Raw genomic sequence first — 57,671 nt, 5'->3', positions numbered from 1 at the left:
ATTGCCTCCTTCTCTCCGTACGCATACCTTCGGCCAAACCGAATTCAACCGCTTCAAAGGGCAGAAGGTCGCCGTCATCGGCAGCGGTCAGAGCGCCTGGGAGGCTGCGGCGCTGCTGCATCTCGCAGGCTGCGAAGCGGAACTGCTGTTCCGCAGGGATGCCGTTCGTTACGCCGAGGAAGATAACACGGCGTCCGGCCTGAGGCTGATTGAATCCGCCGAACAGTTCTACTGGCTTCCGCTGGAGCAAAAGCAAGAGCGGTGGAACACTCCGCGCCAGGGAACCGTCGCCTTATTTCTAAAGCCCTACGTGGAAGGCAAAGTTCCGGCTACCGGAGGAGCTTCTATCGAACAAGCCGAGGCCGGCCCGGACGGCAAGGTTCGACTGACGCTTTCCAGCGGCGATACGCGTATTGTCGATCATGTCATATGCGCAACCGGCTATCGCATCGACCTCGACCTGCTCCCTTTCCTGCCATCCGGTTTGCTTGCAGCGATTCGGAGAGAAGACGGCCCGTTCCGACGGTTCCCGCTTCTTAGCCAGCATTTCGAAAGCAGCGTACCCGGACTGTTCTTTGTCGGATCTCTGGCGAGCCATACCCATGGACCCGCATTCGGCTTCATAGCCGGTCTTCGCCAAGCGTGCCGCACCATCATTCCTTATTTGGCGAATACAAGAGAGCAAAGCGCAAGGAAAGGGTTCTAAAGTCTTTCCTTTACTTACCGTGCTTACGGCGTGCCAAGGGTCGTTTTCAGCGTCTCCACGTCCTTGTTGATCGCATCGGTCGCCTTGCGGATCGCGGAGTTTACGTCCAGCCCGTTAACGGCCAGATCCTCGGCGGCCTCCGTAAGCCTTGGCGTGATTTCCAGCTCATACGGATGGATATAATGCTCCTGCAACGGTTCGCCGATAAATACGTTCTGCACCGATTTGCCCTGCAGAACCGGAATGTCCAGTCCATACTCCTTTTCCAGCTCTGGATTAATGATTGCCGGCACACGGCCGTTTCTGGACAATATACGCTGTCCCTCGTCGGACAGGATTTCGGCGATAACCCGGAACGCCTCGTCCTTATGCTTGCTTTGGCTGTTAACCGACAGCGAATGGATTTGCGCTTCTCTCGTCTTGCCCAGTTGGTCCTCAAAGTTCGGGGCAGGAGCGATGTCCCAATTGAATTCAACGCCCTGCTGGCGCAGCTCCTCCAATGGACCGACCATATTGGCAAGCCAGGTAACCCGCATGGCAATCACCTGGTCCTTCATGAACTGGTCGCGCCCCCAGTTCCACGTACCGTCCGGCGTCACATAACCCGGAATTTCAAAAATACGCTTGTTAAGCTCGAATATACGCCGCCATTCCGGCGTATCCAGCGCAGCCTTGCCCGTCTTGCGGTCCACATAAGGAAGGCCGAGCCCCTTCGCCAACCCTGTCAAATTGTCTACCGACAATCCGATATAATGAATTCCGTTTTCGGTTCGGGTCAGCTTCGCCGCAATGTCCAGCACTTGATCCCATGTCAACTGTTTGTCGGTCGGATACTCGATGCCGAATTTATCAAATATGTCTTTGTTGTAATACAATACGTGCTGATTGGCATTGAACGGAATCGCATAAATCTCGCCGCCCGTATCCTTTGTGATATCCTTGATATAATCCCATAGAATCGGCTTGATGCGGCTCACGTCAAAGTTATGGCGTTTGATCAGTTCCCGCAAGTCCTCATAGGCGCCCGTGCGGATAATTCTCTGATGCGACGATGAAGAAGAATAGATAATGTCCGGCACATGCGTGGATAACACTTCCTCGTTCGTGGTGGAGGCGGCCGGTTTAATGCGCTCAATCGTTACATTCGTGTATTTCTTCTTGATGGGATCGGCGATCAGCGTCTGAAATTCGACATCCGGAAACGTTCCGCTTGTACTAAAAAACGTTAACGTAACCGGCTCGTCTCCCAGCTTTTTGAACTCCGCCTCCGCTTTGGCAGGAGAATCCGTCCCGGCCGAATTTGACGATTGGCCTTCGTTTTTTCCGCTGCTTGTGCATGCCGTCAATATAGCCAGCAGCAATAGCACCGTCATGCCCAGTGTGAGCTTCTTCATGATTACATTCTCTCCTTAAATCAAAATGCTTGGTTGGGAGCTTACCGTGCCGCCTTAAACGAAAAACGTGTATTGGCCGGTCTGGAGAGCCCAAGGTTTTCTCTGAGCGTCCTGCCTTCGTATGACGTTCGGAACAATCCGCGATTTTGCAATTCGGGGATAACCTTGTCCACGAAAATGTCCAACCCGGCCGGATAGATTTGCGGCATCACATTGAAGCCGTCCGCTGCGCCGTTTAAAAACCAAGTCTCGATGACATCGGCCAGTTGAAGCGGAGTCCCGGTAAAGGTAAAATGTCCTCTCGCGCCGGCCAATCGGTTAATAAGCTGCTTCAACGTCAGATTCTCGTTGCGGATCAGGTCGAGAATGAGCTGATGGCGGCTCTTGTTGCCGTTAACCTCCCCGGTTTCGCGCACGCCTTCAAGCGAAAGCGGCTCGTCCAACGGTTGATTGGACAGGTCGAAACCAAGCCGCTCCGATAGCCGTCTTACAGCTTCATCCTTGTTGACGTAATCGAACAGCCGATTTTCAATTTCTTTCGCCTCTTCCGCCGTTTCCGCCAGAATCGGGCTGATGCCCGGCAATATTTTAAGCTGCTCGGGGGTTCTGCCGTATTTCGGCAGCCTCGATTTCACGTCCTTGTAGAACTCCTGCGCGCTCTCAATGCTTTGGTGGGCGGTAAATATAACCTCCGCAACCTTGGCTGCGAATTCCTTGCCGCTCTCAGACGAGCCCGCCTGCACCAGCACAGGGTAGCCCTGCGGCGGGCGAGCGATGTTAAGCGGACCTTTGACCCGATAATATTTCCCGCTGTGATCGCTTTGTCCTGCACGATGCGTACACCGGAGGCTTTGTCGTTGATAACCGCATCGTCCTCCCAACTGTCCCACAGCTTCTTCACGACCTCCACGAACTCATCGGCCTCCTCGTAGCGGAGTGAATGCTCGGGATGCTCCTCTCTGCCGAAGTTGTGTGCGGCCGATGCGGATCCCGTCACAATGTTCCAGCCCGCCCGTCCTTTGCTGATATGATCCAGCGAAGCGAATTTGCGGGCAACATGGAACGGCTCGTTATAGGTCGTTCCCACAGTGGCGATCAAGCCGATATGCTTCGTCCGGCTGGCCAGCGCAGCCAGTTCCGTGAACGGTTCCAGCTTGTTGGAGCGGCCTGTGTACCCGTCCGCAAGAAAGACGGAATCCATTAAGCCCCGCTCGGCCGTATGCACAATTTGCAGCACATGGTTAAAGTCCAGATTCAGCTCCGGTCGGGCTTCGGGAAGCCGCCATGAAGCCTCATGGTGGCCGGTCCCGTACAAGAAGGCGTTCAAATGCAGTTGACGGTGCTTTTGGCTCATACGGTTTCACTCCCTTGAATCATTAATATTGTCCAATTGTTGTTTTTAACGTTTCGACATCCTTGTTGATCGCTTCCGTCGCTTTGCGAATCGCCGAGTTCACATCGAGGCCCTTGACGGCCAGATCTTCCGCCGCCTCGAGGAGCCTTTTGCTGATTTCCGATTCGTAAGGGTGAATATAATGCTCCTGAAGCGGCTCGCCGACAAAGACGTTTTGCACCGTTTTTCCTTGCAGCACAGGAATATCCGCTCCGTAATCTTTTTCTAGCTCAGGATTGATAATGGCAGGCACGCGCCCGTTCTTCGCAATGATGCGCTGCCCTTCATCCGACAAGATTTCGGCGATGACCTGGAAGGCTTCATCCTTGTGCTGACTTTGGCTGTTAATCGCTATGGCGTGAATTTGCGCTTCTCTTGTCTTGCCCAACTGATCGCTGAAATTGGGAGCCGGCGCAATGTCCCAGTTAAATTCAACGCCCTGCTGGCGCAGCTCTTCCAGCGGTCCGACCATATTGGCAAGCCAGGATACGCGTATCGCGATATTCTGATCCTTCATAAAATGGTCGCGCGTCCAGTTCCACGTGCCTTCCGGCGTGATATACCCCGGAATTTCAAATATTCTCTTCTGCAGTTCGAATACGCGCAGCCAATCCGGCGTATCGAGCGCAGCTTGACCCGTCTGGCGATCGAGATACGGCAGCCTTAACGATTTGGCCAAGCCGGTCAGGTTATCGACGACAAGACCGATGTAATGCACGCCGTTTTCCGTTCGCGTCAGCTTCGTCCCCAGCTCGACGGCTTCATCCCATGTCAGCTGCTTCTCCGTCGGATAAGGCACTCCAAACTTGTCGAAGATGTCCTTGTTATAGTACATCACGTGCTGATTGATATTGAAAGGAAGCGCCAGAACCGCATCTCCCTTCCCTTTCGTTATTTCTTTGATATAGTTGTAGCCGATCGGCTTTAGCCGGCTCTCATCGAAGTTATGCTTCTTGATCAGCTCGCGCAGATCCTGATAAGCCCCCGTACGGATAACCCGCTGCTGTACGCTGCCGAATATGATATCCGGCACATGGGTGGACAGTACCTCCTCCGGCGTAGTCGTTGCCGCCGGCGTAATGCGCTCGATCGTGACATTCGGATATTTGGCCCGAATCGGCCCTGCAATCATGACTTCAAATTCCACGTCCGTGAAGGTGGCTCCCGTACTATAGAATTTCAATGTTAGGGGTTTCTCCCCAAGCTTCTTAAAATCCCCCGAGGAAGCGCCGTCTGCCTGGGCAGAGCCGTCTCCTCCGCTGCCTGAATCTGCGGGGGCCTTGTTTCCGCCATTGCATGCGGCAACGATGGCTAAGATCAATAATACGATAAAAATGGTTCCTGTTCTCTTCATTCTCTTCATTCTCTTCATTCTCTTCCTCTCATTCCTGTCAATTTGGAATCCTGTACCTCTTCAGGCGTAGGCGTAGTGGCGGCTGCCTGCTTTTTCATCCTGCAGCCCTTTGTTCCGCCGTTAAATATTTTGAAGATGGCGCGTATTCGCCCGGCGTTTCAGCCCGAGGCTTTCACGCAGCGTCGTGCCCTCGTACTCGGTGCGGAACAGACCGCGGTTCTGCAGCTCGGGAATCACTTTGTCGACGAACGTTTCCAGTCCCGTAGGAAACAATTGCGGCAGGACGTTAAAGCCATCCGCAGCATGATTTCTGAACCACTTTTCAATCAGGTCCGCCGTTTGGAGCACCGAGCCCGTAAAGGTAATATGACCGTGCCCGCCGTTGCTGCGATACAGCAGCTGGCGTATCGTGAAGTTTTCGCGCCGGGCTGCGTCGATGATGACCTCCTGGCGGCTTCGGATGCCGTTGAACTCTTCTGCCGGCTTTGCTTTATCGAGCGGCACCGGCGCATCCAGATCGTAATCGTTCAGGTCTACCGTAAAACGCTCCGACAAGCTCCTGAGCGCTTCCTTCGTATCGACCAGGGCATGCAGCTCCTCTTCGATATCGCGCGCCTCCGCTTCCGTATCCGCCACGATCGGCGCAAGCCCCGGCAATATAACGAGCTCATCGGCCGTTCTGCCGTACTTGGCCAGCCGGGATTTCACATCGCTGTAAAACTCCCGCCCCGCATCAAACGTCTGCTGGGCCGTGAAGATGACCTCCGCCGTCTTGGCCGCCAGCTCCTTGCCCTGCTCCGAGGAGCCAGCCTGCACAAGCACCGGATAGCCCTGCGGCGGACGAGGAATGTTAAGCGGCCCCTTCACGGAATAGGTATGCCCCTTGAAATGAATCTCGTGCACTTTATTCGGATCGACCAGCCTGCCTCCTTCTTTATCGAACAGAAGGGCGTCGTCCTCCCAGCTATCCCACAGCTGCTTCACCACCTCCACAAACTCCTCGCCGGTTTCATACCGCTCCGCATGCTCGGGATGCTTCTCCCTGCTGAAGTTATGAGCCGCCGATCCGGCGCCCGTGACAATATTCCATCCGGCTCTGCCTCCGCTTATATAGTCCAAAGAGGCAAATTGTCTCGCAACATGAAACGGATCATTATAGACCGTTCCCACCGTTGCGATTAAACCGATATGTTCTGTAACGGCAGCGAGCGCGGACAGCTGCGTGAACGGCTCCAGCTTGCTTCCTCCGCCCGCATAGCCGTCAGCGAGAAAGACGGAATCCAGCAGGCCCCTCTCGGCGATTCTCGCCAGCTTCGCCAAGTAATCGATGTCCAGCTCGAGATCCGGGCGGGAATCGCGATGCCGCCAGGCCCCCGCATGATGACCCGTTGCCCGTAAAAAGACGTTCAAATGAACTTTACGATTCGTTTCGCTCATTGTAAAAACACCTCGTTTTCCGTTTTATTTATGGACATGCCTTGTATTTTCGGGACGCGCCAGTCCCAAATGGTCTCTTAGCGTCGTTCCTTCATAAGCTGTACGAAACAATCCACGATTTTGCAATTCGGGAATGACCTTATCGACGAACCGCTCCAGTCCGCCGGGATAAAGCTGCGGCATCACATTGAAGCCGTCCGCCGCCCCGTTCCGGAACCAGCGCTCTATCAAATCCGCCAACTGGAGCGGCGTTCCCGTGAAGGTGAAATGTCCTCTTGCCCCTGCCAGTCGATGAATCAACTGCCTGAGCGTCGGTCTCTCCCGCTCAACCAAATCCAGAATCAACTGGTGACGGCTTTTCATTCCGTTGACCTGCCCGGTTGTTAGGGCGCCTTCAAGCGAAACCGGCTGATCAAGCGGGTGACCGGTCAGGTCGATACCCAGTCGGGACGATAATTGATCGATGGTCCGATCCAAGTCAATCAGATCGAACAGCTCCTGCTCAATATCCCGGGCTTCTGCTTCCGTATCGGCCAGAATCGGACTCAACCCCGGCAAAATTTTCAACTGCCCGGGCACACGGCCATATTTCGCAAGCCTTCCTTTGACATCCTGGTAAAAGGCTTGCGCCTCCTCATAAGTCTGCTGCGCGGTGAAGATCGCCTCCGCCACCTTGGCGGCGAATTCCTTGCCCGTCTCGGAGGAGCCGGCCTGCACAAGCACCGGATAGCCTTGCGGCGGGCGCGCAATGTTTAACGGCCCCTTCACGGTATACCTTTGGCCGACATAATCGATCGTATGGACCTTGCTCTCGTCGATCCGTACGCCGCCGTGCTTATCGTTGCGGACTGCATCGTCCTCCCAACTGTCCCACAGACGCTTGACGATCTCGACGAATTCCTCAGCCGATGCATAGCGTTCATGGTGCTCGGGATGGCGCTCCCTGCTGAACTGCTCCGACGCCGGACCGGCGCCGGTTACGATGTTCCAGCCCGCTCTGCCCTTGCTGATGTGATCGAGGGAAGCAAACTTTCTGGCAACGTGGAACGGCTCGTTATAGGTTGTTTCCACTGTTGCGATCAGGCCGATATGCTTCGTCCCCGCCGCCAGCGCCGACAGCATTGTGAATGGCTCCAGCGTTCCGGCGTTAGCCCAATACCCGTCAGCCAGGAAGACGGAATCCAGCAAGCCGCGTTCGGCAATTCGGGCTAGCTTCAAATAATGCTTAATGTCCAGGCCCTTCTCCGGATGTGCATCTGGATGCCGCCAGGACGCCTGATGATGTCCCGAAGCCGCAAGAAAAGCATTGAGGTTGAGCTTTCGTTCCGATTGACTCTTCATCCTTTTCCTCCCGTTTCCATTCTCACTCCACCAACCCCGTACGTTCCACGCCTTCGATGAACCAGCGCTGTGCAAACAGATAGACGACCAGCAGCGGCATAATAATCAGGAAAGAAGCGGCCATCTTGATCGCCTCGGCATAAACGGTAATTTCTCCCGCTCCCTCCGCGACGGCCATTTCCCCGGCCATACGCGCCAACGTAATCGACAGAGGCACATTCTCGGCGGTGAACATAAAGAGCGACGGGAAATAAAAATCGTTCCAGTTCCATACAAACGAGAACAACATGACGACGACCGTCGCCGACCTGGAAATTGGAAACATCACGCGGAAAAACATGCGGAAGGGTCCTGCCCCGTCGATTCGCGCAGCCTCGTCAAGCTCCTTGGGCAGCGTGGAATAAAAGGCTCGATAAATAATGACGAACATCGCCCCCTTCAGTCCGTGCCCGAATAAAGCCGGAACGACCATAGGCAAAAAGGTGTTGAGCCAGCCAAACTCCTTGAAGAGCATGATCGACGGCAAAATCGTAACTTGCGGCGGCATGATAAAGGTAAACAGCAGCAGCGCTTCCCACAGCTTTTTCAACGGAAAATCGAGTCTTGCGAAGGCATAACCCGCTACGGCGCAGGAAAATACCTGCAGTACGGCCACCGAAGACGCAAGCGACAGGCTGATAAGGAAGCTGCTACCGTAACTGAGCATTTCGCTCGCTTCCTTCAGATGGCCCAAAAATATCGATCGTGGAACCCAGATAACCGAAGGGTCGAGAATGTTTTTCGCATCCTTGACCATCGTCGTCATCATATACAGAATCGGCTTGATGTAAATAAAAGCGACATTGATCAGAATAATGTATACCGTCGCTTTGAAGAGCAGCCCCTTGTCGATCTCCGTGCCTAAAGTCCGATAGCGAAGCGCCTGAAGCCCGGTGCGCAGCTTATCCTCCGACAACCATTTTGCCGCCGTTCCGCTCTCTCTTCTGACTATTTTCACGTAACCTTCACCTCCTCGCGTTTATCGTTTGCCCGAAATCGATTTGTCCACTCGGCTGTAAAGCCATAAAGTAAGCAGAACAAACGTCAAAATAATGGAAAAATAAATCCATGCCAACGCGCTTGAGCTGCCGTAGTTGCTTGTGTTTACCCGGCTGACGATTGGATTGGACGGGAAGGTGAACAAGTCGACGACCGTATACATCAGATTCAGGAAAATATACGGCACGAGTCCCGGCAGCGTGATTTTCCAGAAGGTATTCCACGGACTCGAGCCGTCGATCCGGGAAGCTTCGTAGACGGCGGGCGGCAAGGTCTGTCTTCCTGCCAGAAAAATCAGAATCTGGACGCCGGAATACCAGAGCACCAGCACGAAGGAGTTCATTACCTTCTGAATCGGCCCCACCCATGCGGACGGCATATATTGCTGCAAATAATAATCGATGCGCAGCGTTTCCATGATGCTGAGCGAACCTTCGCCTTGGGCGATAAACTCCTGAACAATCTGCCCCGAGGAGAAAATAACGGGCAGAAAAAATATCACCCGGAACAGCGTTCGCCCCGGAAACCGCATATTCAGCAAAATCGCGACAAGCAAGGAAAATACCAGAATAATCGGGATCATCATCGCCGATTCCCTCAGGAAAGGCAGCAGCTCTTCATACAGTAGGCTTCCGTTGGCGATAAGAATCTCCCTGTAATGCTGAAAGCCGATAAAGGTATAATTGACGCTGTTGACTGTAATTTTGACCTGATGAAAGCTCATATAGAGCGAATAGCCGAGCGGAAAGGCGACAAAGGTTAAGAATCCGAACACCCAAGGCGCGATAAACAGGGAACCTTCGATCTTGCGAAGCGTATTCGTCTCCAATCCGCGATTCCATTTCATGGCGTATTTTCTCCTTTCATGACTACGAAGTCTCTTGCCGGAACGGTGACGCTGTCCTTGCGGAATTCCGTATGGTTGTAATTGACGATAATCCGGTAATTTCCGCCGTATTCCGTTTCCTTAACACCCGGCGCAAGCGTGCGGTGTCCCGTAATAAACTTATCCTGGACCTCCGCCAACGCTTCGTTGCTTCTTTGGTATTCCTGGGCGATCTGTTGGATCCAGTCCTTGTAATTCAGACTGTAGTGCCATAACGAATACGATCTCTTCAAATTATCGGCGCGGTCTCCGCTCAAGACATACGCCGGATAAGCGCCGTATTCGACGCTGCGCAGAAATTCGTTTTCCCACTCGTCCCGCACATTCGACCATTCCAGCGAATACGTGCGAAGTCCATGCAGAACGATCTGGGCGAACGGAATGGCCTCGCTTATGAACACGTCATACGAATAGTCGCTGGTCAGGCGATGCACATGACGGATCTGGTCCAGCGCATAAAAATTCACGTTGTTGGCAATGACGGAGCCAAGCTCCTCCTTCGATCGCGTTAAGATTCGGCGCTGGATATCCACGACATCGGCACGGCTGGACAGGTAGCGGGTGTTGAAATCGGTATTCACCTGCTGGCCGATGCCATCCTCGAAATAAATGCCGTCCGCACCCAGCTTCTTGAATTCGTCCAAATCCGAATAAACGACCTTCTCGTAAAATCCGGGGCTTACAAAAATACTTTCATCCTGATCCGGATGTTTCTGATTTTCCAGCACCGTACCCGCCAAATTGCGCAGCCCGTCCCTTCTCCACCAGAAACCGTCATCCCCGTTCGTATTGATCGTATAGTTCGCCGTTAAGTAGACGGGAATATCCAGCGAATGCGCGAAAGAGATAAACTGCTTCATGCCGTTGTTGCCACCAATCCGCTTGTCAACCGGGAAATACCCTCCATGCGTGCTGTAACCGTCCTGCTGCCAGCCCGCATAGTTAATGTTCAGATGCCGGATGCCAAGATCGTAAATGTGCCGGACGAGTTCAGCCGCTCCCTCCGTCGTGGTCGCCTTCAAATAGGAGTCGAAAAATAAGCCTTGCTCAATATCCGCACCTACGATATCCAGATACAACGGAATGTCCTGCCTGGCCGGCGTCACAGGGTTCACGCCCTGCTCCTCAATCAAATACTGCCGATACACCTCCGCCATGCCGACATAATCGCTTTTGTCGGGAGCAAGCGGGTAATATCTCGTAGCCCGGCTGTCCGTCAGAAATTTGTCACCGCTGTAAGTATAGAAGCCTTCACCCGTACTTCTGCTGACGCTCTGGAAGAATCGCTTTCGATACTTCCATTCGGTCGTTACCCAGTTGGAAAGGCCGACTGCGCCCGAAGGCGCCGCATAAATATTGGCAAATTCCTCTCCTTGCGCAATAATGGCGACGAAGGCCTGATCACCCGATTTCAACCCGTATACCGGCATCGCGATGCGCTGCCTGCCCGTATTCTCGTTGTAATACGACAAATCGTGACCATATACGCTTTCGTTATAGGTGAGCTGCGGCATAATGCGATCCTGTTGGAAATGAATGAGCGAACCGGAGCCGTCCGGCAGCAGAATATACCCCTCCTGGCCGTTCGACGGCTGCGCTCCGAACAGCGGGTACAACTTCACATTCAACAAGCTCAGTTCACCTTCTACGAGGCCGGAATCTATCAGCTTCGTCTCGACATAGTTCTGATGGAGCGTCACTTCGACCGGAATTTTAAACTGCACCTTGGGAAAGGCAAACGTCACGGTAAACCCGTTTCCGGTCGTTTGAAACTGCTCCAGGTAACCCTGGTTTTCGATTAATCCCGCTGTAACCGACGACGATTTGTAATTTTTGGCGTTTACATATTCGATCATAATCGGGGAAGACAAATGATTTTTCCAGGTTCCCGGAATGGTTTCATTTTGCCAATGCTCGGGATCCGGATAAGAGCGCCACAGCTTGCCGGTCGACTTATCGACGATCTGGAAGTGAGCCGTCGTTGCATCCGCAAGCAGCCTGAAGGCGTCGTTCTCCGCGATCACCTTAAAGTTCCGCTCGTCGGGCAAGCCCGCCCGATAAGGACTTGCCCTTTGCTTCTCGAATAAAGCCGAGATATCAACGAATGCCGTTTCCTCCTTGCTCCATGGATTCCAAAGCTGTAAGGCGAGCCATCCTATGAATGCCAGCAACGCTGCAGCAAATGTGATTTTAATTATAGGAACATAAGCGATTCTGCGGCCTGTCAACGGATGAACACCTCCTGATATAACGAATAGATGAAGTTAACCAGCTCGATGCTGAGGCTGATAAAAATAAAGATCAGAATAATGATGATCACAAGAGTCAGGAGCGATAGTAAAATGATGAACAGCGCTTCGATAAAGGTGTAATTGTGTATGCCCTGAACCATCCAAATCGTCAGCAGCGCAATCCAAACGAAGATCGTCAGCTTCAGGAAATTGAAAATCGCTAGCTCGTTTAAAGTTAATGTGTTTGACAGCAGCGTCACTGGTATTCCGATGAGAATAATTGGAAATAGAGCGTAAGAACTGCTGAAAAATACGTCCCGGAACCGCCCTTCGCCTCTGAGCAGCGAGCTGATCAAATAATTGGATATGACCCAGCCCAGCCATATGCCTACAAATTGCACCGTTAAAGGCAGCAAATCGACACCGACATGGATGGCGGGATTAAACATGAAGCTGGTGCCGGACTGCATATACCCAAAGGCTGCAACGGCCAGGGCAAGAAGGATCAGACTGCTGGCGAAACCGGCCTTCCCCTCGTATCGGATGGCATAAAATCCGTCAATCGGATGCTTCATCAAATAAAAAACATGCTTGAGGCGTTCAACCAGGGAGCTCTTCAGACGAAAGCGGAAGCCCCAGCCCTTCTTGGGACGCAGCCTGCGGGACACTCTGGCCCAAATAAGATAAAGGATGCCGAACCCGATCGCTATGTTCATCAGCAGCCCGAACCGTTTTTGAAACCATATCAATCGGTTTTGCCAGAATGATTCAGAATAGCCTCCGACTACGCCCGCCTGGTAGAACAGTTCCTCCGCACGTTTGTAGTCTTCTTTCTTGTAAGCCGCCTTGGCCAGACCGATCAGGGCCGGCGAGTACTGCGCATTCAAACGGCGCACCTCGTTCCATAGCGGTTCGCTCTCCTCGTATCGCCCTTCCTGGGTCAATGCATTCGCCTTATGCACCAGCTCGCCGAACTCGGACGGCCTTAGCGCCTGAATCAGATTGTTTGTGCTGTCCAGCACCAGCAGCTCGCCCTTCGAATTGCCCGCAATGGCCGCCGGCGTCTTGACGACCCCTGTCTTGGAGGTGGCCGTAATGACGTCGCCCCCCCAGAAAAACAATAAATTGCCATTCGTATCGTATTGGCTAATGATGTTCCATACCGTATCGACAACGGTTATATTGCCGGCCGCATCGACCGTGATATCGCTTAATTGCGGACTTACGTCTCTCTGCCAGTAATGAATATATTCTCCATAGGAGCGGTCCGTCTGCAGCTCCGCAAAATCGCTTTTCCCTTCCAACTGGTCGAGACCTACGATATTCAGCTTCTTGATCTGGCCGGTCTGGATTTCCTTCGTTACGGTATAAATAAAGCCGTTGTCGTCAATCGTAGCGTTCGCAATGGCCCCCGGAAGCTTCTTCAGCTCCCGCTGGTACATTTCCCTCGTATATACGAACCGCTTAAACGCGTCAAACAATGAAAACGCCACTTGATTGGGACCAAAAAAGCTTACAAAATTGCCTTCCGGATCAAGCTGCACCAGTCCCTGATACGCTCCGAGCGTCGTAACATAAAGAAAGCCTCGCTTGTCGACGACCAGATTAATCGGATCGTACTTGAAGGACTCCGGAATATAAGCCGATTCCGGCCGGCCGAACGACTTCAGCAGCTTGCCGTCTGCATCGAGACGGACGATCCGGTTATTGCCCGTATCCGCGACATAAATAACGCCGTTCTTATCGACAAAAACCCCGCTCGGTCTTTTAAGCGGACTTTCGCTTACCGTAATCTCGCGAATATAGGCTCCTTCATCATCGAGATGCACGATTCGGTTATTGCCTGTGTCGGCGATATAAATGTGATCCTGCTTATCCACAAATATATCCTTGGGCTGATTCAGCTGCAGCTTGGCGGGCCTTCCGGAATCGGCATTTTCGTCCTGTACGGGAATGTCTTCGTTGTAACCGATAATTCTTCCGGGAATATACGCCGCTTGCGTCTTCACTAGTTGGCCGAAGCCGTCCTTATAGAAGGTTTCATAAGGCAGCTGCGAGGCTGATGCCTGCAAGCCCGGCAGCGTGAAGCCTATCGCGAACGAGATGACAAGCATGAACGGAAGAATCCGCAGCGTCCTGTTCTTCAAACGGTTCCCCCCATTTATTTAATACCCGAATGGGCCATCGTTGAAATGACCTTGCTTTGAAGAATGACAAAAAAGATTAAGTTCGGCACGAGCATAATCAGCGCAGCAACCGCTGCAGCGCCCTGTCTCGCCACGTTGTTGGCCAGATTATTGGTCAGCGTGGACAGGAAGAACGGGAAGTTCTTCATCTCGTCATCCTGCATGAACAGCATCGACGTCTCCACATTTCCCCAAGAATTCTGAAACGACAGAATCGCTACGGTAGCGACAGCCGGCATACACATCGGAATGACGATGCGCACAAATACGATCAGCTCGTTTGCCCCATCGATTCTGGAAGCCTCCAGCAGCGTATCCGGAATTTGGTCCATGAATTGTTTAAGCAGAAACACGCCCACCGGCAAGGCAAGCACCGGTAATAGATGGCCGAGATACGTATTCATAATCCCCAGATAGCTGACGACCAGATAGCGGGGAATTTGAATCACTTCCGGCGTAAACATCAGCATCAGGATAATGGTCGAGAATATCATATTTTTCCCCGGAAAAGGATGCTTCGACAGCGGATAAGCGCATAGCGCGCTTACCACCGTTATGCCGATGACGCTCAGAAACGATATAAACAGACTGTTGAACAGATACCGCGATACCGGAACAATGGAATTCGACGTTACCCAGAACAGCTCCACGAAGTTCTGAAAATTCGGCTCCTTAACCAAAAAGTTGGGCGGGTACACGAACAATTCATGATATGGCTTGAAGGCATGATTGAATACATAAACAATAGGCAGGATCATGATGACAGATAACGCCAGCATAAAAACGTTAAAGCTGATTCTTGCAGCGAGGTTCGACTTTTTCAAATGTCATTCCTCCTTGGTGCCGAACAATCCCCAGCTAAGCTTGTTCGCAAAGTACATTAATATAAGCAGAAATACGGAAACCGTCGCTGCATACCCCATTTCAAACCGGATAAAGCCGTAATCGTTAATATGGTTGACGATCAAATGTCCGGCATATTCCGGCGTCGGATTTTGCCCGGACAGTTCGACGCCGATGGCGCCCGTCTTAAAGGTCGTCACAATCGCCATGACGGCGCCGAACAGCATTTGCGGCTTCATAGAAGGAATGGTAATATACCACAGCTCCTGCAAATTATTTTTGATGCCGTCGATTCTTCCCGCCTCATACAGCGTGGTATCCACATTGAGAATGCCTGCGAGCATCGCCAGGAATCCTACGCCCATACTGGACCATAACGTCACCACGATCATCGAATTCATCAGCAGTTCCGGATGGGTCACCCAAAGCTTAGGCACGTCGATCAGGCCCAGCCTTAGCAGGAAGCTGTTCAAATATCCAATGCGGTCTCCGGACAGCAATGGCAGCCATATGATGGTCATTGCAATCCCGATCGTCAGCGACGGCGTATACATAGCAAGCGCAACCCACTTTTGGTACCTTCCGCGTAGACGCGAAATAAGCCAGGCAAGGAGGAACGCCGCCGCATAGCCGCCCGGTCCGACAATGACCGCGAACTTAAACGTATTCGGCAGCGCATATTTCAGAAACAGCAGGTCCTGTGCAATCAGATATTGATAGTTGCTCCATCCAATAAATCGCGGTGGCTCGATCCCGTTATAATAGGTGAAGCTCAGGCCAATCGCCGCAACGATCGGAATGACAATAAAAAGAGCAAAGCAAATCAAGAAAGGTGCAATAAAAAGATACGACGTCCGATATGCCCACACTCTACTCCACATAACGGTCAATCCCTTCCCAAGGCCGATCGACGATTGGAATGTCCAATTCCTTTACCCGGTTGCCCTGCTCGTCTATAAAGCCGAATTCCTGCTGTTTTCTTAGAAGCTCCCGGTTAACATCTCTAACGGTCTGCTCCAGGGACGACATGTAGTTGGCTTTCCTAACCACAGTTCGAACCCAGGCGTTATGGATTTCGCGTTCGAGGAAATAACCGCCCGGCACGTTAGGGATGTCCTTATACCACATCCACTGCTTGAGAATGACCTCGGCATCCTCCTTTTTCCACGGCAAGTTGCGGAGTGCTTCCACATTGGACGTATTCCAGCGGAAGGCTACGCCGTTAACCGCCTCCAGATCGGAGCCGTATTGCTCCTGCACCTCGGCGGAAAGCCACCACTTCAGAAAGGCCCAGGCCTCTTCCTTTTTGTTGGATTGGTCAAATATAACGCCCGTTCTTTGTCCGCCGCCCGCCCACCGGCTGATCGTACCGTCGGACTGCCTTGTGCCGGGTATCAATGCAATCCCCCACCGGCCGTTCAGCTCCGGAGCTGCCGCCAACAACTGAACGTACATATTGTAATCCGATATGCCGATCGGCATCGTTCCGCTGCGGAAATGCTGATAGAAGCTGGGCACCTCGCGCTCCACCGCATACGTATTGAACAAGTCGGTCCACTGTTTGTAGGCCTTGTACGCTTCCGGCCGATCCAGTCCCAGCTTTACACCGCCTGGTTCATAAAATTCCACGCCGTTCTGATAGAAATAGTAAGTGAATTCATTGGGATTGACATAAAAATTCATGAAATTTTGCTGCAAAGTCGGCAGCAATTCGTAGACGTCCTCCCAGGTGTCCGGTATGCCGACCTTCAACCGCTCCAATATATCCTTCCGGTAAAAAAGCACCTGGAACGATTGGGTTTCCGGCACGCCGTAATAGCCGCCGTCATAATAAAGCGGAAGCCAGGAGCCGGGACTGAATTTCGCATGCAGTTCCTCAAAGCCTTCAAGCTTCGACAGATCCTGCAGCGTGCCTCTGATCGCATAATTGACCGGCAAATCCTGCGTCAGGCCAAGCGCGATATCCGGCTGGACACCTGCGGCGTTCGACATGAGCAAAAGCTCGGGATTCGGCAGCAAATTCACCTTTACCTCGATGCCCGTATCCGGCGTAAACGACTCGTCGGCCAATTGCTGCAATTGATCGACGTAGTCCCGTCCCCTCTGAACCCATATGTTCAGCTTGGTATCATCCAGATTTCTCAGACTGTCTCTCGGATCGAACGAGTAAACGAAGTTGGCCGCACTGCCCCATATGCGTTCGAAGAAGCCCGCTTCCATGGAGGGAGCATCGGCTTTTTCCGGAATGATATACACTTCGTCAAGCTGCAGCGATTGCTTGGACAAGGTATCAATGAACGTGGCGAATTTCTCCCGCATCGATGATATTTCATCGATGTTATAAGGAATTTCTTCCGGCTTCTCCAGCAGTGACCGTAAATCCTTCGCCGACGTTTCCAGCCCCTGGCTGATGGAGTCTTTGTTTCCGTTGGCCTCGACCACCCGCCTGGACAGCGACTCCATGACCGCTGCCGCAAGCTCGATCCGGTCCGTCAGACCGGGAAAGTCCTGGTCCATTGACCAGGTCCGGTTGCGGTCCAGCGTCCCTTTGCGGTCCAGTGATCCTGTGTTTTTCGTGCCCGTTATCGTACGCAAATCCCAATCGATGGAATCGAGATGGGCGATCGTCTTTTCGATGTCCACAATGATGGATTTGACCGGAGCCTGCGTCACGGCCATCGACAGCGTATGCGCCCCTTTTTCAAGCTTCACCAAATATGGATTCCGGTCGTCATCCTGCAAGATGACGCCTCTCCAAGACGCGGAATACGGAAATCCGTAAGCCAAAAACTCCCGGAACGGCACCTGCCCGTCAATCCGGATCGTCCGGAAGGACGTTTTCTGCGCGATCGTGTTTTGCAGTGCGCGGAAGCCGATTTTGTACAGGCCGGTCTCCGGAACCTCGAACGACCAGGTAATTTCCTGATTTTGCTCCAGCCACCTTAGACCGCCAACGGTATTGTAGATGATCCGACCGGTATATCGCGGTACGGTTCTGGCATTTTTATCCGAAAAAAGCTTAATGGCCGTATCATTCTTGTAAGTGAAATCCTCCGCTTGCAGCGTCAACGCCTCTCCATCTATGGAGGGCACATCCGCATGTTTGGCCGCAACCTCCCCGTAAGCAGGTACCGGTTGGCTCGGCGCAAGCTCGATGCGTTCAATCGCGACAGGAGTATAACCCGTAAGGCGAATCGTGTGCGTTCCCGCCGTAAAGTGCCATTGTAAAGGCTGCGTGTATGCTCCTCCCGAATCGATCAGCGGCCTTATGCTCCAGTCCGATACATCGATCGACCGGGGGCGAATCTCGTCGCCGTCCGAGTTTTTCAGGATAGGACGGACATCCTCCCAAGTGCGGTACAGGACGGTTGAGGACGCTTCGCGAAAAGCTCTTTCGCCGTCAATCGTCACATCCCATTGGACCGGCCCCTTGTGTCCCCCCTCCTTGAGCGGATAATACGATACATGGATTTCATACAGCGCACTCTCTGCAACGTCAACTTGATATTCAACCCATCCGGTATTTTCCGTTTTCCATATCAGCACATTCGGTTTGCCGGCATATTCTCCGGCATAGATCGCTTGTCCGTCCGAAACGGCGGATGGCTTCGCCCCTTCTGCGTAAACGCTGGTTCTCGCGTCCCTGACCCCCTGCTCCCGCCACTTCGCCAGCGCCGAGCTGAAATACGGATCGGTCTCATATTCGAATGTGGAAACCAAGTCATCATAACGGACCGTCACGTCGCCGGTCTGAAATGCGGTTTCAACCGCTCCGAAGAACAATAGCAGCAATCCTGCGGTCATCATCGTACTGCCAAGCAGAAACCTGTTGCGTTTCTTTCTCAAAACAAGAATTCACCTCGCCCCCTATACAGAAATCCGCTCATTCCGCAAATCTTTCCCCTGTGTCATTATGGAAAAAATGTGCCTTGGAAAGATGAAGTTCAACCTTCACTTTCTCATTCTCCGCAAACTGAATGTCCGGATCGACGCGAGCGATCAGCGGTTTTTCCTGCCCGATATCCAGATACAGAAACCGGTCTGCGCCCATCAATTCGTTCTCCTTGTAAATTCCGGTTATCACCGTCTCCGAGTACAAGCCTTCCAGCCTGACATGCTCCGGTCTGATCCCCAATATAACTGATTTGTTTACTTGGTTATGTTTGCGCAAAATTTCCTCTTCCATGTCCTGAATCTTCAGTTGAAAGCGATTCGTCTGAAACTCCAGCTTCCCTTGCGGATTTTCTACAATTTTGCCGTGGATGAAATTAATCTGTGGGGATCCGATAAAGCCCGCCACAAACGTATTAGCCGGTTTGGAATAAATCAGCTCCGGCGTATCGCACTGCTGAATAACGCCGCCCTTCATGACAACGATCCGATCCGCCATCGTCATCGCTTCCACCTGATCGTGCGTCACGAATATAAACGTTGTTCCCAATTTTTTATGAAGCTTCGTGATTTCCATCCTCATCGTTGCGCGCAGCTTCGCATCCAGGTTGGACAGCGGCTCATCCATCAGAAACAGCTTGGGTTTGCGGACAATCGCCCTCCCAAGCGCCACCCGCTGCCGTTGTCCTCCCGACAGTTCCTTGGGCTTGCGGTACAGGTAAGGCTCGATTTCCAATACCCGGCTGGCGTTTTTTACCGCCAAATCAATTTCATGCTTGGGCAGCTTGCGCATTCTGAGGCCAAACGCAATATTCTCGTATACGGTAAGGTTCGGATACAGGGCGTAGTTTTGAAACACCATAGAAATATCCCGATCCTTGGGCGGAAGCTTGTTGACCAATTGATCGCCAATATAAATTTCGCCTTCGGAAATATCCTCAAGTCCGGCTATCATTCTTAACGTCGTCGATTTGCCGCAGCCGGACGGCCCGACGAACACGATAAATTCCTTGTCCTTGATCTCTAACTGGAAATCTTTTACAACTGCATGTTTGTCTTTGCCATACCTCTTGTACAAATGATGAATACGAACGCTTGCCATGGTGCCCTCCCATCAGATCTTTGCATAATAAAACGAGGAAATCACGGCTTGCGCTGATAACCTCTATTTGATTCGGCTGCGGCAAAATATCCGGTCAGCCGGGCACCGCTTCCTTGGCCTGAATATTCGCCGTGGCTTCGTCCGCCTTGGCAAGCTCCTCACTGCTTAATCTTTCGTTCCACGTTTTCGCGGCTTCTGTAATATGCTCCGGCTTCGAAGCTCCCAGAATAGCCGAGGTAATGCCGGGACGGCTCAGTACCCAAACAAGCGCATATTGCGCGCGGGTCAGGCCCCGTTCTTCAGCCAGCGGCTTGATCGCCTCCGCAATTTGGAGCGCATTTTTCTGCAGCAGCTGCTCCAGCCTTTGTTCGCCGGCCGCCAGACGCGACCCCTCCGGAGGCGCTTCTCCGGCGCGGTACTTGCCTGACAAGATCCCTCTTCCGAGCGGGCTGTAAACAATCACGCCCACATTTTCCGATTGCACGAACGGGATAATCTCCTTCTCGATTTCCCGCGAGATCAGGCTGTACTCCGGCTGCAGGCTTTCGAAGCGGTGCAGGCCGTGCAGCGCGCTTACTCCATGAGCCTTCGCGAGCTGCCATGCCGCAAAATTGGAAGCCCCAATGTATCTGACCTTGCCTTGGCGCACCAGATCGTCCAGCGCGCGCAGCGTTTCCTCCAGCGGAGTATTCGGATCGAAGCGATGAACCTGATACAGATCCAGATAGTCCGTTTTCAGCCTTCTCAAACTGTCTTCCACCGCCTTGAAAATATGATAGCGGCTTTGCCCCCCGTCATTCACCCCTTCGCCAACCCGGCCATGCACCTTGGTGGCCAGTACGATATCATGTCTTCTTTCCTTCAGCAAGTTGCCCAGAATCCGTTCGGCGCCCCCGTACACATTCGCCGTATCCACCAGATTGATGCCGTGATCCAGCGCGAGATTCAGTATCGTTGCCGAAGCCTGCTCGTCGATCCAGCGCCCGAACGACATCGTCCCCAGACTCACTGCCGATATCTTTAACCCCGTTCTTCCCAATTTGCGATATTCCATTCTTTGCTCCTCCTGATTAGATTGAATTGATTACAACTGCATCTGCGATCCGGAAAGGCCGGAATCATCCTCCGCCTATCAAAAAACAATGAACGCCGCTTCTTCGCCCAACCGAGACGATGCGCTGTTCGGACGGTCGGCGGTCTCCTCCGGCAAGCGGAAGACAAAATAACGATTTTTGAGCGCAGTCGATCTCCTCCTTTTTCGGCTATCTTTGTCTTCTAACGGCGGCCGGCGCTTTCGCCACATCGTAGCGGCTGCGTTCCGTGCGATCGATTTGAACGATCTGACCGTTATGTATGGTAATCTGAACGGTTCCGTATTGGATGCCCGTTACCTGTTCTTTAATACGTTCCAACCATTCATCAGTTACCTTAGCAACTTGCAGCATAGTTCAACATCCTCTCCAAAAGTTTTGAATTTTGTCCCCATTCAAAGAGGCGCATGATAACCGAATCCTGATTCGGACATCATGCGCCTCCAGTTTTCTAGCGAGCGCCGTATTTTCCTTATTCCTAACATATTGGAGCTTCCATACGCCTTTCAAGCTTTCCCCCTTGACTTGTACGACCGGCAGTATCCTGTCTGAATGGACTGCACCTCCCTTCCATCCTTTCAAAATGTTGAACCTATCATACAACGTTTTTCACTGGTTAGCATAAAGCAAACCGCTATTGTTATCCAGTAAAAAAAGATGTATCCTTCGATTTCGCCGGTAAACGCACTGTCGCAAGTGACCGTAACGAAACTGAAATATACATCTCCATTTGAATGGTCAATGGTGATTTAACTGTTTCAAATTATCACACACAATTCCAATCGACTTGGTTCGATTTTTGTTGATACCAATCTTAGCATCCTCCATTTTGTATGTCAACATACTTACCAAACTAATTTCCATTTATGCGAAAATCCATTTTTTAGTAAAAAAAACGGGTTTGACAAGCTCAGAACAAGGTTGTTATGATAGATGAACAGAATCCTTATTTATTAACTAGGAATAATAAGCTTTCGACCGGATAGCCGGAGATTTGAGCAGCAAGCTCGTCTCCGGCTTTTGTTATTACTCCGCAGATCTTTGTTATGCCGATCGTCAAGGCAGCCGACCTGACCGGGAACCTGTCCGCCTCCCATCATTGCGACATCATTTCATCCTGTTTTTCAGCATAACCATGGCGGGTGCCCGTAGGCAGAACGTTTCTTCGTCATATCGACCGGTTAACCGGAGACAGGTCATCAGACTTGTCTTTTATCAAAAAAACGTCTGGAGGAAATGCCATGAGTACACAGGAACGCAAGCTGCATCTTAATGCTTTTATTACGGGAACGGGGCATCATGAAGCCGCCTGGCGCTATCCCGCCAGCACGCCGGAGCTTGGACTTGACATTCGCCATTATCAGAAAATCGCCCAAATCGCGGAACGGGGATTGCTGGACTCCCTATTCGTAGCGGACGGCTATTCGGGCCGCTCGTCCGGCAAGCTGGAGCCGTTTACCCAGCTCGCGGCGCTGGCTGCCGTAACAGAGCATATCGGCTTGATCGCGACAGTCGGCACCACCTATTACGAGCCGTTCCACGTAGCGCGGAAATTCGCGTCACTGGACCATATCAGCAACGGCCGGGCGGGCTGGAACATCGTGACGACCGGAACGGAGTCCACAGCCTACAACTTCGGCCTCGATGCGCATCCGGAGCATTCGCTTCGTTATGACTACGCCGAAGAATTCGTAGAGCTGACCAAGCAGTTGTGGGACAGCTGGGAGGATGATGCGGTCAAGTACGACAAGGCAAGCGGCGTTCAGGTGGACGACAGCAAGGTTCATGAAATCAACTTCAAAGGAAAATATTACTCCGTCAAAGGGCCGCTTAATATTCCGCGCCCTCCTCAGGGCTATCCCGTGCTTGTCCAGGCCGGCTCCTCGGAGAAGGGCAAGGAACTTGCAGCCCGGACAGCCGAGGTTGTATTCACCGCGCAGCAGACGTTGGAAGAGGCTCAGGCTTTTTACAGCGATGTCAAATCCAGATTGGCGAAGTACGGACGAACGCCGGATCAGCTTCATATCCTTCCCGGTCTCAGCCCGATTATTGCCGATACGGAGGCAGAGGCCAGGGAAATCGAGGAAGAGCTGAACGGATTTATTAATCTGGACTCTGCGGTAAAAAGATTGTCCGAGCGGGTCGGCATCGACCTGTCCTCTTATCCGCTTGACGATCCGCTGCCGATCGACGAGCTGCCGGGAGTAGATGCGATAAATGGACGGAAAGGCCGTTACCAGCTTGTAGTCGATCTTGCCGTTCGCGAGAATCTGACCATCCTCGAATTGACGCACCGGCTGGCCGGAGCCCGCGGACATATCACCTTCACGGGGACGCCGATTCAATTGGCCGACCTCATCGAGCGCTGGTTCAAGAACGGAGGAGCCGACGGCTTCAACATTATGCCGCAGCTTTATCCGAGCGGACTTGAAGCATTCGTCGACAAGGTGGTGCCGGAACTACAGAACCGCGGATTATTCCGCACGGCTTACGAAGGAAAGACGCTTCGCGACCATTACGGACTGGCTCGCCCCGCCAACACCCGTTACCGGCAAAGCATAGAGGCGGGAAATTAACATGAGGTTAAGATGCAAGAGTCGGGCATTGAAGCTGTTGTCCTCGCTGCTTACCGTCATGGTGCTGGAGTTGGGCAAGAAGCTCACGAGAACCGGCGGCGGAATTCATTATATCGGCTATGATACAGGCGGGCCTACTGCGCTGATGAGAGATTTGGCGCTGCCGGTTCTCGATTCCGAGACGGGAGGACGCGATGCATTCATCAAGGATAGGAAGCCCGCTCTTCATGCAGCGGATTCTGGCCCGTAATGCGCGCGTTCCTGCCATTATCAACCCTGACCTGGAAAAGGAATTCGGAGCGGATATCTCTGTGCTCGCGGGGAAACATATCGAAAATGTCTTTGTCGGCGAGCAGCAGAAGAATCATAAAATTCACCGTTATGAGGATCAGGTGCTTACATTTGTGTCGGAAGCGGCCAAGCAGGTCGCTCTGGACGGCATTGACGTAAATACGGGGCTGCGCAACGCGGAAATAGCGATCAAACGCGAAATCGAAACGCTGCGCAATATCGAACAGGAATAAGACAAGGACGCCATCCGCAAAATCACTGTCAACAGCGGCTTTGCGGATTACTGCGTCGTTTAAATGAAGTCTATTGGAGACCGCAAGCGTTACTCGCTTCCCGTCGCAATCGGATTCTCGCCATAAGAAATCCAGTCGCTCCAACTGCCGGCATACAGCTTTACATTGGCAAAGCCTGCCGATTTCAAAGCGAGTACATTGGGGCAAGCGGTTACACCTGAGCCGCAATATACGACGATTTCCCGGTCAGACGGAAGCTGAGCAAAATGACCTTTCAGATCCTCCTCATTTTTCCATAGGCCCTGAGTCGTCAACACCTCCTTCCAAAACAGGTTAACGGCTCCCGGTATATGTCCCGCCGCCTTATCGATCGGTTCTTCCAATCCTAAATAACGTTTTGGCTCGCGCGAGTCGACCAAAATCGTTCCTGGACGATGAAGTCTGGCTTTGACATCCTCCGCATGCAATAATAGTCCCTCCCGAATCTGGGGTACATAAGTGCGGGGCGTTGGGTCCGGTATCACCTTTGTGGTTTCATACCCGTCCTTCACCCATTGAGCAAAGCCGCCGTTTAACACGGACACCTTATCATGCCCGAGATAATGCAGCACCCACCATAGTCTGGAGGCCATGGCTCCGCCCTGGTCATCGTAAGCAACGACAGTGGAGGAAGAACGGATGCCAAGTTGACCCAGACGGTCAGCGAGCAGTTGCGGATCAGGCAGCGGATGCCGTCCTCCATGTTCCCCGACCGGAGCGGACAAATCCTTTTCCAGATCCACATAGATGGCACCGGGTAAATGACTTTCAGCATAAGCGTTTCTTCCCGATTCGGATTGGCCTAGAACAAAGCGGCAATCGGCAAGCACCAAATTCTCCCCCAGACGTTCGATCTGATCCTTTACCCAATGTGAATCTACAATATACGACATCTCGGTACGCTCCTTTTCTATCGTTCATATGTATCCCTTCGGTGATCAAAAGCCAGGTTCACTGCAAACCTGACTTTGCCCAGAATCCGGGAATGTCCTCTCAGATGGAATAGCTCAGCGCATTCAGTTCCGGATGCATCCGCTTGAGGAATTGCCTGGTACGTTCCTCTTTCGGATCGCTGAACAGCTCGCGCGGCTTTCCTTCCTCAACAATTACGCCCTGGTCCATAAAAATGACGTGATGGGCAACCTCTAACGCAAAGCCCATCTCATGGGTAACAATGATCATCGTAACTCCTTCCTTAGCGATTTTACGAATGACCGACAGCACCTCACCGACCAGCTCCGGGTCCAGCGCAGAAGTCGGCTCGTCAAACAAAATCACGTCAGGATTAAGCGCCAGCGCCCGGGCGATGCCCACGCGCTGCTGCTGTCCGCCGGATAATTGTGAAGGGAACGCATCCAGCTTATTCGCAAGCCCTACCTTTTTCAACAGCTCGACGCTTCTTTCCCTGGCTTCTGCCTTTGGAAGCTTTTTAACTACCACAAGGCCTTCCATCACATTCTCCAGCGCGCTCTTATGCTTGAATAAATTGTACTGCTGAAACACCATAGCCGACTTTCGACGAAGCTGATAGATATCTTTTTTGCCCGCGTGCTTGCAGTCGATGGAAAAATCACCGATGGTGATGCTGCCCTCATCCGGCTTTTCCAGATAGTTCAAGCAGCGCAGCAGCGTCGTTTTGCCCGAACCGCTGGGACCAATAATCACGACAACTTCACCTTTGCTCACGTTTAAATCGATGCCTTTGAGCACCTGGTTATGGCCGAACGATTTTTTTATGTTGGATATGGTGATCATGTTCTTTTTCATACGGTTAACCTTCTTTCGTGGCGGCTATATTTATTTTCCAGCCATGCAAAAAGCCTCTCGCACGTCCAACAGATGACCCAATAAATGATCGATGCATCAAAATACATTTCCAGATACCGGTAGCTGTCGCCGGCCACAATTTTGGCATAGGCCATAATTTCGAGAACCTTTATGGCAAATGCGAGCGAGGTTCCTTTAATCAGATTGATAAAGATGTTTCCCAGATTGGGGAGAGCGACGACAAACGCCTGCGGAGCTATAATCCTTAATAATCCCTGCGTTGTCGTCATCCCTACGGAAAGCGCGGCCTCCATCTGCCCCGAATCCGTTGAAATCAGCGCACCGCGAATCACTTCAGACTGATATGCCGACGAGTTGATCGTAAATGCAATGAAGGCAAACGCAAGGGGAGACATGTCATGAATCGGCAAATGCCATCCCCATTCCCGGTTCAGTGTCTCGATCAAAAGCGGTGTACCATAAAAAACGACATAAATCTGCACGAGCAGCGGGGTTCCCCGGATAAAAGAAACATACAGCGCAGCCAGCTTATCCAGGATCGGCACTTTATACATTCTGCATAGGGCGATGACAAGTCCGAGGAGTGTACCCATAAGCATGGAAATCACCGCCACCATCAGCGTTGCGGGGACACCCTTTAATACTTCAGGAAAATATTCAATGGCGTATTCCAAGCTGAAATTAGCCAATATTGCCCTCCTTCCTTTCCTCCCTATTTCGCAATGCTGACATGGCCCTTTTTATACTTCCTCTCCAATCTCCCGAAACCTTTCTCCAGGATAATGCTTATCACCCAATAAACCAATGCGACCAGAATATACATTTGAAAAATATGTTGGCCATAGCTGTTTCCGACCATGATCTGAACTTGTCCCATAATATCCGTAATCCCAATCGAGAAAGCCAGTGACGTTTCTTTTAATAAAATAATGACATTGTTGCCCAAATTCGGGATCGCGATGCCGAAGGCTTGCGGTAAAACGATGCGTCTAAGCGATTGGGCGTGGCTCATGCCAATACTGTATGCGGCCTCCAGTTGACCGATGCCTACCGCCAGGTAGGACGAGCGGATGACTTCGGAGAAGAAGGCCGCACTATGCAGCGAGAAAGCAATGACCGCGAAGATGATTTTGTCCCAATTGTTCACATCAAGCCCAAAAAGGATGAGCAGCTGGGGAAGCCCGTAATAGATCAGAAAAAGTTGGACGATTGTCGGAGTACACCGTATGAATGACAAGTAAAACGTAGCTATGGCATACGGAATTTTTCTTTTTTGAATTCGGACAAGGGCGATAATCAACCCAAGCAACAAACCGAACAGAACCGATAAAATCAACATCGTCAACGTAACAGGCAGCCTCCCGGCGATTTGAATGACCTGCTTCCATATGGCGTCCATACCGGTACCGTACATCCTTAATTTTCTTTCCGGAACTTGTAGCCTTGCTGTACATATTCCAGGCTTTTAAAGACGTCCACTTTAAACCATTGCTCCGAATACTTTGAGAGTGTACCGTCCTCAATCAGCTCTACGGTTTTTGCATCCACCTTTTGAGCAAGCTCCGTCTGATTTTTGTTGAATATAAAATATACCGGTTCTTTCGAAATCACTCCGCCGATTTTCACGTTCAGATTGAGCTTCTTCATGACGTCTTCAAATTGATTAACGTTGATCAAGTGGGCATCGTACCTGCCGGAGTCAACAAGCTTCAAATCTTCAGCGTGCGTCGTTTTGTCCACATCCTCAATTTTGATCTCCTTGCCGGGATGCCTGAGATTATAGTCCTTCAAAATGTATCGGAAGCCGGAAACCGGAGACATCGGCACTAATTTCTTGCCGACCAAATCATCCAAAGTTTTTATATCGTTGCGGTCCTGCCTCACAACCAAAGCTGTAATCGCGTATCCGAAAGCATGCTCCGGATACAAATATTTTTTCTCCCGCTCCGGATTCTTGAACCAGAAATTAGCCGCAAAAGCGTATTTGCCGGAGTCCGTGCCAATCAACTGGCCTTCATTATCTACGGATTCGTACTCGAATTTATATTCCGGCAGCTTCTTCTCGAGCTCTCTCAAGTAGTCAATAATAAAACCCGCCGGCTTATTGTTCTCGTCAAGAAAACTGAATAACGGCACTGGAACGGAATTTAAAGCCACTTTGACCACTTGTGGACCCGACTTAGGGGAGGTTGAAGACGCGTTTGGGTCCGAGGCATTTCCCGGGCCGCCTTCCGAAACGGTCGCAGCTGTCCCGCAGCCTGCCAAGAATATAAGGAGCACCACGGCTAAAATAAGGTGAATACGAATGGTTTTCATGTTATTATTCCTCCCGAATTTACATATCAAATGGATGTGCTTTGTCGAAGCGCCGGCAAGCCATGGGGCGGTGGAGTCAAGCCCAGATGATCGCGCAGCGTGTTGCCGGTATAGTCCTTGCGGTACCGACCCCTTTTTTGCAAGATCGGAACAACATGGTCGACAAACTCCTCCAGCCCGCGAAGATAGTGGGACGGCATAATGTTAAAACCGTCACACGCTCCCTGGTCCAGCCATTCCTCCATGAGATCAGCCAGCTGTTCCGGCGTTCCACAGAATGTATGATGCCCGCCTGCGGCTATCACGTGTTTGCTCATCTGCCTTATGGTCAACCCTTCGCGTTGGGCCAAATCCTTCAAAAGCTGCAATCGGCTTTTCTTGCTGTTATTGGCCTCCGGATCAATTTCCCAGTAGGGGAAGGGGCTGTCCAGCGGATACGACGACAGGTCCACGTCAACCGTTGCGGATAATATTTTTGCGGCGATTTCCGGCAAAATCAGCTCATTAAAATGCTCCATCCGTTTTTTTGCCTCATCTTCCGTAGATCCCAACATCGGAGCGAGGCCAGGCAAAATATGAAGCTGCTCCGGCCGGCGTCCAAAACGTTTCAGCCTTCCTTTCAAATCGGCATAATAGGCTTTGGCGTCTTGAAGGTTATCTTGAGCCGTGAAGACAACTTCGGCTTTTTGGGCGGCAAACTGCAGGCCGCTTCGCGAGGACCCTGCCTGAAAAAGAACAGGATGCCCCTGAACCGGACGCGGAATGTAAGAAGTGCCGCTTAGAGAGAAATAGGTCCCTGAATGATGGATATCGTGCACTTTATCGGGATCTATGTAAAGACCGCTGCTTCGCGCGGCGAGCAACGCGTTATCTTCCCAGCTGTCCCAGAACTTCATGGCGACCTCCACGAATTCATTCGCACGCCGATACCGCAAGGTGTGGTCCATATGAGCATCCTTGCTGAATTGGAAAGCGATCAGAGGATCCTGCGATGTCACCATATTCCAACCCGCCCTGCCGCCGCTTAAGTGATCCAGAGTTGCCAATCTGGCAGCGACATGGAAAGGATCGTTGTAAGTCGTGGATACCGTCCCCGTTAAGCCGATTTTTTCTGTTGCGGACGCCATAACGGACAATAAGGTCACCGTATCCGGCGTGGGGATTGGCCTTTCCTCGACGACTTTGCCGTTCCGTTCACCGATAGCGATTTGCTCCAGCACCAGGATGGTATCGAACCTCCCTTTCTCCGCCAGCTTCGCGAATTCTTGATAGAAGGATAGATCAAGCATCCGATCGGCCATCGTTTCCGGATGCCGCCAGCCTCCCATATGCTGGCCGGTATTTAAAAGAAAGACTCCCAGGTGCAGTTGTTTTTTGGCAGTTCCCATCGTTACCCCTCCTTTCTTAATCTCCTATTCTTCGGAATCGGAAGCCCCAGATGGTCCCGCAGCGTTTTCCCGGTATATTCGGTGCGGAAAAGGCCTCTATGCTGCAGGATCGGAATCACCTGCTCGACAAACTCCTCAAGTCCACTCGGCAGAACGGAAGGCTGAATATGAAATCCGTCGCTGCCGTAATCGTGATACCACGCCTCCATCCAATCTGCCAGCTGCTCCGGAGTGCCGACAAACACCTTTGTCCCTTTTAGTTCCAGGATCCGGCGGCTGAGCTCGCGGAGGCTCAATCCCTCAAGTCCCGCAGCTTTGATCGCCTTGCTCAAACCGGGAATATCCGGCAGCGGACCGTCAACAGGATAACCCGTCAAATCGGAATTCAGCAGATCGGATAAGATGGCAAGCCCAGCCTCCGGTTCGATAAGCTCCCGGAACTCGGAGGCTATTTTTCCGGCTTTTTCTTCGGTTTCCCCCAATATCGGCAACACCGTTGTCAACACCTTCAATTTATCCGGGGATCGCCCCAGCAAGGAGCTGCGTTTCTTTACCCTCGCATAAGCATGGGCTGCGTCCCCGATGAAAGACTGTGAACTGAACAGGATATCGATGCTGTCGAAATCCGGCTCCTGCCAATTATCCGAGGTGGAGCACAAGCCGATCCGAACAGGATGGCCCTGAGGCGGACGAGGTATACTTAAAGGGCCCCGTACGCTAAAATGCTTCCCAACGTGATGGATCAAGTGCACTTTGTCGGAGTCGATATAGCGCCCCTGCTCCCTGTCTATAACGACAGCCCCTTCTTCCCAACTATCCCAAAGGCGTCCTGCCACTTCGACAAACTCTTGCTGCCGTTCGATCAGCTCCCTGCCGGATAATTCGGGAGGTCCCCCGAGACGCCGCTTCGGCCCGAGGTGTTCTACCGTACTCGCCAGCCAGGCCGTTCTTCCCCCGCTGAGATGATCCAAGACAGCCAGTTGTCTTGCAGCAGCGAAGGGTTCCATAACGGATGTCGATATCGCAGCACCCAGTCCGATGTGCTTTGTGATCGAAGCCAGCGCTCCCAGCAAAGTGAACGGCTCCAGGAGCAGCCCGGGCTCTCTGCCCGCAGCGCGTAAATGCTCGCCGATGGATGTGTGGTCCAGGAAGAGCAGATCGAATTTTCCGCGCTCGGCCGTTTGTGCCAATCTGTAGAAATAAGCCGATTCATGCAATTTCTCGGCTTCCGCTTTAGGATGACGCCAGCTCCCCGGATGATAGCCGGCACCCTGCACGGATACCGTGAGATGCAGCTGACTTTTTCTCTTGTTCATGTCATTGTCGATTCCTTTCCTAAATGGGGTTGCAAAATAGAAGGCCAAGACATCCACGACCTCCACTGATATGGCACGCAGCGATAATCTTAGCCTCCGGTTTTCCAGTCAGCTATTATTGGATGATTTTATTTTCACACGGTCGATCGGATGAATAAGGAGTGAGATCAAATAAACGAGCCCCCGTTTTTTGACCATTCAACCATTTGTGAAGCCGTTCTGCATGATCCGTATTCGGCCAGCGGCACCCCCTTCCTTCCAAAACAAGATTGAAATACATGCATTCATATCGTTATACTAGGATTCAAACTTCATTGTGTCAATCATTTGACAAATATCAAAGAACATTGACCAAAATTGAAGAAAATTGCCATTATATTACAGGTAAGAGGTGTTGTCAGATGCTTAAAGAGCAATTCAATTTAATTCATATCCTGGAGGTTATGGAACTATTGGATGTTAGCCGCTCGACCATTGACCGCTGGCGCAAATTTAAGCAGCTGCCAAGCGTAAAAATCGGCAAAGAAATATATTTCGATAGAAATGAGGTACTGCGCTGGTACAGGGAGCTAAGCCAAATGCGGTACTCGACTCCCCCTTCCTCGGAAGACGAATCCTTAACCATCGGCTATACCACTGCGTCAACACATATGTGGAGCCCATTAATCATAAAGGAATTCCGACTGCTTGAAGGCGAACTCAAGCGCATCCGTCCCCATAACCGGATCGAGATCAAGTGGCACAAAGCCAAGGATGGGATGGAATTGGTTAAAGGAATGGTCGCGGGCCAAATACAGCTTGCTACCTTCGGGGATTACGCCCTTGCGGTCAGCCATACCATCAGCAAATTATTGCCGGACTTCCGTCCGGTTCTGCTTGCTGCTGGCGGGAAATCCGAAGACGGCAAAGGATTCGGGATGGTGGTGCCAACCTATTTGACGCTGCAGAGCATATCCGAGCTTGCCGCTCTGCCCATAGCGACGACCTTCCGCACCAATGCAGAGTACCGGTTAAGAAAAATGCTGGAATCCCACAGTATGCATGAGTGGAAGATCATTCACCGTTCTATCGAGGACAGCATCGAAAGCTTGCGCCAAGGGAGGATCAGCGCATCGATCATGTGGGAGCCCTTCTTAAGCCTCGTTCATCACCAAAACATCGGAAAATCGATCTTCAATTATGAGCTGGGCTTAGGGTTCAGAGCCTTTGTGGTGGCGGACGAACGTTGGTCACTGGACCACGAGGATTTGACCATCGCTTATTTAAAGGCGCATCTGCATGCCCACCGGTTGATCCGGGAGCAACCGAATAAGGCAGTACAAATTTTCGCGGCCGAAACCGGTTTCCCTTCCGATGTGATCCGCCTGTCCATTTCAAAAATCCGATGGGATGCAGCCCTGTACCAACACGATCTGAACATGATGAATTACTTCGACCCCACAGCGCATCTGGGTCAAAACGCATCCCCAGAAAGCCAAATGGAGATTTCATATAATATCAGATATCTGAGCATCGCTGCACAGGAGTTACAGCTGCCGGCACTTCCTTTATCTCCGATGAAAGGCGCCTGGCAGAAGGAGGTTCTTTATTGAAGTTACTGCTAAGGATAAAGAAGGCAAGGGAATGTTGAATTGAAAGCGATCACTCTGCGGCTGTACCAAATCGATGATAAACAGGGACATGGGTCCTTTACCCATCCGCCCAAATACGTGATGTCGATCCCCAGACCCGACTTTGTCGGTCAATGGTTAAGCAAACGAAGCCAAATAGGAACGGGTGTTCTAGGCGTGGATACAAGTCATTTTGGGGGCTGTCCAGTCCTCTACAAAAGCAAAGATCTCTTTAGGCATGGCGGGAGTGCCGCCCCTGTCCTCGGCGGTATTCTCGCGGACTACAGTTCTTACAGCTTCGCTGTGTACGTCAAATAACCCCCACCTAGCAACAGTGGGAGTGAGTGTATGATGGAAAAAGATTAGGTGAAACGACAAGAGTCCGGATGTGACGTGACTATGGCATAAAGGGCTCCAATAAACAGCCTGTTCGCCTTTGCCGCGACAACGTAATATCCCACACGGGCGAACTGCTGCTCCTGCCTGTGCAGCGGCAAGCTAACTGCGTATTTCTGGCACATCACATGCACCATCGAGAAAAGAAAGGTCAAACTATCCGGATAAACCGGTTTGGGCATCGAGGCGGTGACAACTATGAAATGCTGCTTTGAGGCAACCCTGTCGAATTCGATTGCGCCAAGCCGTGAGTCGTACCCCGTTCATCAGATGAGGAAAAGACGCGGGTACAATCACCTGATAAAACAAACGGAAACCTTTCCCGGTACCTAGAGTTTGGGCATCCCGCAAATATAAAGGCGAAATGATAAATCCGGTTCGACTGGATAACGCCATCGTCCAGGTTGCACCGATACCAGTAATAAAAATAACCGAAGTATCATTAAGTCCAAACCAAATGATTGCAAACGGCAGCCAAACGATACTGGGGACTGTCTGAAGAGCTGCGACAATAAATCCTAAGGTTTCGTCCAAGAAACGGTAGCGGGAAAACAAGAAACCCAACATCGTACCGACCGAAATCGCAATCAGGTACGCAATTAATAATCGGCGTACGCTTTCCAATGTCGCTTCTAGAAGTTGCCCTGATGATATCCCCTCATAAAACGCATAAAACGAACAAATTCCTTTTCCTAAAGTTTGTTGCGGGCAATGATTTGTACTCCCGTTTCATCGTTTGTAACAGCCAAGCCCTCCTGTTTTAAAAGCATGCGAAGTTGGGTTTCCACGGTACTGCCTTTGGTTGTGATGGAAACGGTTTTCCCGACTAAATCTTTTAAATTATTGATTCCGGAGTCTTTTCCTACTATATAATAAAGAGCCCCCGTTAATTGAACCGCTAATAACTCGGATATCATTACTTTTTAAATATTGAATGGTCAGAGGATTTACTTTTTTCAACTTTTTATAATGCTGGATTGTCAACAGTAAATCAGACAATTTTTTTAAGGGCTTCTTGGCGATACTGAACAGGCGTCATATAGCCTAAGGTTCCATGAATGCGATACTTGTTAAACCAGTTCACGTAATCGTATAATTCCAACTCCAGATGACGAAGACTCTGGAAATTCATCTGATTCACAAACTCTGTTTTCATGATCTTGTAGGTGGCTTCAGCGACAGCGTTGTCGTACGGACAGCCTTTCATACTCAGCGATCGGCCACGGAGTGTAATCGGAAATCGCTCTTGAAACGGATCAATACCCAACCGATCAAAGGCTAAAAAAAGTTTGGCTGTGCATATCTCATCGCAACCTTAATATCTTCTGTCGCTTTGTCCAATTTGGCATAAATCGGATTTACCTGCAAAATTTTCGACAGCGATCGTTTATCTCTTTTCTCTATGATAGAACCGTCCTCATTGTAAAAAGTCGCCCAGTGATACAGAAGATTTTTGGTACATGAAGAAAAATCGGTTGAAAATCCATAGGCATTGGAAAATTCCATTCCTGATAGATCCGCTCCAGCTTCTACAGCCATCAAATAGCCATCGCCCGTCAGTACATTGCATCCAAGTGCGTTGCTTAAAAATGCGCATCCCCCTGTGGCTATGACAACTGATTTTGCTTTTACTATCCAATCTTCTCCAGTATCCAAATTCACGCCGATTGCCCCGCCAACTCCAGAATAATCTGCTAGCAGTTCCAAAGCCGGAGAACGATCAAATATTTTAACCCCTGCTTTTTGGATGGTTCTTCTCATAAGACGCATATACTCTGGCCCTTGCAAATTTCTGCAAATTGGAATTCCAGGTTCATCAGTTGGGAATGGATAGCCGAATTGGACTAACTTTTGAGTTCCTGTTTTTGTCTGATCATATAATGTTTCAAGCCAATTGCGCTTTCGTGAGAGAATTCCCTCTTGCGATAAATTTCTCTATATCTTCTTCTCTTTTTTTAGGTCTGATGTCAGCGTTCAACCACAAATTATCAGTCAAGATTCTGAAAAAAGTTTTCACAATACACGGACTTTCCAATTGAAGTTGTTTCACATGTGTTGTCTAGAATTCGTTGGGACGCGGCCATTTATAGGCGCGATCTACAAACATTAGGCGACTTTGGCAAGACTCATTCACCCGCTCATCATGGACTTCATAACCACTTTGATGCAAAGAGTCTACAAAACTTTTTTGTTTTTGATGAAGAATGGATCCCAAATCCTGTATATTAACAACTTTTAATCCACAACCAGCCTGCGCCGCTGCTCCCATGGAAGCTTTTCTTTCATGTGCAAAAAAGCTATTCTATTGATAAAGGAGGTTTTTGGTTTGAGCAACGAATCCGAATTAAACCAGCTTGCACAGAAGCTGCCCGAATGGTTGGAAGCGAGCCGGAGCGTAACGTCTCAAGGCCGGCCGGCTTCCTATATTCCCGAGCTGGGTCACGCTCCTGCCGATGCGCTCGGGATTACAGTGATGGACGGCAGCGGCCGGGTGGTGACATCGGGCGACTGCGGCTTGCGCTTTACCATGCAGAGTATTTCCAAAGTGTTCACACTAATCCTTGCACTAATGGATCGGGGCGAGGAAGGCGTATTCCAGAAGGTCGGGATGGAGCCGACGGGCGACGATTTCAACTCCATGCTCAAGCTGGAACTGGTGGAGCCGGGCAAACCGTTCAATCCCTTGATCAATGCCGGGGCTATTGCCGTTTCCTCTTTGATCCACGGAGTCACACCGGCGGAAAAAACGGAACGCATACTCGCTTTTTTCCGGGAGCTTGCCGACGACGCGTCGCTCACATACAACGAAGCCGTGTATCGTTCAGAGTCGTCTACCGCCCACCGCAACCGGTCGCTGGCCTATTTCCTTAAGGATAACCAGGTGCTTACCGAGGCCGACGAGGTAGAGGAAATCCTCGACGTTTACTTTAAGCACTGCTCGATCGAGGTTACCTGCCGTCACGTGGCCCGAATGGCTCTGGTGCTGGCGATGAACGGCACGGACCCGCTGACCGGACGCACATTGATCCCCCGGCGTTACGTGCAGATCGCCAAAACCTTCATGGTTTCCTGCGGCATGTACAATGCTTCCGGGGAATTCGCCATCCGTGTCGGCCTGCCGGCCAAGAGCGGCGTTTCGGGGGGCATTATGACGCTGGTTCCCGGCCGTTACGGCATCGGCGTCATCGGTCCGGCGCTCAACGACAAAGGCAACAGCATCGCCGGCGTACATCTGCTGCAGTCGCTTTCGGTGCATTTCGATTGGAGCATGTTTTAAGCCGCCGGAAGCAAACAAAACACAAGACTCGTCCGCCAAAGCGGTTGAGGCTTGTGTTTTGTTGGTTCATGACGGCTTATCTCAGGTCCTGCATCGCGATCATATCCATATCGGCGAATTCCTGATTTTCTCCGGCCATTGCCCAAATAAACGTATAATGGCATGTGCCGACGCCGCTGTGGATCGACCAGCTCGGACTGATGACCGCCTGCTCATTGCGCACTACGAGATGACGCGTTTCGCTTGGCTCCCCCATCATATGGAACACAACGCCGTCCTCCGGCATATCGAAATAGAGATACGTTTCCGAACGGCGGCTATGCGTATGGCTGGGCATGGTATTCCACATGCTGCCCGGCTTCAGCAGCGTCATGCCCATCACGAGCTGGCAGCTTTGCACGCCGTTCGGATGGAAGTATTTATAGATCGTGCGCTCGTTGGATTGGGCGAGGGATCCCAAATACGCCGGTTCCGCCCGGCCGATCGCTACTTTTTCGGTCGGGTAATGTTGGTGCGCAGGTGCGGAGCTCAGGTAGAAGCGTGCCGGATTCAATGCGTCGGCGCTTTTGAACCATACTTCCCTGTTGCCGAGACCGACATACAAGCCGTCCTTGTTGTCCAGCTCGTACCCGGTTCCGTCCACGATTACGCTTCCCTTGGCACCGATATTGACGATCCCGATCTCGCGGCGCTCCAGAAAATAATCCGCGCCGATATCATGCTTGTCGGCCTCCAGCTTGACCGGCTCTTTTAGCGGGATTACGCCGCCCGTAATCAAGCGGTCTACATGACTATAGACCATGTTCAGCTGTCCGGGAACAAACAAACCCTCCATCAAAAATTGTTTGCGCAAGCGTTCCGTATCGTACGATTTCGTATCTGTCGGATGGGTGGCATAACGGTTTTCCATCATGATATGAATTCCTCCCGATAACGTATTCACTTGCTATTATAATACGAACGTTCATTTCAGTACATATAAATTATTTTTGAACTAAAATGAACCAATTTGAACATATTTTTATTATCCCTTCGTACCCCGGGAACCTCCCTGTTCAATGCGAACGCCTGCCTCCTCATATTTAATCGCCGTTGCTTCAGGCAAACCGCTGTCCGTAATGATGACCGGAATGTCTGAAAGCTTGGCGAACGTAATAAGCGCGCACTTATCGAATTTGCTGTTGTCGGCAACGCAAAACACCTGCTTGGCTGAATGGATCAACGCCTGCTTCTGCTCCATATGCATATACGTAAAGATCGTAAAGCCGTACTCGGGATGGATCCCGGTGGTCGACAGGAAAGCCTTCTGCACGTTCAGCTTCTGCAAAAAACGTCCCGCATCCTCGCTGACCAGCAGATTCCGGCTCCGGAAGCCTCCGGGAACGACAAGCCGGATCTGATCCTTCCTGATCAGCTCGCTAATGATGTAAAGATCGTTCGTGATGACCGTGAGCGGTTCATTGTCCAAAAGACGGGCGATTTGCAGCGTGGTGCTGCCGCTGTCCAGGGCGATAATATCGTTAGGCTCTATGAAGGATAATGCGCACATGGCGGCCTCGTATTTTTCATTCGTCTGTTTGCCGTTCGGCGTCTTGTCCGGGAACAAACCGGAATATCCCTCGTTTGCCAGGATCGCACCGCCATGGGTTCGCAGCAGCAGTCCCTTGGCCTCCAGCTTCTCCAGATCCTGACGAATCGTTTTACCCGTTACCCCAAGCCGGGCGGCCAGATCGGCAACGGTCACTTCTCCTTTGGCTATCAGCTGCTCCATTATGCTTTCGTAACGTTTGATGGCTGACATCGGATGCCTCCGCTCCTGCAAATATCGTTTCACCCATCGTAACACAGCTTTCCCGGCAAAACCAAGATGTCTCCGCTTGAAAAAAACGAAACGTACGCTCCGGCATCCGCGCTTGTAAAAAGCATCGTGACGCTCCCGGGCTAAAATGATATAATATGGGCTAATGCCAAAGAAGAACATGGAAGGAAGAATTAGAATGAACCCACTTGCACGCCAGCTGAACGAAACGATCGCGAAAGAAAACCAGCATGTATACGACATGCTTTCCGATCTTGGCAAGCAAATCTATTTCCCCAAGGTAGGCATTCTCAGCCAATCCGCAGAAGCTAAGGCAAAAGCCAAGAAATTCAACGCTACCATCGGTACGGCGCTGGAGAAAGGCCAGCCGATGCATCTGAAGGTGATTCAAGATACGCTGTCCGCATATAATCCCAAGGACATTTACGAATATGCGCCGCCTGCCGGCAAACCGGAGCTGCGTGCCGCTTGGCGCAGCAAAATGCTCGAAGAAAACCCGTCTCTTCAGGGCAAAAGCCTGGGCAATCCGATTGCAACCAATGCGCTGACGCACGGGCTGAGCATCGTGGCCGATTTGTTCGCCGGACCGGGAGACGCTGTAGTCATCCCCGACAAGAATTGGGAAAACTACGAGCTGACCTTCGGCATTCGCCGCGGAGCCGAGCTCGTATACTATCCGCTGTACAACAGCGAGCGCAAATTTAACGCGGATGGACTCCGTGACGCCCTGCTGGCGCAGAAGGACAAAGGCAAGGCGATCGTCCTGCTGAACTTCCCGAACAATCCGACGGGCTACACGCCGGGACCGGAAGAAGGGCGTACCATCGTAGCGGCCATCAAGGACGCCGCGGAAGCCGGTATCAACGTGGTTGCCGTGACCGATGACGCCTACTTCGGACTATTCTTCGAGGATTCCTTGCATCAATCGCTGGCTGGAGACTTGGCGGATCTGCATCCTCGCGTCCTGTCGATCAAAATCGACGGCGCCACCAAAGAAGAATACGTATGGGGCTTCCGGGTCGGCTTCATCACCTATGCCGGCCAAAGCGACGCCATGCTGGCCGCGCTTGAGCAGAAAACGATGGGCATCATCCGCGCGACGATCTCCAGCGGTCCGCATCCGTCCCAAACGTTCGTGCTGCGCGCGCTGCAATCTCCGGATTTCGATGCGCAGAAGCGGGAGAAATTCGAGATCATGAAGGGCCGTGCCAACCGCACCAAAGCGCTGCTCGACAGCGGCAAATTCGACGACGCCTGGGAATACTACCCGTTCAATTCCGGCTATTTCATGTGCCTGAAGCTGAAGACCGTCGATGCCGAAACGCTGCGCGTCCATCTCTTGGAGCAGTACGGCATTGGCACCATCGCTCTTGGCGAAACGGACCTGCGGGTTGCTTTCTCCTGCATCGAGGAAGAGAATATCGAAGAGCTGTTCGAAACGATCTACCAAGGTGTGCTGGATATTGAGAAGCGCTCCTCCAATTAAATTCATGAGAAAAAGCCAAGTCCCCCGCTCCGTACGAGGAGGGGGACTTGGCTTTTTTTTATGCGGGGCGCGGGTCAGATCAGCAAGCTGAACAAATTCGGATCTTTGTTGATTTCGCTGAAACCGAGGCCTCTTTGCTTCATCCTCTCGATCAGAGGACCGTAATCCTCCTTATGCTTCAGCTCGATACCGACCAGAGCCGGCCCGTTTTCTTTGCTCGTTTTCTTTGTATACTCAAATCGGGTAATATCGTCGTTTGGCCCCAGCACATACTCCAGAAACTCCCGCAGGGCACCGGCGCGCTGCGGAAAGTTGACGATGAAGTAATGCTTCAAACCCTCATAGATAAGCGACCGCTCCTTAATTTCCTGCATCCGGTCGATGTCGTTGTTGCCACCGCTGATGACGCACACCACGTTCTTGCCCGCAATCTGTTCGCGGTAGAACTCCAGCGCCGCAACCGGGAGCGCACCCGCAGGCTCCGCTATGATCGCGTTCTCGTTATACAGCTCGAGAATCGTCGTGCAGACTTTGCCTTCCGGCACTACGACAATATCGTCGACGACCTCGCGGGCGATGTCGAAGTTGATCTCGCCGACCCGCTTGACGGCTGTGCCGTCTACGAACTTGTCGATCTCGCCCAACGTCACGATCTCCCCCGTATCGATCGACTGCCGCATCGAGGGCGCACCGGTAGCTTCGACACCGATGACCTGCGTTGCAGGGCTGATGCTTTTGATATACAAGCCCAATCCTGCAATCAGACCGCCGCCGCCAATGCCGGCAAACACGTAATCGGCCTGCTCCCGCATGTCGTTCATCAGCTCCAGGCCTATAGTTCCCTGTCCCGCCACTACCTTAGGGTCGTCAAACGGGTGAATAAAGGACATATCTTCCCGGTCGCAGTAGGCCAAAGCCTCCCTCAGCGAATCGTCAAACGTATCGCCGATCAGCAGAACCTCTACGAACGGGCCTCCGAACAGCTTCACTTGTGAAATCTTCTGCCGCGGTGTCGTTGTCGGCATGAAAATTTTTCCCGGTATTTGCAGCGCCTTGCAGGAATAGGCGACACCCTGCGCATGATTGCCGGCGCTGGCGCACACCACGCCTTTTTGCAGCTTCTCTTCGGGAAGACTGCGGATCATATTATAGGCACCGCGTATTTTGAACGAACGGACGACCTGAAGATCCTCCCGTTTCAAATAAACGTTACAGCCGTATTTCTCGGACAGGATGAAATTTTTTTGCAGTGGGGTGTGTTGGACAACATCCTTCAGCACGTGGCTGGCAACGATAATGTCCTCGAGCTTGATGTGTTGTGCAGTCATTTGGGCGCTTCCTCCAACGTTTGTCACCATATTTTCCTACTAATTATACACCTAAAGAAGATCGTGTCCACCCTCGCGTCTTTACCGGCAAAAAAAGAAGAGCCCTTCACCAAGCGCCGGGCGCTGAATGAAGGACTGCAGTTTCATGTAATTCTAACCTTTTTTCTGATCTGATCTATCATCTATCGAATAATGATGGTGTGTACGATTTGGTTTTTGCCTCTCAGCTCGAGCGAGCGGCCTGCAGTCAGCAAGCTGAGGTCACCGGAAATGTACAGCTCGGGAGATACGCCGTATACCGCGGACTGAACTCCGCCGTTTACCGACTGATTAATGGAAATGGTGGCAAGCTGTCCTTTGGAATTCAGCGTGTAGTTGTTCAGCGTGCCGGTTACCGTGAAGTCCACGCGCTGCTCGGAGTCATTCGTTTGGTTCAAAACCTCAACATAAATGGCTTTCCCGTTATAGGTGCGGATCAGCACTTGATCTCCCGCGCGCAGTTCCGTCGCCGCTACTTTGGCGCCATTGCGGAAAATAAAGGCGTTTGCGTCGAGTTCAACATTCACCGTTGTGTTGTTTTGCAATTTGACCGGGAGCAGGTTGTTGCTTACCGCCGCATTGACCGTTCCTTTTACGGAAGTACGATCCGGCAGTTGGGTTCCCGTACGGTCAAGCAGCGCTGCGAGCTCGGCGCGGGTTACGGGCTTGTAAGGACGGAACGTATTGTCTTCATAGCCGTCAATGAGATTTCTCTCCAATGCAACCGCTACGTAACCGACCGCTCCGGCAGGGATTTGCTTAGCGTCCTTGAAAGGCAGCTGCGCGTTCATTTTCGCCTTGGCTTCATCCTGGAGCTTCAGCGCTTTGACAAGCAGCATCGTTGCCCAGAGACGATCCGCTTCTTTCTCCGGCTGCACCTTGTCGTCCGTCTCCAGGAACAGGTCGTTTTGCAGCGCTACCGAAACATAGCCAGTCGCCCAAGGGTAGTCTTTTTTAATTTTGTCGGCATCTTTGAAGTTCAGGTTGGCTTGCTTCGCCGCATCGGATTCGGCTTGATCTCTGAGACCCATCAAACGGACTGCCGCTGTAATCGCTTCAATGCGGGAAATCGTTTTGCGCGGCTGGAAGGTGCCGTCCTCATATCCTTCAAATACGCGCTTGGATGCCAAACTTGCTATGTATCGTGCCGCCCACTCGACGTCTTTTCCTTTCAAGTCGTCAAAGCTCAGTTTAATATTGACATTGATGTCTTTACCGGCATATTTTTTATCATCATTTTTCTTATTATCATAACGGAACTCATAACGATCTTTCCAATCGTCGTTCTTGGCCTTATCGCGTTCTTTACCTTGACCGTCGGCAAACGCGGCGGTAGAACCACCCAGCACCATAGCCAGAGTCAATGCGGAAATAACCGTCTTTTTAAATGTTGTGTTCATCGTCATTCTCCTTTGAAGGTTTTGTTTTGTCGACAGGCGCAAGCCACACCGTCCAGACAAAAGACCGGCGAACGGCGGCATCCCGTAACGCTGGATAACGCTTGTCCGGACGCCACTTCGTAAAGCGGGTGCACGCATGTCATGTAGTCTTGATCTCAGAACCTTCGCGAAGAGTTCCTTGCTTCACCAAATCATTTCGCCGCCTCAAAAATGTTTGTGGGGGTGCTTTTGCCCAACCTTGCCAAAAATGATAAACTTAACAGAGCAGAAACGATAGAAATATGGAGCTTGAACCCCATCGATTAAAGGAGCGAATGTGTTTGAGGAGGAATGCCAAAAAAAGAAACATGACCGCCCTGCTGGCGGTTCTGGCACTGGCCATCCTTGCGGCGGTTTATGCTTTGGCCATGGGCGGCGGCACGGGCCCGCCGAATATGGCGGCAACATTACCTGAGAGCGTGACCCCTGTTAACGGGCCGATACCACCCCCTTCGGAACCGGACCCGAATTCCTCCCTCACAAGTGAACAGGCGGACGTCGTCATTATCGGCAGTGAGTTGGAGGGCCTCTATTTGGCCCGTGCCGCCGCGGACGAAGGGCTTAAAGTAAAAGTTCTCGATACCCGCGACGCCTTCGGCGGACAAGTGCTGCAGGGAGAAATGCTCTTTTTGGACGAGACCCGCGACGACGCGCGCCGTCTGCTGGTTCAGGGACGAGCCAAGGAGCTGTTCGACGGCTTTCGTAACGGAAAAATCCGCAAGCTCAATGAATTCCAGCAATATTTTGATAAGCTTATTCAAGGCATTCCTGTAGAGCAGGGCATCCGTATCAACAGCATCGAACAGCTTCAGGGACAGTTCGGCACCCATAGGGTGGGAGCGCTTCAATACACCGACAGGGAAGGCCAAAAGAAACGGATTGAGTCTTCTTATTGGGTGGAGAATACCGATTACGCCGCGATGGCGAGCAGGCTTGAGGTGACCCGTCTGCCGGGACTGGAACAGTTCTACGGACAAAGCCGGATCGAATATATGAGCTCCGGCATGATGATGAAGTTTAAAAACGTCGACTGGACGAAATTCCAGCAGCATTTTAACCGTTTGACCCCGCAGGAACGCAGCCAAAAGTACGGTTACGGTCAAGTCGATCACAGCTATGCGATCGGACTCACGGGGATGACCAACAGATACAAGCCGACCAACGATCGCGTCTTTCTTCGCGGACTGAATGCGGTTCATCAGCGGGATGGCGAAGTGATCATTAATGCGTTCCTGATTTATACCGTCGACCCCTCCGACGACAAGTCGGTCGCCGAAGCGATGGAGCTCGGCAAAAGGGAAATTCCGCTGATTCTGGACCATTTCCGCAAAAACATCGTGGGCTGGGAACATGCGGAGCTGAACGGCTTCCCGAACTATTTGTATATTCGTGAGTATAATCACTACGAAACCGATTATGTGCTCAAGCCTTCGGACATGCTGGGGGCCAACATGTTCTGGGATAATGTCAGCATCGGAGGTTATCCGCTTGATCTGCAGGGCACCAGTGCGAATAAATGGGGCATCGAGATGGGCCGTCCCGACAAATACGGAATGCCGCTGCGCAGCTTTCTGCTCAAGGATTACGATAACGTGATCATGGCCGGCAAAAATGTCGGAGCCTCCGCCATCGCTTTCGGCAGCGCGCGTATTCAGCCGAACACCAGTCTCGCGGCGGAATCGATCGGCGTCATCCTAGGCCAAATTCAAGGCAAAAAGAAGCTGCGCGAAGTGAATGAAGCCGACATGTCAGCGCTTCATGACTATCTTGCAAGCAAATATGCGATCAAGCTGGCCGGTGTGACCGGCAACAACAAGATCGCCGGTTGGACGGCGGATGAAATCGCCAAGCTGGATACGGGCGAAATCGTCTACGCCCAGTATGTAAAAAAGCGAAAGCAGCCATAAATGGCTGCAGCATAAAAAACGGACCTTGACGGGTCCGTTTTTTATTCACCTGGCGTGGGTTGTTATATTTTGCGCTAACGTATATTAAAACTTAACCTGACCGTAGAACCCTCAAAAGCTACCTCACGAATCCTCAACTGCTTCGGCAAATCGGCGTTCAAGTCCAACTGCAGCGGATCGAGCCGAAACCATTCAAGCGGAACGGATATTCCGCGAATCTCGGTGCCGGTATGGACCGCCGTCAAATAGGGCTCCGTCCAGCTCAGCTTGAACCACAACCTGGCTCCCGCCTCAAGCCGCTGCCTCACAAGCAGATTCACGTCAGCGGATAACCGCTCGTCTTGCAGCGCAAACGCAGCTCCCGTCACCAGTACACCCGGATGCAGCTCAGGTCTTGCCGAGAGCGCCTGCTTCAGCAGATCGTTTACCTCACGCCCGGTCAGGACCATCTCCGGCCTTCGGGTCGACAGCATCGCCGTCAGCTTACCCCGTAAATCCGGCTGTACGTAAGACAGGTCGAGCGGCTTGGCCGGACGAACGTACCATGCCGTGCCCGCTGCTAGAAGCGCAAGTATGACGGCCAAGGCCGCGAGCCGTTTGATGAACACGATCACTTGAACATCCCACCCCGGTCTTTCGTTACGGCTTCCGGTTCTCCTGCTGCTTCTCCTTCAGCCACCTCGGAGCGCCCTTGTTTTTGCGGTCGCGCTCCCTCTCCGGCTTCCGTTTATCAGGCGCCTTCCGCCCGGCCGGCGCGCCCTTGGCGCTCACCCTGGCAGACTTGCCCTGACCCGGACCCGCCGGCGCAGCTTCGCCGCCCGGCCCTTTGCGCTCTGCGGGCTTATTTCCCGCCCGGCGCGGTCCTCTCTCCGGCCTTGGATCGATTACTTTGCCTTGATACATCGCTTTCTGTTTAATTTCAATACCGAGCGCCCGGGCAAATTTGTCCATGATAAACTGCTCCCGCGGCGTAACGATCGACAAAGCCAGTCCCTTCCGCCCCATCCGGCCCGTGCGGCCCACGCGATGCACATAATGGTCCGCATCCACCGGCGGGTCCAGGTTGATGACATGCGTTACCTGCGGCAGATCCAGACCGCGTGCGGCGACGTCGGTAGCCAGCAGCAGCTGGAATTTGCCCGCCCGAAACGCCTGCATGACATTGGCCCGGTCCTGTTTGGACGCTTCGCCGTACAGACCTTCCACGGACAAGCCGACATATTGCAGCTTGGCCACCGCCTCACCGATATTGTCCGTTTCGTTGATAAACACGATCGCGGCCTTCGGGTTATACAACCGGACAAGCCTGCGCAGCGTGTCAATCTTATCCCGCTCCTCACAGACGAAATACAGATGCTCCAGCATCTCCGACGTACGCTGCGCCGGATTGACGCGCACATAGGCCGGATCATTCATCCAGCGGTCGATCACGTTCTGAAGCGGGGCCGGGAGCGTCGCCGAGAAGAACATAAGCTGCCGGTCGCGGAGCATGCCTTTGAACAGCGCCTCGACCTCCTGCATCGAACCAAGCTCAAACACCTGGTCCACTTCGTCGACAACCACCGTGCGAATCCCGTGAAGCTTCAATTTTTTCAGCTTGACGAGCTCATATACGCGGCCGGGGGTACCGACCACGATCTGGGGCTTCAGCTTGAGCTTGTCGATTTGCCGTTCGATGGAAGCTCCGCCGATCAGCTGCTGTACCCGAATCCCGCTGTCCTTCGTTAAATCCCCCAGCGTTGCGACGATCTGCATGCCAAGCTCCCGGGTCGGTACCAGCACCAGCGCCTGTACCTCCCGCACCGACTCCTCCACTTTGTGCAGCAGCGGCAGGGAATAGGCAAGCGTCTTTCCCGTTCCCGTCTGCGACTGGGCAACAATATCCCTTCCTTGCAACGCGATCGGTATCGCCTCCGCCTGAATCGGCGAAGGCTCGGTGATGTCCAGCTCCTGCAGCCGTTTGACATACGCCGGAGCAATAGGTAAAGAAGCAAAGCCCGTATTCATTCCATCATCCCTTCTGCATCTCTCGTTTTCCTAGTATACCAAATTGCAGCTTTAATTTCTCTTGTGTATCTTCCGGCCGGGAAAAATGAATTGATCCATACCGGACAAGCGCGATATAATACCCCTAATCAAAGAAAGGAAGGTATCTATGAGCATCGATATCGTGTCCATTAACACAGGACTGCCAAAGACCGTTTCCTATCATCAGAAAGATCTTCTTACGGGGATCTATAAATATCCTGTCTCAGGCCCGGTTTTTTTGACCCGATTGCATTTTGAGGGAGACGGACAAGCGGACCTTGTCCATCATGGAGGAGCGGACAAGGCCGTTTGCGTATATCCGCATGAACATTATGCTTACTGGGAGTCCGTCATGGGCCAGCCTTTGCCGCCGGCAGCCTTCGGAGAAAATTTGACGATCCGCGGGTTGACGGAGGAGCAGGTTTGTATCGGGGATACGTTCCGTTTAGGCGAGGCGGTCGTTCAAGTCAGCCAGCCGCGTCAGCCGTGCTTTAAACTTTCGGTCAAACTGGGCAGACCCGATATGCCTCTGCAGGTTCAGAACACCGGGTATACGGGGTATTACTTCCGCGTTCTGAAAGAGGGCCGGGTGAGTAAAGAAAACGGGCTTATTCCCGTCGGCCGGCTTTCCAAGCCAATCACCATCGCATACGCCAACCGTATCATGCATCAGGAGAAAACGAATTGGAAGGCCATGGAGGAGCTGCTTCAGGCGGAAGAGCTGTCGGCCAGCTGGAAGGAGACGTTTCGTGCAAGACTCGAGGGCAAAAGCGGCGGCTCCTGAGAAAATCAGCGGTCGCAAGCCCTGGAGCCCATAAAAAAAACACCTGCACCGATCACCGAAGCTGTGCAGGTGATGTATGTCATATGTCATCTTGACTCCCTATGCCCTGAAACGGTTCATCTCCTCCTGTTTTCGTTTAATCCAGGCGAATACGGCATCCAGCGCACGCTTATCGTCCTCTTTCGGAAACCGGTGCTCCAAGCCTTCGTACAGCTCCATTGCGTAGTCCTTGCCCGCCCGCTCCAGCGCCGCGGCGAGCTTGCGCGCATGGGATACGTTGACCTGCGTGTCGTTTGTCCCGTGGACGATCATCACAGGCACCTTCACCTGCTCGGTCCAATATACCGGCGAACGCCGCTCATACGCTTCCGCCTGTTTCCTCGGGTGCCCCACGACTCTTTTGAGCATCCGCCTGAGATCCACACGCTCTTCGTAGGTGTCGAACAAGTCGCTCACGCCGCCCCAGACGACAACCGGACCGACGTCCGGACATTCCTTGGCCGCCTGCATCGCCATGATCGCTCCTCTGGAGAAGCCGATCAGCGGAACCGGACCGGGCACCGTTTCCGGCAGAGACTGCATGAGCTTCACCGCATGGTATACGTCGAACCGGTCCTCTCCGCCGAAGTCCTCCCGGCCTTCCCCGCCTTCATTGCCGCGATAAAAGGGGGCGAACACCACATACCCCCGTCTGGCCAAATCGAAAATACGCCGTTTGCGCACCATTCCGACCTTGCGGATTCCGCCGCGGCAGTAAAGCAATCCCGGTCCCGGAACCCCTTCTTCCGGAACGGCCAAATAGCCCTTGACCTTCAAGCCCTGACTGATATAGGTCAGCAGATACAGCTTGATCCCTTTGACCAGGCTTCTCAGGGGTTCACGCTCCACCAGCATGCCATCCTCCGGGACGCCGGCACATGCGCCTTCCGCAGGCAGCGCCGTTTTCCGCCCGGCAGGCTTGTCCTCTCCGCATTCCGTACTCCCTTGCGTTTTCGTTTGCATGCTTCTTCACTCCGTTTTTGACACTATGGTAACTTCAGGATAAACTATGATGTAGTATGACCGGAAAGGTGGGTTTTCAATGAATTCACGATTTACGGAAGAGTTCGACGGGCTCGTGGAGAAGTTCTCCGAGCTTGTCACAGGCGATGCCTCTCCCGAAATGGTAGAGAAAATAAAAGTATGGTCGATTTACAACCACATACATAAAACCATGCCTGCTCTGACCAGCCACTGGAATCAGCTGCATCCCGAAGGCAAAGCCGAGATACGCAAGCTGTTCGAGGAAGTGCGCAGCCTCCATCTCAAGCTGAAAGACGAGAATCAGAAACAGGAATAGACGGGCTTAGGCTCGCTGGAATAGACGGCCTCTTCCTCCTATTTTTTATTCAACAGCCGATAGGCGATCTTATCGAACAAACGCGGGAACAGCTGGTACAGCTTCACTCCGAAGGCCGCCATAAACGGTATGTTCACTTCCGGCGTCCGGCGTTTGATCGCCGTGAGCACTCTCTGAACCACCTGCTCCGGCTTTAGCATAAACCATCTGACGTTATTCACGTATTGTCCGGTAGGGTCGGCCCGGTCGAAGAACGGTGTGTCAACCGGTCCCGGATTGATCGCGGTCAGATGAACGCCGGTACCGACAAGCTCCTGCCGCAGACAGTTAGTGAAGCCCAGCACCGCATGCTTTGAGGCCGAATATCCGCTGGATTTGGCCGATCCGATCTTACCGGCCATAGAAGCAATATTCACGATATGTCCGCTGCCCTGCTTCAGCATGTGCGGCAGCACGGCCTTCGTACAGCGGACGACCCCCATGTAGTTGACGTCCATCATGCTCTCGATCTCGGACAAATCCGCATGAATAAAGGCTTCGAACACGCCGTATCCGGCATTATTGATCAGAATGTCGATACGTCCGTGCTTGGCGATCACCCGTTCCATCGTCCCGGCCACCTGTTCCCAGGAAGTCACGTCAAGCACATAAACGCTGTGCGAACCGTTGATGTGAGAGGCGATTTCCACCAGCTTTTTCTCCGAACGCGCCATCAGAACCGGAATTGCGCCCAGAGCGGCCAGCCTCTGCGCCATCATAGCCCCTATACCGCTCGAAGCGCCGGTAATCACCACGATTTTGCCTTGAAAGTCCATTGTATGTATGCCCCCTTAGCACACCTGCTTGACATTGAAAGAAAGAAAAAAGCGAAAGCTCTTCACGGCCCGTACGGTCCGGAATGAAGCCTTCGCTATCAGCTTACACGTAATTTAGCTATCATTTCAACTGCATGATCATTAAGCAATCAGCACTTGAATGTCCAATTCCCCGATCCCATCCATAATAAGCGGAATGGTGAGCGCTCTCTTTGCATCAAAGCCTGCCGCGTTCGCGGATTGCATCAGCTTTGGCGGCGTAATGTCTACGCGTACCCCTTGATTGTATAACATCGTACTGGCATTGCCGCTGATCATATTGCCGAGCTCCGATATGGCACTTTTGCTCATATCATCCATCTCGGTAATGAGAAAGCCTCCCATCATTGCGGAAACGACTTTCAACGCCACTTCTTCGTGAAGCCCGAATACGATGTCTCCTTCCATCTGCCCGGTCATCCCGATTTGAATCCAGATGTAGTTTTCAACAAGTTTCACTTCCTTGATGCCGAGCTGACCGGTGGACGGCCGGATATTGGCGACTTGCTCAATAACGATTCTAGCCGATTCCAAGAACGGATTGATGAGCTCTGCCTTCATAACATTAATGGTCTCCTTTTTTCGGCAATTTTCTTCGAAATCATAGGACTTTTTTCGTTACTTCATTATACCCAAAGCAGTACGATAAGTATAGAATAATGTCCTGTTTCGTGTGAAAATTCACAGTTTATAGACGATTAGACTCAGGAATTTAGTTTCATTCCACGATTTCATCCCATCCGTAGCTGTCATAGAAGACACCATCAAGCACATTGCGGATCGCCTTACGCACATGAGGGATCGTGTCATCCGGCAGCCGATCCAATGGAAACCATCCCATTTCGGAGCATTTATCCGGCTCCTTGTTCACCGGTTCCCCTTCCCACCGGTTCACCTTAAGAAAGAAATCGATCCACTCTCCCTTATCCGACAGCCGATGCATGACGCAGGCTACCTCCAAATCCTCCGGGCTTAGTTTTATGCCGCTTTCTTCCTCCGCTTCCCGCACCGCCGCACGCTTGACTTCCTCGTTTCCGTCCAGCTTCCCGGCAACCAGACTGAGTTTTCCGTCCTCATACCCTGTATTGGACCGTCTCAGCATCAGAATTTTCCCATTCCGTATGAATAACATATATACTGCACTGTTGACTTGAAACCATGGTTTGCTCATAAGCTGCCTCCACACCGATGTTCATTGCCATTACCGAACAGGACCTGCCGAACATCCATTTTTATCTCGAATCGCTTGATCCAATCCTTCCGCGTTCTACAGTGTATGATGACCTCGCTTGGTCGTCCAGCCCAAATCGTTTGAACCCTACCGCCCCTATTTCATTCCATCGTCCGAATGCTATAAGGTTCCCCAAAATTCACTTCATGTCATGCTTGAACGGGAGGATTGGTATGCTGCAAAAAACACATAGCGCGGCCGGACTTGTAGCCGCTGAGCTTGTGATCGTTTATCATGGGGGTTCCTTTTGGTCCTGGGAAGCCGCAGGAGCTCTACTGCTGGGCTGTTTGGCCGGCCCTTTGGCTGATGTCGACAAGCAGGGATCGACGATGGCCAAGCTGCTTTTCCCCGTGTCCGCTCTGCTGCGGCTTCTCAACGTGCGCCATCGGACAATGACGCATTCCATTGTCTTTATTTTGACATTAATGGTGCTTTCTCTTCCTTTATCACCATTATATCATGCCGTTTTCATCGCCGCCTATTTATCGCACCCGCTCATCGACTTGTTCAATGAACAGGGAGTTCATTTATTTTGGCCGCTCAAAGCGAGGGTCCGCCTGCTTCCAAAATTTTTGGCAGTTGATACGGGCTCGACCAGCGAAACGGTATTTCGGTGGATGCTTCTTGCCGTCGGGATATGGCTTCCGGTTTCTGCGATCGGCTTTCCCCGCCTATTTTAGCGTGAAATGAAAAATAGCTGCCCGTGGGCTTTAACACCCGCATGGCAGCTATTTTCAGTTTTTAATACGCTCTTTCGTACTGCTTTGGCAGCTCCGGCTGGCCGGATACGGCCTGAATCGCATGAATCGCCCAATAAGGATCGCGCAGCATGCCGCGGGCTACCGCGATCAAATCGGCATCGCCGTTAGCGACGGTCGCTTCCGCCAGCTTCGGATCTTCCAACAGACCGACCGCGATGACCGGAAGGCCAAGCGCTTGCTTGAAGGCGCGCGCCATCGGAACTTGATAACCCGGATAATTTCCCGGCTTTCTTTGGCCTGCAGGCCCTTCCCCGCCGCTCGTAATATGGAACACATCCACTCCGGCTTCTTTGTACCTTTGGCCGATCTCAAGGCTGTGATCCAGATCGTAGCCTCCATCGATGTATTCGATTGCCGAGATTCTCATAATAAGCGGCATATGCTCCGGAATGACGCTTCTGATCGCTTGAACGACTTCCACACCGAACTTCGCCAAATCACGGCCGTACTCATCACTGCGGTTGTTGATGGCCGGAGAATGAAACTGATGGATCAAATACCCGTGGGCACCATGGATTTCGATCGTGTCCACCCCGGCTTCAACGGCCCGTCTGGCGGCTTCCCGGAATTTCACGACCATTTCCTTGACTTCCCCGGTTGACAGAGCCCTCGGCTTCTTAAATCGGGGACTCACCGGAATGTCGGAAGGTCCTACCGGTACCTCCGCATCCTCCGCTTTGCGCCCGGCATGGGCGATTTGAATTCCTATTTTGGCGTTATATTTATGTACTTCGTCAATAATTCTTCTGAACGCAGGAATCTGGTCGTCGGACCATAATCCGAGGTCATAGTCTGTAATGCGGCCATCCGGCTCCACATCGGTCATCTCCATGATGAGAAGCCCCGCTCCTCCAACGGCTCTGGAAACGTAGTGGACAAAGTGCCAGTCGTTCGGGGCACCGTCTTTTGCGGTAACGGAGTATTGACACATCGGCGGCATGACGATTCTGTTTTTTAATTCCAGGCTCTTTACGGTAAAAGGAGTTGATAACACAGCCATAAATGATTGCTCCTTTGCACAATGTGGTTTTATGACAATAGTACCCCAAATGGATATTATTTACAACTCTTGGGACCGTTTGGGATTCGGTTGAACAAGGTTGAACGATATAAGTAGGCCGTATTGGACATTCCTCACACTTTTATGGTGTGAATACCACATCGGCAAGCAGCTCGTAGGAACGCAGCCGCTTGCGATAATCGGGTACCATGGTGACGATGAGAAACTCATCCGCGTCGTACATACTGCTGAATTGTTCCAGCTTCGCTTTCACTTGCCCGGGAGTTCCCGCGAGCAGCTTTCGTTCGAAGTGTGCACTCTCCTCTTCTGCAGGGCCTTCCGGTCTAAACCATGCATTCGCCTTGACCGCTAGGCTTTGGGCCTCCTCTTCCGTGTCGGCGCAAATAACGCCCACGGCCACGATGATCCGGGGTTCCTGGGAAAGATGCGAAGGCTTGAACTCCCGTCTGTAAGCCGATAGCACCTCCACTCCATCCTGGTCGCTCATGAACTGTCCGAAAACATAACCTGTACCGAATTCGGCCGCATACGAGGCGCTTTTGCGGTTCGTGCCGAGCATCCAGACTTCCGGCGGGAGGGGCGGAGTCGGCCGTGCCTTAACAGAATGGCCTTCAAGCTGATAATGGCCGGCCAGCAATTCCGACAAAGCCTGAATTGTTTCCGGAAGAACGCTGACATTTTCCAAAAAATTGCCGCTCAATGCGATACTGACGTGCGCTGAGCCGCCGGGAGCCCGCCCGATGCCCAAATCCATTCGTCCGGGATACAGGACAGCCAGCATATGAAAAAGTTCCGCCACTTTGATCGGCTTGTAATGAGGAAGCAGCAGCGCTCCCGAGCCTAACCGGATCCGCTGTGTGCGGGCGCCGATATGGGCTAACAGCACCTCCGGCGCAGTGCACGCGAGCCCCTCCATATCATGATGCTCGGCTGCCCAATAACGGCAGTAGCCCAGCCTTTCCGCCGTACGAGCAAGCAGCGCCGCCTGTTCCAGAGCTTGTACAGAGTCGGCACCCGGAAAGACGGGAACAAGATCCAACACGCTAAGCTTCATGAAATCCACTTCTCTCTATGTGTATTGCTTACACTTCATCATATCAAAAACAGCCCTAAACCGGAAAACCATGTTTTGCGGGTTTCCAATAGGATTAATCTGTATGAATAACGCCGGGTTTATACGAAGCGGTACAGACCATAAAGACCCCGTACCGCTCCGCCTGACGGCGTTGCAAGCGCGAGGTCTTTACTCTTCAAGCCGATTACGGCATTTTTCGTCCTCTGGAGCTCACATACAGAGAATACCATTCTTCCCGGGACAGGCTTACCTGTAAGGCTTCGGCGCTGGCCTGAATGCGCTCGGGCCGGATCGTGCCCAGTACAGGCTGGATGCCTGCCGGATGGCGCATCAGCCATGCCAATACGATGGCTTCCGGAGCAGTCCCTTTCCGTTCAGCCATTTCCCGGACAAGGGCGGCGGTCAGACGAACCGATTCCGGTTGATTCTCCGGCTCCCGGCCGGTGAATACCCCCTTGGCCAACGGACTCCAGGCTTGAATTTGAATTTGTTCCATCCAGCAAAACTCGATCGTCCCTTCAGGAAACGATACTTCGGCGCCCTCCTGCTGGTTCACCAGCACACCGGCTTCAAGCCAATCCAGCTTGCCCAGGTTTAATTCCAATTGGTTCACAAGCAGCGGCGCATCCAGATGCGACTGGAGAAACCGGATTTGCGCCGGGCTCATGTTCGATACGCCAAAGCCTTTCACCTTCCCGGCCTGCTTCAGCTTGCTGAAAGCGTCGGCCACTTCTTCCGGTTCCATTAAAGGGTCCGGTCGGTGCAGCAGCAGAATGTCGAGCGACTCGACGCCAAGCCTGCTTAAGATCCCGTCCACGCTGGAGAGGATGTGCTCCGCAGAGAAATCGTATCTTGCCGGACGGCCGGTGCCTTCATCGAACCGGATGCCGCATTTGGATTGCAGCACCATTTGCTCCCGAAGCCCGGGACGTTCCCGAAGCACCTGGCCGAATACCTGCTCCGCTTTACCATAGGCGTAAATATCGGCATGATCGAACATGGTGATGCCGGCGGCAAGAGCCGTTTCCACCGCAGCGTGTGCCTGCTTCAAATCGTCCGCGGTAAGCGGATTGCGGTTCCAGCCTCCGCCAAATCCCATACATCCCAGCACCAGACGGCTGGCGGGAATGCCCCGTTTTTGCAATGGAATGGTTTTCTTCATATCTAATGTCGTCCTCCCTGAGTTCCGTCCACTTTCACTTTCAATTTCATCATCAACTCTAAAAGGATGGTACCAAGATGAAATCAGGTCTGTCAACCGTTGGAACAAGCGGTACATCCTGCTTTAACTCCGCTTTGGATTAAGAATGATTTAAGATTTTAACCAAAGGACCGTTAAGATTTATCGGGTAGAATGAAACATGTTATGATGATCTCGGAATCACGCCTGACAAAACTTTGGATATAAAGGAGGCCGCTTAACCATGGCTCAACATACGATTCTTCTGGTCGATGATGAAAAAGAAATTATAGATCTGCTGGAAATTTACTTGAAAAATGAAGGCTTCCGTCTTCTCCGGGCTGCGAACGGATTAGAGGCTTTGAGCATCCTGCAGAAGGAAGAGGTCGACCTTGTCGTGCTTGACATTATGATGCCGAAGATGGACGGAATCGAGGCCTGCCTCAAAATACGCGAGCAAAAAAACATGCCTATCATCATGCTCTCCGCCAAGAGTCAGGATATGGACAAAATTCTCGGCCTCAGCACAGGGGCCGACGATTATGTATCGAAGCCCTTTAACCCGCTGGAGCTGATCGCCCGAATCAAATCCCAGCTTCGCCGGTATACGCGGCTGAACGTGGCGCTGCCCAACAAAGACCATGAAATTGAGGTGGACGAGCTGACGATCAATACGTTGACCCATGAAGTGAAGGTGGACGGAAGAGAGGTTCGGCTGACGCCGCGTGAATTCGCCATACTTGAGCTGCTTGCCCGTCATCGGGGCACCGTATGGAGCATCGAAAAAATCTATGAATCCGTTTGGAAGGAAGCCTATCTCGATTCGGACAACACCGTCATGGTCCATATCCGCAAAATCCGCGAAAAGATCGAGGCCAACCCGAGAAAGCCCAAATTCATAAAAACCGTGTGGGGAGTGGGATATAAAGTTGAGTAACGCAGATAAAATGAAGCGGTCCCGCAAGCCGATCCTGGAGCGCTTTCCATTCACCTGGTTTCCGTTTACGCTGCTGCGCGGTCTGATTTTGTTCATCCTGGATTTGTTCCGGATGAGCCGAGAGCATGTCGAACGCAGCATACGGCTTCAGCTCGTACTGACCTTTGCGATTTGTCTTGGCGTAAGCACCCTTTTCTATGGCATCAGCTCCGCCTTGTTCGGACAAATCAACAAAGGCACTGTCATCGACTACTCCCAAGGCATCAGACAAATCGATAGCGCAGCCCGCTCGCTGGTTCGCCTGCTGGAGCCGTCCTTGTCGGATGATGAACAGATCGAAATGAGCAGCTTGCCGAGTCGCTCGAACGCTGATGTGGAAATGACCGATCAGGAATCTGCACAACCTGTTTCTGACGCCGATAACGAGAAGCAGCAGCAGAAAAAGCAGCAGGAGGAACGGCGCAAACGCAAGTTTATGGAAGATGTCCAGCATCTAACTACCTATGAAAATTACAAAATCGTCATTACCGATCTGGAAGGAAAGGTTATATTCCGCAGCGAGAACGCTCCTGAAACGTATATCGACGTTCACAAAGTGATCCGCAATGCCATGGAAACCCGCAACGAAGACTCTCACAGACGTTCGGAAGTATCCAGCTTTTATCCGGTTACCTATGATAATCAAAAATCCTACTTGATCGTCTCCGGCATTCCGCAGCCGTCGATCAGCTACATCAAAGGACAGAGCCCGCTTTCGCTGTTGAGCGCCATCGCCGTATTCATCTTTCTTTTTTACTATTTGACACGAAAAAAAATGAGATACATCGAGGAGCTGGCCACCGGGCTGCGAATTATCGCGACGGGCAACCTGGATCACCGGGTGATCGAGCGTACGCGCGATGAACTCGGCTCGCTCGCCAAAGACATGAACTTGATGGTAGCCGATCTGCAGCATACAATAGAAGAGGAACGGCGGGCCGAGCGGTTGAAAAACGAGCTGGTGACGAATGTATCCCACGATTTGCGCACACCGCTGACCTTGATCATCGGTTACCTGCGGCTTCTGCATGACAAGAATTACGAAACGCCCGAGCAAGCTGCAGGTTATGTCGCCATTGCTTACAGCAAAGCGGAGAAGCTGCAAGGACTGATCGAGGACTTATTCGAGTATACCAAGCTTACCCACCAGGACGTTCCCATGCATAAGCGGGAAGTCGCCATCAATGAGGTGCTGGAGCAGCTGCTGGAGGAGTATGTAACCCTCAGTGAGGAACAGCAGTTGACCCTCATCCGCAGCATTCCGCAGGAAAGACTCTCCGTGCGGATCGACGTGGACAAGATGATCCGCGTGTTCGAGAATCTGCTCGGCAACGCCATCAAGTACAGTCCCAAGCCGGGGACCATTACGGTCGGAATGGCGAGGGAGCGGGATCATGTGCTGATTCGAATCAGCAACAAAGCGGACGCCCTTACCCGTGAGGAGCTGGAGCAGCTGTTCGACCGCTTCTACCGCGTCGACAAGGCCCGGACCTCCGATACTGGAGGCTCCGGTTTAGGCCTTGCGATCGCCAGGAGCATCGTCGAATCGCATGACGGAACGATCTGGGCCGAATCGTCCGGCGGCAGCATTCATTTTTATGTCAAACTAAAGCTGGAAACTTAAGAAAAACCGGCTACACGATGCTCAGGAGGTTCAGAATGCCTGGATTTTTACTCGATTTGGATGGAACGCTGTACAACGGCGACCGCCCTATTCCCTATGCCGCGGAGTTTATCGGCTGGCTTCGGGAACGGGGCTACCCGTTTCTTTACTTAACCAACAATTCGTCCCGGACGCCGGAGCAAGTGGCTTTACACCTCACAGCCACGGGCATAGAGGCGTCCGCGCACGAAGTGCTGACTTCAGCCCAAGCGGCGGCAATGTATTTGAAGGATGCGGGACTTGATAGCGGTCCGGTCATGTGCATTGGCGAGACCGGGCTGCAGCAGGCGCTGCAAGAGATGGGATTGGAGCTGGTTGGAGAGGAAGCGGAGCAACGCGGGGTGACGGTCGTAGTCCAGGGAATTGACCGGACCTTCAGCTACGAGAAGATGTTTAAGGCCGTACGCTATATCAGAGCCGGTGCGAAATATGTCCTGACGAACCCCGATCACCTGCTTCCGTGGAACGGCGAGCTTTCGCCGGGGGCAGGCTCCATTTCCGCCTCCATCGAACGCGCAAGCGAGACGGCGCCTGTCATCATCGGCAAACCCTCTCCGATCATTATGCGCTATGCCACCGCCAGGCTCGGGCTTGCCCCAGAGGAAATTTGGGCGGTCG

At 52.2% G+C, this 57,671-nt stretch carries 52 protein-coding genes and 2 pseudogenes (2 of these 54 cut by a window edge); 15 read left to right on the top strand and 39 right to left on the bottom strand.

Features of this window, described 5'->3' with window-relative positions; translation table 11 throughout:
* Positions 1-706: the 3' portion of an NAD(P)-binding domain-containing protein gene (locus NR121_RS02285; protein WP_256830362.1), read on the top strand. Its footprint begins 443 nt before the window's first position; only the last 706 of its 1,149 coding nucleotides appear in the window; the start codon falls outside the window, past its left edge; its stop codon occupies positions 704-706.
* Positions 707-729: 23 nt separating this feature from the next.
* Here NR121_RS02285 and NR121_RS02280 read toward each other — a convergent pair whose 3' ends face one another.
* From NR121_RS02280 to NR121_RS02210, 15 genes and pseudogenes are all read right to left on the bottom strand, one after another.
* A complete protein-coding gene (locus tag NR121_RS02280; protein WP_256830360.1) occupies positions 730-2,100 on the bottom strand; it encodes an ABC transporter substrate-binding protein in 1,371 nt (456 codons plus the stop codon).
* A 41-nt stretch (positions 2,101-2,141) separates the two neighbouring features.
* Positions 2,142-3,454: pseudogene (locus NR121_RS02275) on the bottom strand (LLM class flavin-dependent oxidoreductase).
* A gap of 22 nt (positions 3,455-3,476) precedes the next feature.
* Entirely contained in the window at positions 3,477-4,847 is a 1,371-nt protein-coding gene (locus NR121_RS02270; RefSeq protein ID WP_062409339.1) for an ABC transporter substrate-binding protein, read from the bottom strand.
* 120 nt (positions 4,848-4,967) lie between these two features.
* Positions 4,968-6,284: an LLM class flavin-dependent oxidoreductase gene (locus tag NR121_RS02265; RefSeq protein WP_256830359.1), complete on the bottom strand. Its 1,317-nt coding sequence runs from the start codon at positions 6,282-6,284 to the stop codon at positions 4,968-4,970.
* Positions 6,285-6,308: 24 nt separating this feature from the next.
* Positions 6,309-7,625, bottom strand: coding sequence for an LLM class flavin-dependent oxidoreductase (locus tag NR121_RS02260; protein WP_062409341.1), 1,317 nt, complete (start codon positions 7,623-7,625; stop codon positions 6,309-6,311).
* A 22-nt stretch (positions 7,626-7,647) separates the two neighbouring features.
* Entirely contained in the window at positions 7,648-8,580 is a 933-nt protein-coding gene (locus NR121_RS02255) for a carbohydrate ABC transporter permease (RefSeq protein WP_306274332.1), read from the bottom strand.
* Between the two features lie 63 nt (positions 8,581-8,643).
* Positions 8,644-9,510 (bottom strand): carbohydrate ABC transporter permease, encoded by an 867-nt coding sequence (locus NR121_RS02250; protein WP_054818923.1) that lies wholly within the window; start codon positions 9,508-9,510, stop codon positions 8,644-8,646.
* A complete protein-coding gene (locus NR121_RS02245; protein WP_256830357.1) occupies positions 9,507-11,777 on the bottom strand; it encodes a DUF5696 domain-containing protein in 2,271 nt (756 codons plus the stop codon). Before NR121_RS02245 ends, NR121_RS02250 begins: the two co-directional genes overlap by 4 nt.
* Positions 11,774-13,927, bottom strand: a complete 2,154-nt coding sequence (locus NR121_RS02240) for a YIP1 family protein (protein ID WP_249929611.1) — start codon at positions 13,925-13,927, stop codon at positions 11,774-11,776. The genes NR121_RS02245 and NR121_RS02240 overlap by 4 nt, the downstream gene beginning before the upstream one ends.
* A 14-nt stretch (positions 13,928-13,941) precedes the next feature.
* On the bottom strand, positions 13,942-14,745 hold the full coding sequence (locus tag NR121_RS02235) for a carbohydrate ABC transporter permease (protein WP_082661008.1): 804 nt from the start codon (positions 14,743-14,745) through the stop codon (positions 13,942-13,944).
* A 48-nt stretch (positions 14,746-14,793) separates the two neighbouring features.
* On the bottom strand, positions 14,794-15,690 hold the full coding sequence (locus NR121_RS02230) for a carbohydrate ABC transporter permease (protein WP_137670576.1): 897 nt from the start codon (positions 15,688-15,690) through the stop codon (positions 14,794-14,796).
* The gene (locus NR121_RS02225; RefSeq protein ID WP_256830353.1) at positions 15,680-18,655 is read right to left on the bottom strand and encodes an extracellular solute-binding protein; all 2,976 of its coding nucleotides are present in this window, start codon (positions 18,653-18,655) and stop codon (positions 15,680-15,682) included. Before NR121_RS02225 ends, NR121_RS02230 begins: the two co-directional genes overlap by 11 nt.
* A 37-nt stretch (positions 18,656-18,692) precedes the next feature.
* Positions 18,693-19,802, bottom strand: coding sequence for an ABC transporter ATP-binding protein (locus NR121_RS02220; protein ID WP_074727073.1), 1,110 nt, complete (start codon positions 19,800-19,802; stop codon positions 18,693-18,695).
* 94 nt (positions 19,803-19,896) lie between these two features.
* Entirely contained in the window at positions 19,897-20,856 is a 960-nt protein-coding gene (locus tag NR121_RS02215; protein WP_054818917.1) for an aldo/keto reductase, read from the bottom strand.
* Between the two features lie 208 nt (positions 20,857-21,064).
* Complete coding sequence (locus NR121_RS02210) at positions 21,065-21,247, bottom strand: YezD family protein (RefSeq protein ID WP_054818916.1); 183 nt, start codon at positions 21,245-21,247, stop codon at positions 21,065-21,067.
* 887 nt (positions 21,248-22,134) lie between these two features.
* Between NR121_RS02210 and NR121_RS02205 the strand changes: the two genes are divergently transcribed.
* From NR121_RS02205 to NR121_RS02195, 3 genes are read left to right on the top strand one after another with little or no spacing between them, the layout of a single operon-like run.
* Positions 22,135-23,469: an LLM class flavin-dependent oxidoreductase gene (locus tag NR121_RS02205; RefSeq protein ID WP_054818914.1), complete on the top strand. Its 1,335-nt coding sequence runs from the start codon at positions 22,135-22,137 to the stop codon at positions 23,467-23,469.
* A gap of 1 nt (position 23,470) precedes the next feature.
* On the top strand, positions 23,471-23,719 hold the full coding sequence (locus NR121_RS02200; RefSeq protein ID WP_054818913.1) for a hypothetical protein: 249 nt from the start codon (positions 23,471-23,473) through the stop codon (positions 23,717-23,719).
* Positions 23,697-23,993 carry a hypothetical protein gene (locus NR121_RS02195; protein WP_054818912.1) on the top strand — a complete coding sequence of 99 codons (297 nt, stop codon included), beginning with the start codon at positions 23,697-23,699 and terminating at the stop codon, positions 23,991-23,993. The genes NR121_RS02200 and NR121_RS02195 overlap by 23 nt, the downstream gene beginning before the upstream one ends.
* An 89-nt stretch (positions 23,994-24,082) precedes the next feature.
* On the opposite strand, the gene NR121_RS02190 is transcribed toward NR121_RS02195, so the two are convergent.
* From NR121_RS02190 to NR121_RS02160, 7 genes are all read right to left on the bottom strand, one after another.
* The gene (locus tag NR121_RS02190) at positions 24,083-24,925 is read right to left on the bottom strand and encodes a sulfurtransferase (protein ID WP_256830346.1); all 843 of its coding nucleotides are present in this window, start codon (positions 24,923-24,925) and stop codon (positions 24,083-24,085) included.
* 100 nt (positions 24,926-25,025) lie between these two features.
* Positions 25,026-25,787, bottom strand: coding sequence for an amino acid ABC transporter ATP-binding protein (locus NR121_RS02185; protein WP_062411002.1), 762 nt, complete (start codon positions 25,785-25,787; stop codon positions 25,026-25,028).
* A gap of 8 nt (positions 25,788-25,795) precedes the next feature.
* Positions 25,796-26,509: an amino acid ABC transporter permease gene (locus tag NR121_RS02180; protein WP_062409362.1), complete on the bottom strand. Its 714-nt coding sequence runs from the start codon at positions 26,507-26,509 to the stop codon at positions 25,796-25,798.
* Between the two features lie 23 nt (positions 26,510-26,532).
* Positions 26,533-27,219: an amino acid ABC transporter permease gene (locus NR121_RS02175; protein WP_235594139.1), complete on the bottom strand. Its 687-nt coding sequence runs from the start codon at positions 27,217-27,219 to the stop codon at positions 26,533-26,535.
* 17 nt (positions 27,220-27,236) lie between these two features.
* Positions 27,237-28,136 (bottom strand): transporter substrate-binding domain-containing protein, encoded by a 900-nt coding sequence (locus NR121_RS02170; protein ID WP_054818910.1) that lies wholly within the window; start codon positions 28,134-28,136, stop codon positions 27,237-27,239.
* 26 nt (positions 28,137-28,162) lie between these two features.
* Positions 28,163-29,524 carry an LLM class flavin-dependent oxidoreductase gene (locus NR121_RS02165; protein WP_256830343.1) on the bottom strand — a complete coding sequence of 454 codons (1,362 nt, stop codon included), beginning with the start codon at positions 29,522-29,524 and terminating at the stop codon, positions 28,163-28,165.
* 2 nt (positions 29,525-29,526) lie between these two features.
* The gene (locus NR121_RS02160) at positions 29,527-30,840 is read right to left on the bottom strand and encodes an NtaA/DmoA family FMN-dependent monooxygenase (RefSeq protein WP_256830342.1); all 1,314 of its coding nucleotides are present in this window, start codon (positions 30,838-30,840) and stop codon (positions 29,527-29,529) included.
* Positions 30,841-31,241: 401 nt separating this feature from the next.
* On the opposite strand from NR121_RS02160, the gene NR121_RS02155 reads away from it, so the two are divergent.
* Positions 31,242-32,432: a helix-turn-helix domain-containing protein gene (locus NR121_RS02155; RefSeq protein ID WP_054818907.1), complete on the top strand. Its 1,191-nt coding sequence runs from the start codon at positions 31,242-31,244 to the stop codon at positions 32,430-32,432.
* A gap of 39 nt (positions 32,433-32,471) precedes the next feature.
* Positions 32,472-32,768, top strand: coding sequence for a hypothetical protein (locus NR121_RS02150; RefSeq protein ID WP_054818906.1), 297 nt, complete (start codon positions 32,472-32,474; stop codon positions 32,766-32,768).
* 234 nt (positions 32,769-33,002) lie between these two features.
* On the opposite strand, the gene NR121_RS02145 is transcribed toward NR121_RS02150, so the two are convergent.
* From NR121_RS02145 to NR121_RS02130, 4 genes and pseudogenes are all read right to left on the bottom strand, one after another.
* Positions 33,003-33,470 (bottom strand): ABC transporter permease, encoded by a 468-nt coding sequence (locus NR121_RS02145; protein ID WP_054818905.1) that lies wholly within the window; start codon positions 33,468-33,470, stop codon positions 33,003-33,005.
* Between the two features lie 68 nt (positions 33,471-33,538).
* Positions 33,539-33,763 carry an ABC transporter substrate-binding protein gene (locus NR121_RS02140; RefSeq protein ID WP_054818904.1) on the bottom strand — a complete coding sequence of 75 codons (225 nt, stop codon included), beginning with the start codon at positions 33,761-33,763 and terminating at the stop codon, positions 33,539-33,541.
* 74 nt (positions 33,764-33,837) lie between these two features.
* Positions 33,838-34,107, bottom strand: a pseudogene (locus NR121_RS02135) (IS3 family transposase); the annotation flags it as partial.
* A gap of 17 nt (positions 34,108-34,124) precedes the next feature.
* Positions 34,125-34,607: an FAD-binding protein gene (locus NR121_RS02130; protein WP_054820186.1), complete on the bottom strand. Its 483-nt coding sequence runs from the start codon at positions 34,605-34,607 to the stop codon at positions 34,125-34,127.
* Between the two features lie 565 nt (positions 34,608-35,172).
* On the opposite strand from NR121_RS02130, the gene glsA reads away from it, so the two are divergent.
* Positions 35,173-36,123, top strand: a complete 951-nt coding sequence (glsA, locus tag NR121_RS02125) for a glutaminase A (RefSeq protein WP_062409370.1) — start codon at positions 35,173-35,175, stop codon at positions 36,121-36,123.
* A 76-nt stretch (positions 36,124-36,199) separates the two neighbouring features.
* Here the strand turns inward: glsA and kduI are convergent, their stop codons facing one another.
* Positions 36,200-37,033, bottom strand: coding sequence for a 5-dehydro-4-deoxy-D-glucuronate isomerase (gene kduI / locus NR121_RS02120; protein WP_171005945.1), 834 nt, complete (start codon positions 37,031-37,033; stop codon positions 36,200-36,202).
* A 114-nt stretch (positions 37,034-37,147) separates the two neighbouring features.
* Complete coding sequence (locus NR121_RS02115; RefSeq protein WP_054820188.1) at positions 37,148-37,924, bottom strand: DeoR/GlpR family DNA-binding transcription regulator; 777 nt, start codon at positions 37,922-37,924, stop codon at positions 37,148-37,150.
* Positions 37,925-38,120: 196 nt separating this feature from the next.
* On the opposite strand from NR121_RS02115, the gene NR121_RS02110 reads away from it, so the two are divergent.
* A complete protein-coding gene (locus NR121_RS02110; RefSeq protein WP_074730209.1) occupies positions 38,121-39,428 on the top strand; it encodes an aminotransferase class I/II-fold pyridoxal phosphate-dependent enzyme in 1,308 nt (435 codons plus the stop codon).
* Between the two features lie 74 nt (positions 39,429-39,502).
* Here NR121_RS02110 and ilvA read toward each other — a convergent pair whose 3' ends face one another.
* Together ilvA and NR121_RS02100 are read right to left on the bottom strand one after the other, a co-directional pair.
* Positions 39,503-40,756, bottom strand: coding sequence for a threonine ammonia-lyase IlvA (gene ilvA, locus NR121_RS02105; protein WP_062409372.1), 1,254 nt, complete (start codon positions 40,754-40,756; stop codon positions 39,503-39,505).
* Between the two features lie 182 nt (positions 40,757-40,938).
* On the bottom strand, positions 40,939-42,195 hold the full coding sequence (locus tag NR121_RS02100) for an S-layer homology domain-containing protein (RefSeq protein WP_256830338.1): 1,257 nt from the start codon (positions 42,193-42,195) through the stop codon (positions 40,939-40,941).
* A gap of 320 nt (positions 42,196-42,515) precedes the next feature.
* Between NR121_RS02100 and NR121_RS02095 the strand changes: the two genes are divergently transcribed.
* A complete protein-coding gene (locus NR121_RS02095) occupies positions 42,516-44,141 on the top strand; it encodes an FAD-dependent oxidoreductase (RefSeq protein WP_256830337.1) in 1,626 nt (541 codons plus the stop codon).
* 74 nt (positions 44,142-44,215) lie between these two features.
* Here NR121_RS02095 and NR121_RS02090 read toward each other — a convergent pair whose 3' ends face one another.
* Both NR121_RS02090 and NR121_RS02085 read right to left on the bottom strand, forming a co-directional pair.
* Positions 44,216-44,755 (bottom strand): hypothetical protein, encoded by a 540-nt coding sequence (locus tag NR121_RS02090; RefSeq protein WP_137670588.1) that lies wholly within the window; start codon positions 44,753-44,755, stop codon positions 44,216-44,218.
* 25 nt (positions 44,756-44,780) lie between these two features.
* On the bottom strand, positions 44,781-46,148 hold the full coding sequence (locus NR121_RS02085) for a DEAD/DEAH box helicase (RefSeq protein ID WP_062409376.1): 1,368 nt from the start codon (positions 46,146-46,148) through the stop codon (positions 44,781-44,783).
* A 148-nt stretch (positions 46,149-46,296) separates the two neighbouring features.
* On the opposite strand from NR121_RS02085, the gene NR121_RS02080 reads away from it, so the two are divergent.
* Positions 46,297-46,953 carry an MOSC domain-containing protein gene (locus NR121_RS02080; RefSeq protein ID WP_054819605.1) on the top strand — a complete coding sequence of 219 codons (657 nt, stop codon included), beginning with the start codon at positions 46,297-46,299 and terminating at the stop codon, positions 46,951-46,953.
* Between the two features lie 99 nt (positions 46,954-47,052).
* Here the strand turns inward: NR121_RS02080 and NR121_RS02075 are convergent, their stop codons facing one another.
* A complete protein-coding gene (locus tag NR121_RS02075) occupies positions 47,053-47,847 on the bottom strand; it encodes an alpha/beta hydrolase family protein (protein WP_054819607.1) in 795 nt (264 codons plus the stop codon).
* A 187-nt stretch (positions 47,848-48,034) separates the two neighbouring features.
* Here NR121_RS02075 and NR121_RS02070 point away from each other — a divergent pair, with 187 nt between their 5' ends.
* Positions 48,035-48,292 (top strand): DUF2573 family protein, encoded by a 258-nt coding sequence (locus NR121_RS02070; protein ID WP_054819604.1) that lies wholly within the window; start codon positions 48,035-48,037, stop codon positions 48,290-48,292.
* Between the two features lie 38 nt (positions 48,293-48,330).
* On the opposite strand, the gene NR121_RS02065 is transcribed toward NR121_RS02070, so the two are convergent.
* From NR121_RS02065 to NR121_RS02055, 3 genes are all read right to left on the bottom strand, one after another.
* Positions 48,331-49,107, bottom strand: a complete 777-nt coding sequence (locus NR121_RS02065) for an SDR family NAD(P)-dependent oxidoreductase (protein WP_054819603.1) — start codon at positions 49,105-49,107, stop codon at positions 48,331-48,333.
* 141 nt (positions 49,108-49,248) lie between these two features.
* A complete protein-coding gene (locus NR121_RS02060; protein WP_054819602.1) occupies positions 49,249-49,707 on the bottom strand; it encodes a chemotaxis protein CheX in 459 nt (152 codons plus the stop codon).
* 157 nt (positions 49,708-49,864) lie between these two features.
* Positions 49,865-50,317: an NUDIX hydrolase gene (locus NR121_RS02055; RefSeq protein ID WP_062409378.1), complete on the bottom strand. Its 453-nt coding sequence runs from the start codon at positions 50,315-50,317 to the stop codon at positions 49,865-49,867.
* A 233-nt stretch (positions 50,318-50,550) separates the two neighbouring features.
* Here NR121_RS02055 and NR121_RS02050 point away from each other — a divergent pair, with 233 nt between their 5' ends.
* Positions 50,551-51,057, top strand: a complete 507-nt coding sequence (locus NR121_RS02050; RefSeq protein WP_054819601.1) for a metal-dependent hydrolase — start codon at positions 50,551-50,553, stop codon at positions 51,055-51,057.
* Positions 51,058-51,118: 61 nt separating this feature from the next.
* Here the strand turns inward: NR121_RS02050 and NR121_RS02045 are convergent, their stop codons facing one another.
* From NR121_RS02045 to NR121_RS02035, 3 genes are all read right to left on the bottom strand, one after another.
* Entirely contained in the window at positions 51,119-52,138 is a 1,020-nt protein-coding gene (locus tag NR121_RS02045; RefSeq protein ID WP_062409379.1) for an NADH:flavin oxidoreductase/NADH oxidase, read from the bottom strand.
* 142 nt (positions 52,139-52,280) lie between these two features.
* Entirely contained in the window at positions 52,281-53,213 is a 933-nt protein-coding gene (locus tag NR121_RS02040) for an LLM class flavin-dependent oxidoreductase (protein ID WP_062409380.1), read from the bottom strand.
* Positions 53,214-53,418: 205 nt separating this feature from the next.
* Complete coding sequence (locus NR121_RS02035) at positions 53,419-54,396, bottom strand: aldo/keto reductase (RefSeq protein ID WP_256830327.1); 978 nt, start codon at positions 54,394-54,396, stop codon at positions 53,419-53,421.
* Between the two features lie 262 nt (positions 54,397-54,658).
* On the opposite strand from NR121_RS02035, the gene NR121_RS02030 reads away from it, so the two are divergent.
* The 3 genes in view from NR121_RS02030 to NR121_RS02020 are tightly spaced (at most 35 nt apart) and all read left to right on the top strand, a layout consistent with a single transcriptional unit that may run on beyond the window.
* Positions 54,659-55,351: a response regulator transcription factor gene (locus NR121_RS02030; protein WP_174350107.1), complete on the top strand. Its 693-nt coding sequence runs from the start codon at positions 54,659-54,661 to the stop codon at positions 55,349-55,351.
* Positions 55,352-55,361: 10 nt separating this feature from the next.
* On the top strand, positions 55,362-57,014 hold the full coding sequence (locus tag NR121_RS02025) for a sensor histidine kinase (protein WP_375162502.1): 1,653 nt from the start codon (positions 55,362-55,364) through the stop codon (positions 57,012-57,014).
* Positions 57,015-57,049: 35 nt separating this feature from the next.
* On the top strand, positions 57,050-57,671 hold the 5' portion of the coding sequence (locus tag NR121_RS02020) for an HAD-IIA family hydrolase (RefSeq protein ID WP_174350105.1). The gene runs 173 nt beyond the window's last position; the window shows 622 of its 795 coding nt (coding positions 1-622); its start codon is at positions 57,050-57,052; the stop codon falls past the right edge of the window.

This window comes from Paenibacillus sp. Pae15, assembly GCF_024519685.1.
GTDB lineage: Bacteria > Bacillota > Bacilli > Paenibacillales > NBRC-103111 > Paenibacillus_G > Paenibacillus_G naphthalenovorans.
Note: the sequence above shows the minus strand (reverse complement) of the source record. Positions and strands in the feature narration are given on the sequence as shown.

Bases quoted from the DNA above. Each gene is read 5' to 3' on its own strand.
- NR121_RS02195 (WP_054818912.1), top strand. From the start codon at position 23,697: ATGCAGCGGATTCTGGCCCGTAATGCGCGCGTTCCTGCCATTATCAAC.
- NR121_RS02170 (WP_054818910.1), bottom strand. From the start codon at position 28,136: ATGAAAACCATTCGTATTCACCTTATTTTAGCCGTGGTGCTCCTTATA.
- NR121_RS02165 (WP_256830343.1), bottom strand. From the start codon at position 29,524: ATGGGAACTGCCAAAAAACAACTGCACCTGGGAGTCTTTCTTTTAAAT.
- NR121_RS02280 (WP_256830360.1), bottom strand. From the start codon at position 2,100: ATGAAGAAGCTCACACTGGGCATGACGGTGCTATTGCTGCTGGCTATA.
- kduI (WP_171005945.1), bottom strand. From the start codon at position 37,033: ATGGAAAACCGTTATGCCACCCATCCGACAGATACGAAATCGTACGAT.
- NR121_RS02100 (WP_256830338.1), bottom strand. From the start codon at position 42,195: ATGAACACAACATTTAAAAAGACGGTTATTTCCGCATTGACTCTGGCT.
- NR121_RS02250 (WP_054818923.1), bottom strand. From the start codon at position 9,510: ATGAAATGGAATCGCGGATTGGAGACGAATACGCTTCGCAAGATCGAA.
- NR121_RS02160 (WP_256830342.1), bottom strand. From the start codon at position 30,840: ATGAACAAGAGAAAAAGTCAGCTGCATCTCACGGTATCCGTGCAGGGT.
- NR121_RS02085 (WP_062409376.1), bottom strand. From the start codon at position 46,148: ATGAATACGGGCTTTGCTTCTTTACCTATTGCTCCGGCGTATGTCAAA.
- NR121_RS02215 (WP_054818917.1), bottom strand. From the start codon at position 20,856: ATGGAATATCGCAAATTGGGAAGAACGGGGTTAAAGATATCGGCAGTG.
- NR121_RS02065 (WP_054819603.1), bottom strand. From the start codon at position 49,107: ATGGACTTTCAAGGCAAAATCGTGGTGATTACCGGCGCTTCGAGCGGT.
- NR121_RS02045 (WP_062409379.1), bottom strand. From the start codon at position 52,138: ATGGCTGTGTTATCAACTCCTTTTACCGTAAAGAGCCTGGAATTAAAA.
- NR121_RS02060 (WP_054819602.1), bottom strand. From the start codon at position 49,707: ATGAAGGCAGAGCTCATCAATCCGTTCTTGGAATCGGCTAGAATCGTT.
- NR121_RS02270 (WP_062409339.1), bottom strand. From the start codon at position 4,847: ATGAAGAGAACAGGAACCATTTTTATCGTATTATTGATCTTAGCCATC.
- NR121_RS02200 (WP_054818913.1), top strand. From the start codon at position 23,471: ATGAGGTTAAGATGCAAGAGTCGGGCATTGAAGCTGTTGTCCTCGCTG.
- NR121_RS02115 (WP_054820188.1), bottom strand. From the start codon at position 37,924: ATGTCAGCCATCAAACGTTACGAAAGCATAATGGAGCAGCTGATAGCC.
- NR121_RS02185 (WP_062411002.1), bottom strand. From the start codon at position 25,787: ATGATCACCATATCCAACATAAAAAAATCGTTCGGCCATAACCAGGTG.
- ilvA (WP_062409372.1), bottom strand. From the start codon at position 40,756: ATGACTGCACAACACATCAAGCTCGAGGACATTATCGTTGCCAGCCAC.
- NR121_RS02140 (WP_054818904.1), bottom strand. From the start codon at position 33,763: ATGATATCCGAGTTATTAGCGGTTCAATTAACGGGGGCTCTTTATTAT.
- NR121_RS02175 (WP_235594139.1), bottom strand. From the start codon at position 27,219: ATGGACGCCATATGGAAGCAGGTCATTCAAATCGCCGGGAGGCTGCCT.
- NR121_RS02230 (WP_137670576.1), bottom strand. From the start codon at position 15,690: ATGTGGAGTAGAGTGTGGGCATATCGGACGTCGTATCTTTTTATTGCA.
- NR121_RS02265 (WP_256830359.1), bottom strand. From the start codon at position 6,284: ATGAGCGAAACGAATCGTAAAGTTCATTTGAACGTCTTTTTACGGGCA.
- NR121_RS02035 (WP_256830327.1), bottom strand. From the start codon at position 54,396: ATGAAGAAAACCATTCCATTGCAAAAACGGGGCATTCCCGCCAGCCGT.
- NR121_RS02040 (WP_062409380.1), bottom strand. From the start codon at position 53,213: ATGAAGCTTAGCGTGTTGGATCTTGTTCCCGTCTTTCCGGGTGCCGAC.
- NR121_RS02130 (WP_054820186.1), bottom strand. From the start codon at position 34,607: ATGAGAAGAACCATCCAAAAAGCAGGGGTTAAAATATTTGATCGTTCT.
- NR121_RS02235 (WP_082661008.1), bottom strand. From the start codon at position 14,745: ATGCTGGCGTTATCTGTCATCATGATCCTGCCTATTGTTTATGTATTC.
- NR121_RS02260 (WP_062409341.1), bottom strand. From the start codon at position 7,625: ATGAAGAGTCAATCGGAACGAAAGCTCAACCTCAATGCTTTTCTTGCG.
- NR121_RS02025 (WP_375162502.1), top strand. From the start codon at position 55,362: ATGAAGCGGTCCCGCAAGCCGATCCTGGAGCGCTTTCCATTCACCTGG.
- NR121_RS02070 (WP_054819604.1), top strand. From the start codon at position 48,035: ATGAATTCACGATTTACGGAAGAGTTCGACGGGCTCGTGGAGAAGTTC.
- NR121_RS02050 (WP_054819601.1), top strand. From the start codon at position 50,551: ATGCTGCAAAAAACACATAGCGCGGCCGGACTTGTAGCCGCTGAGCTT.
- NR121_RS02080 (WP_054819605.1), top strand. From the start codon at position 46,297: ATGAGCATCGATATCGTGTCCATTAACACAGGACTGCCAAAGACCGTT.
- NR121_RS02110 (WP_074730209.1), top strand. From the start codon at position 38,121: ATGAACCCACTTGCACGCCAGCTGAACGAAACGATCGCGAAAGAAAAC.
- NR121_RS02075 (WP_054819607.1), bottom strand. From the start codon at position 47,847: ATGCTGGTGGAGCGTGAACCCCTGAGAAGCCTGGTCAAAGGGATCAAG.
- NR121_RS02190 (WP_256830346.1), bottom strand. From the start codon at position 24,925: ATGTCGTATATTGTAGATTCACATTGGGTAAAGGATCAGATCGAACGT.
- NR121_RS02155 (WP_054818907.1), top strand. From the start codon at position 31,242: ATGCTTAAAGAGCAATTCAATTTAATTCATATCCTGGAGGTTATGGAA.
- NR121_RS02210 (WP_054818916.1), bottom strand. From the start codon at position 21,247: ATGCTGCAAGTTGCTAAGGTAACTGATGAATGGTTGGAACGTATTAAA.
- NR121_RS02220 (WP_074727073.1), bottom strand. From the start codon at position 19,802: ATGGCAAGCGTTCGTATTCATCATTTGTACAAGAGGTATGGCAAAGAC.
- NR121_RS02055 (WP_062409378.1), bottom strand. From the start codon at position 50,317: ATGAGCAAACCATGGTTTCAAGTCAACAGTGCAGTATATATGTTATTC.
- NR121_RS02030 (WP_174350107.1), top strand. From the start codon at position 54,659: ATGGCTCAACATACGATTCTTCTGGTCGATGATGAAAAAGAAATTATA.
- NR121_RS02205 (WP_054818914.1), top strand. From the start codon at position 22,135: ATGAGTACACAGGAACGCAAGCTGCATCTTAATGCTTTTATTACGGGA.